This is a genomic window from Massilia sp. BHUDP2 (assembly GCF_046236355.1).
In the GTDB taxonomy this organism is placed as follows: domain Bacteria; phylum Pseudomonadota; class Gammaproteobacteria; order Burkholderiales; family Burkholderiaceae_D; genus Telluria; species Telluria varians.
Map to the genome: position 1 here is coordinate 959882 of NZ_JBJUVW010000003.1, position 57018 is coordinate 1016899.

General features: G+C 66.3%; 46 protein-coding genes and 3 tRNA genes (2 of these 49 only partly in view). 26 read left to right on the forward strand and 23 right to left on the reverse strand.

Features of this window, described 5'->3' with window-relative positions; all coding sequences use genetic code 11:
- A protein-coding gene (locus tag ACK6C6_RS21080) for a SlyX family protein (protein WP_027866480.1) crosses the window boundary here: on the forward strand, positions 1-115 show its 3' portion. 89 nt of this gene lie to the left of the window's left edge; the window shows 115 of its 204 coding nt (coding positions 90-204); its start codon lies off the left edge, out of view; its stop codon occupies positions 113-115.
- Here the strand turns inward: ACK6C6_RS21080 and ACK6C6_RS21085 are convergent.
- Entirely contained in the window at positions 90-1400 is a 1311-nt protein-coding gene (locus ACK6C6_RS21085) for an FAD-dependent oxidoreductase (RefSeq protein WP_409269107.1), read from the reverse strand. The two genes, ACK6C6_RS21080 and ACK6C6_RS21085, sit on opposite strands and share 26 nt — an antisense overlap.
- Before the next feature lie 183 nt (positions 1401-1583).
- Here ACK6C6_RS21085 and ACK6C6_RS21090 point away from each other — a divergent pair, with 183 nt between their 5' ends.
- From ACK6C6_RS21090 to ACK6C6_RS21120, 7 genes are all read left to right on the forward strand, one after another.
- Positions 1584-3713, forward strand: a complete 2130-nt coding sequence (locus ACK6C6_RS21090; protein ID WP_409269108.1) for a M3 family metallopeptidase — start codon at positions 1584-1586, stop codon at positions 3711-3713.
- Between the two features lie 96 nt (positions 3714-3809).
- Positions 3810-5921 carry a M3 family metallopeptidase gene (locus tag ACK6C6_RS21095; RefSeq protein ID WP_409269109.1) on the forward strand — a complete coding sequence of 704 codons (2112 nt, stop codon included), beginning with the start codon at positions 3810-3812 and terminating at the stop codon, positions 5919-5921.
- Between the two features lie 73 nt (positions 5922-5994).
- Positions 5995-8121, forward strand: coding sequence for a M3 family metallopeptidase (locus ACK6C6_RS21100; protein WP_409269110.1), 2127 nt, complete (start codon positions 5995-5997; stop codon positions 8119-8121).
- An 82-nt stretch (positions 8122-8203) separates the two neighbouring features.
- Positions 8204-8416 carry a VF530 family DNA-binding protein gene (locus tag ACK6C6_RS21105; protein ID WP_027866485.1) on the forward strand — a complete coding sequence of 71 codons (213 nt, stop codon included), beginning with the start codon at positions 8204-8206 and terminating at the stop codon, positions 8414-8416.
- A gap of 11 nt (positions 8417-8427) precedes the next feature.
- Positions 8428-8724 (forward strand): DUF4404 family protein, encoded by a 297-nt coding sequence (locus tag ACK6C6_RS21110; RefSeq protein ID WP_027866486.1) that lies wholly within the window; start codon positions 8428-8430, stop codon positions 8722-8724.
- A gap of 154 nt (positions 8725-8878) precedes the next feature.
- A complete protein-coding gene (locus ACK6C6_RS21115; protein WP_409269112.1) occupies positions 8879-11083 on the forward strand; it encodes a YgiQ family radical SAM protein in 2205 nt (734 codons plus the stop codon).
- 200 nt (positions 11084-11283) lie between these two features.
- Positions 11284-13248 carry a hypothetical protein gene (locus ACK6C6_RS21120; RefSeq protein ID WP_409269114.1) on the forward strand — a complete coding sequence of 655 codons (1965 nt, stop codon included), beginning with the start codon at positions 11284-11286 and terminating at the stop codon, positions 13246-13248.
- On the opposite strand, the gene ACK6C6_RS21125 is transcribed toward ACK6C6_RS21120, so the two are convergent.
- Together ACK6C6_RS21125 and ACK6C6_RS21130 are read right to left on the reverse strand one after the other, a co-directional pair.
- Complete coding sequence (locus ACK6C6_RS21125) at positions 13245-14408, reverse strand: AI-2E family transporter (protein WP_209589768.1); 1164 nt, start codon at positions 14406-14408, stop codon at positions 13245-13247. The genes ACK6C6_RS21120 and ACK6C6_RS21125 overlap by 4 nt on opposite strands.
- A complete protein-coding gene (locus tag ACK6C6_RS21130) occupies positions 14405-14890 on the reverse strand; it encodes a cyclic nucleotide-binding domain-containing protein (RefSeq protein WP_027866491.1) in 486 nt (161 codons plus the stop codon). Before ACK6C6_RS21130 ends, ACK6C6_RS21125 begins: the two co-directional genes overlap by 4 nt.
- Before the next feature lie 229 nt (positions 14891-15119).
- Between ACK6C6_RS21130 and ACK6C6_RS21135 the strand changes: the two genes are divergently transcribed.
- Entirely contained in the window at positions 15120-16286 is a 1167-nt protein-coding gene (locus ACK6C6_RS21135; protein ID WP_409269115.1) for a GGDEF domain-containing protein, read from the forward strand.
- Positions 16287-16648: 362 nt separating this feature from the next.
- Here the strand turns inward: ACK6C6_RS21135 and ACK6C6_RS21140 are convergent.
- The 3 genes from ACK6C6_RS21140 to ACK6C6_RS21150 form a co-directional block, all read right to left on the reverse strand.
- Positions 16649-16725 (reverse strand) — tRNA-Asp (locus tag ACK6C6_RS21140).
- 66 nt (positions 16726-16791) lie between these two features.
- Positions 16792-16868 (reverse strand) — tRNA-Asp (locus ACK6C6_RS21145).
- 42 nt (positions 16869-16910) lie between these two features.
- Positions 16911-16986 (reverse strand) — tRNA-Val (locus ACK6C6_RS21150).
- A 189-nt stretch (positions 16987-17175) separates the two neighbouring features.
- Between ACK6C6_RS21150 and ACK6C6_RS21155 the strand changes: the two genes are divergently transcribed.
- The 4 genes from ACK6C6_RS21155 (at position 17176) to ACK6C6_RS21170 (ending at position 22846) form a co-directional block, all read left to right on the forward strand.
- Complete coding sequence (locus tag ACK6C6_RS21155; RefSeq protein ID WP_409269116.1) at positions 17176-18447, forward strand: glycerate kinase; 1272 nt, start codon at positions 17176-17178, stop codon at positions 18445-18447.
- Positions 18448-18883: 436 nt separating this feature from the next.
- The gene (locus ACK6C6_RS21160) at positions 18884-20599 is read left to right on the forward strand and encodes a S8 family serine peptidase (protein ID WP_409269117.1); all 1716 of its coding nucleotides are present in this window, start codon (positions 18884-18886) and stop codon (positions 20597-20599) included.
- 149 nt (positions 20600-20748) lie between these two features.
- The gene (gene dinB / locus ACK6C6_RS21165; protein WP_409269118.1) at positions 20749-21861 is read left to right on the forward strand and encodes a DNA polymerase IV; all 1113 of its coding nucleotides are present in this window, start codon (positions 20749-20751) and stop codon (positions 21859-21861) included.
- Positions 21862-21949: 88 nt separating this feature from the next.
- The gene (locus ACK6C6_RS21170) at positions 21950-22846 is read left to right on the forward strand and encodes a recombination-associated protein RdgC (protein ID WP_036211683.1); all 897 of its coding nucleotides are present in this window, start codon (positions 21950-21952) and stop codon (positions 22844-22846) included.
- A 139-nt stretch (positions 22847-22985) separates the two neighbouring features.
- Here ACK6C6_RS21170 and ACK6C6_RS21175 read toward each other — a convergent pair whose 3' ends face one another.
- Positions 22986-24599, reverse strand: a complete 1614-nt coding sequence (locus ACK6C6_RS21175; protein WP_209589763.1) for a catalase — start codon at positions 24597-24599, stop codon at positions 22986-22988.
- Positions 24600-24760: 161 nt separating this feature from the next.
- On the reverse strand, positions 24761-25246 hold the full coding sequence (locus tag ACK6C6_RS21180) for an asparaginase domain-containing protein (protein WP_209589762.1): 486 nt from the start codon (positions 25244-25246) through the stop codon (positions 24761-24763).
- Positions 25247-25387: 141 nt separating this feature from the next.
- On the opposite strand from ACK6C6_RS21180, the gene ACK6C6_RS21185 reads away from it, so the two are divergent.
- The gene (locus tag ACK6C6_RS21185) at positions 25388-26146 is read left to right on the forward strand and encodes a hypothetical protein (protein WP_027867115.1); all 759 of its coding nucleotides are present in this window, start codon (positions 25388-25390) and stop codon (positions 26144-26146) included.
- A gap of 182 nt (positions 26147-26328) precedes the next feature.
- Here the strand turns inward: ACK6C6_RS21185 and ACK6C6_RS21190 are convergent, their stop codons facing one another.
- Positions 26329-27321 carry a D-2-hydroxyacid dehydrogenase family protein gene (locus tag ACK6C6_RS21190; protein WP_409269119.1) on the reverse strand — a complete coding sequence of 331 codons (993 nt, stop codon included), beginning with the start codon at positions 27319-27321 and terminating at the stop codon, positions 26329-26331.
- Between the two features lie 331 nt (positions 27322-27652).
- Here ACK6C6_RS21190 and ACK6C6_RS21195 point away from each other — a divergent pair, with 331 nt between their 5' ends.
- Both ACK6C6_RS21195 and ACK6C6_RS21200 read left to right on the forward strand, forming a co-directional pair.
- Positions 27653-29515, forward strand: a complete 1863-nt coding sequence (locus tag ACK6C6_RS21195) for a phosphoenolpyruvate carboxykinase (GTP) (RefSeq protein WP_409269120.1) — start codon at positions 27653-27655, stop codon at positions 29513-29515.
- A gap of 207 nt (positions 29516-29722) precedes the next feature.
- On the forward strand, positions 29723-30532 hold the full coding sequence (locus ACK6C6_RS21200; RefSeq protein WP_409269121.1) for a lipid-binding SYLF domain-containing protein: 810 nt from the start codon (positions 29723-29725) through the stop codon (positions 30530-30532).
- A 219-nt stretch (positions 30533-30751) separates the two neighbouring features.
- Here the strand turns inward: ACK6C6_RS21200 and uvrA are convergent, their stop codons facing one another.
- Positions 30752-33601, reverse strand: coding sequence for an excinuclease ABC subunit UvrA (gene uvrA, locus ACK6C6_RS21205; protein ID WP_409269122.1), 2850 nt, complete (start codon positions 33599-33601; stop codon positions 30752-30754).
- A gap of 450 nt (positions 33602-34051) precedes the next feature.
- Here uvrA and ssb point away from each other — a divergent pair, with 450 nt between their 5' ends.
- Together ssb and ACK6C6_RS21215 are read left to right on the forward strand one after the other, a co-directional pair.
- Positions 34052-34552: a single-stranded DNA-binding protein gene (gene ssb, locus ACK6C6_RS21210; protein WP_209589756.1), complete on the forward strand. Its 501-nt coding sequence runs from the start codon at positions 34052-34054 to the stop codon at positions 34550-34552.
- A 171-nt stretch (positions 34553-34723) separates the two neighbouring features.
- Positions 34724-35548 carry an alpha/beta fold hydrolase gene (locus ACK6C6_RS21215; protein WP_409269123.1) on the forward strand — a complete coding sequence of 275 codons (825 nt, stop codon included), beginning with the start codon at positions 34724-34726 and terminating at the stop codon, positions 35546-35548.
- Position 35549: 1 nt separating this feature from the next.
- Here the strand turns inward: ACK6C6_RS21215 and mnhG are convergent, their stop codons facing one another.
- The 7 genes from mnhG to ACK6C6_RS21250 are packed head-to-tail and all read right to left on the reverse strand — an operon-like array spanning position 35550 to position 42532.
- Positions 35550-35951, reverse strand: a complete 402-nt coding sequence (gene mnhG, locus ACK6C6_RS21220; RefSeq protein ID WP_027867108.1) for a monovalent cation/H(+) antiporter subunit G — start codon at positions 35949-35951, stop codon at positions 35550-35552.
- Positions 35948-36226 (reverse strand): K+/H+ antiporter subunit F, encoded by a 279-nt coding sequence (locus ACK6C6_RS21225; RefSeq protein WP_027867107.1) that lies wholly within the window; start codon positions 36224-36226, stop codon positions 35948-35950. Before ACK6C6_RS21225 ends, mnhG begins: the two co-directional genes overlap by 4 nt.
- Positions 36210-36743, reverse strand: a complete 534-nt coding sequence (locus ACK6C6_RS21230) for a Na+/H+ antiporter subunit E (RefSeq protein WP_209589754.1) — start codon at positions 36741-36743, stop codon at positions 36210-36212. Before ACK6C6_RS21230 ends, ACK6C6_RS21225 begins: the two co-directional genes overlap by 17 nt.
- Positions 36740-38377 carry a monovalent cation/H+ antiporter subunit D gene (locus tag ACK6C6_RS21235; RefSeq protein ID WP_409269126.1) on the reverse strand — a complete coding sequence of 546 codons (1638 nt, stop codon included), beginning with the start codon at positions 38375-38377 and terminating at the stop codon, positions 36740-36742. The genes ACK6C6_RS21230 and ACK6C6_RS21235 overlap by 4 nt, the downstream gene beginning before the upstream one ends.
- Positions 38374-38718 (reverse strand): Na+/H+ antiporter subunit C, encoded by a 345-nt coding sequence (locus ACK6C6_RS21240; RefSeq protein ID WP_027867104.1) that lies wholly within the window; start codon positions 38716-38718, stop codon positions 38374-38376. The genes ACK6C6_RS21235 and ACK6C6_RS21240 overlap by 4 nt, the downstream gene beginning before the upstream one ends.
- Complete coding sequence (locus ACK6C6_RS21245) at positions 38718-41624, reverse strand: monovalent cation/H+ antiporter subunit A (protein ID WP_409269127.1); 2907 nt, start codon at positions 41622-41624, stop codon at positions 38718-38720. Before ACK6C6_RS21245 ends, ACK6C6_RS21240 begins: the two co-directional genes overlap by 1 nt.
- A gap of 41 nt (positions 41625-41665) precedes the next feature.
- On the reverse strand, positions 41666-42532 hold the full coding sequence (locus ACK6C6_RS21250) for a universal stress protein (protein WP_409269128.1): 867 nt from the start codon (positions 42530-42532) through the stop codon (positions 41666-41668).
- A 156-nt stretch (positions 42533-42688) separates the two neighbouring features.
- Between ACK6C6_RS21250 and ACK6C6_RS21255 the strand changes: the two genes are divergently transcribed.
- Complete coding sequence (locus tag ACK6C6_RS21255) at positions 42689-44464, forward strand: ABC transporter ATP-binding protein (protein ID WP_409269130.1); 1776 nt, start codon at positions 42689-42691, stop codon at positions 44462-44464.
- Here ACK6C6_RS21255 and ACK6C6_RS21260 read toward each other — a convergent pair.
- Complete coding sequence (locus ACK6C6_RS21260) at positions 44446-45432, reverse strand: Gfo/Idh/MocA family protein (protein ID WP_409269131.1); 987 nt, start codon at positions 45430-45432, stop codon at positions 44446-44448. The genes ACK6C6_RS21255 and ACK6C6_RS21260 overlap by 19 nt on opposite strands.
- A 231-nt stretch (positions 45433-45663) precedes the next feature.
- Here ACK6C6_RS21260 and ACK6C6_RS21265 point away from each other — a divergent pair, with 231 nt between their 5' ends.
- The 5 genes from ACK6C6_RS21265 (at position 45664) to ACK6C6_RS21285 (ending at position 50639) form a co-directional block, all read left to right on the forward strand.
- Entirely contained in the window at positions 45664-46089 is a 426-nt protein-coding gene (locus ACK6C6_RS21265) for an organic hydroperoxide resistance protein (RefSeq protein ID WP_209589749.1), read from the forward strand.
- 556 nt (positions 46090-46645) lie between these two features.
- The gene (locus tag ACK6C6_RS21270; RefSeq protein ID WP_209589748.1) at positions 46646-47803 is read left to right on the forward strand and encodes an MFS transporter; all 1158 of its coding nucleotides are present in this window, start codon (positions 46646-46648) and stop codon (positions 47801-47803) included.
- A 182-nt stretch (positions 47804-47985) separates the two neighbouring features.
- Positions 47986-48621, forward strand: a complete 636-nt coding sequence (locus tag ACK6C6_RS21275) for a DUF4254 domain-containing protein (protein WP_409269134.1) — start codon at positions 47986-47988, stop codon at positions 48619-48621.
- Complete coding sequence (locus tag ACK6C6_RS21280; protein ID WP_409269135.1) at positions 48622-49485, forward strand: glycosyltransferase; 864 nt, start codon at positions 48622-48624, stop codon at positions 49483-49485.
- Positions 49482-50639 carry a glycosyltransferase family 9 protein gene (locus ACK6C6_RS21285; protein WP_409269136.1) on the forward strand — a complete coding sequence of 386 codons (1158 nt, stop codon included), beginning with the start codon at positions 49482-49484 and terminating at the stop codon, positions 50637-50639. Before ACK6C6_RS21280 ends, ACK6C6_RS21285 begins: the two co-directional genes overlap by 4 nt.
- 41 nt (positions 50640-50680) lie before the next feature.
- Here ACK6C6_RS21285 and ACK6C6_RS21290 read toward each other — a convergent pair whose 3' ends face one another.
- The 4 genes from ACK6C6_RS21290 to ACK6C6_RS21305 all read right to left on the reverse strand — a co-directional run bounded on the left by ACK6C6_RS21290 (position 50681) and on the right by ACK6C6_RS21305 (position 54863).
- On the reverse strand, positions 50681-51733 hold the full coding sequence (locus tag ACK6C6_RS21290; RefSeq protein WP_409269137.1) for a glycosyltransferase family 9 protein: 1053 nt from the start codon (positions 51731-51733) through the stop codon (positions 50681-50683).
- 105 nt (positions 51734-51838) lie between these two features.
- Positions 51839-51967, reverse strand: coding sequence for a hypothetical protein (locus ACK6C6_RS21295; protein WP_267872172.1), 129 nt, complete (start codon positions 51965-51967; stop codon positions 51839-51841).
- A gap of 41 nt (positions 51968-52008) precedes the next feature.
- Positions 52009-53172, reverse strand: coding sequence for a N,N-dimethylformamidase beta subunit family domain-containing protein (locus tag ACK6C6_RS21300; protein ID WP_409269139.1), 1164 nt, complete (start codon positions 53170-53172; stop codon positions 52009-52011).
- The gene (locus tag ACK6C6_RS21305) at positions 53169-54863 is read right to left on the reverse strand and encodes a carbamoyltransferase (protein ID WP_409269140.1); all 1695 of its coding nucleotides are present in this window, start codon (positions 54861-54863) and stop codon (positions 53169-53171) included. The genes ACK6C6_RS21300 and ACK6C6_RS21305 overlap by 4 nt, the downstream gene beginning before the upstream one ends.
- A 174-nt stretch (positions 54864-55037) precedes the next feature.
- Between ACK6C6_RS21305 and nudC the strand changes: the two genes are divergently transcribed.
- Positions 55038-55859, forward strand: coding sequence for an NAD(+) diphosphatase (nudC, locus tag ACK6C6_RS21310; protein ID WP_409269141.1), 822 nt, complete (start codon positions 55038-55040; stop codon positions 55857-55859).
- Between the two features lie 3 nt (positions 55860-55862).
- Here nudC and ACK6C6_RS21315 read toward each other — a convergent pair whose 3' ends face one another.
- Positions 55863-56720, reverse strand: coding sequence for a hypothetical protein (locus tag ACK6C6_RS21315; RefSeq protein ID WP_409269142.1), 858 nt, complete (start codon positions 56718-56720; stop codon positions 55863-55865).
- Positions 56721-56863: 143 nt separating this feature from the next.
- On the opposite strand from ACK6C6_RS21315, the gene folE reads away from it, so the two are divergent.
- Positions 56864-57018, forward strand: the start of a protein-coding gene (gene folE, locus ACK6C6_RS21320) for a GTP cyclohydrolase I FolE (RefSeq protein WP_027867092.1). 412 nt of this gene lie beyond the right edge of the window; only the first 155 of its 567 coding nucleotides appear in the window; the start codon lies at positions 56864-56866; the stop codon falls past the right edge of the window.

Consider the following 57018-nt stretch of genomic DNA (forward strand, 5'->3'; position numbering starts at 1 on the left):
CCAGGGCCGCCGCATCGACCAGCTCGAAGCCCTGGTCGCCTCCCTGGTGGACCACGTCCGCACCCTGCAGTCCACCCGCCAGGGGCCGGTCAACGAGAAACCGCCTCACTACTGACAGCGGCGCCGGCCAGCATGGCGCCGAGCCGCTTGCCCAGGCACAGCAGGGTGAGCGTCGGCGGCAATCCCCATGGCTGCGGGATCACCGAGGCGTCGCACACGTAGAGTCCGGGCGCGGCGCGCAGCGCGCTGTCCACGCCTTCGCCGATGCGCACGCTCCCTCCGGGATGGGCGGCGAAATGCTGGGTCGCGAAGACCTGTCGTGCGCCCGCCTGTTCCAGGATCCGGCGCGCCATCCCGATGCCTTTGTCAAGACGCGCCCGGTCGCCTGGGCTCAGGCGCTTGTCCACCCAGCGCGGGCCGACCGCGCCGCCGATGTCGTCGCGGATCTTTACCATGATGCTCAGCGTGCGCCGGTGCGCACCCACCCGGTCGACCCGGCCGGCCTGCAGCGCGAAGGCCGCGTACATCGGCGCCGGCAAGGTGAGGTCGGCCAGCGCGATGCCTTCTTCGGGAAAACTGGCGCCGGCCGCCATCGGCACTTCGGCGCCGCCGTCGACGTCATCCACGCTCCCCATTACCGCCACCACCGGATCGCTGAAGAAGGACGCCAGCCGCGGCCCCAGGCCGGAGGCATGCAGCAGGCGCGGACTGCCGATGCCGCCACCCGCCAGCACCACCGTCTGCGCCCGTACCGTGTGCGTGCCGCCTTCGCGCCGGTATTCCACGCCGACGGCGCGGCCGTCTTCCACCAGCACGCGCCGCACCCGGCTGCGGTCCTGCAGCACGGCGCTGTGGCGGCCGGCTTCCTCGACGAAATCGCGCGCGCTCCACTTGGCGCCGTAAGGGCAGCCGTACACGCAGCGCCAGCAGCCGCTGCGGCAGGCCTGCGGGCGGATCATCTTGTCGAGCTTTTCCCAGTTGAAACCGGCAGCGCGAGCCGCCGCCATGATGCGCGCCGCCATCGGGCCGACCAGGCTGTCGGGCAGGGGCGCGAGCGGCAGTTCCGCGCGCAAGGCGGCGAGATAGGGCGCCAGGTCGATGCCGTGGGCGGCGAACATGGCGGCAGGGGGCGGGGCGGCGGTGGCGAAGTTCAGCGCCGAGCTGCCTCCCAGGGCGGTACCGGCCACCAGCAGCGAGGCGTCGCGGTGCAGCCAGGCGCCGCGGCCGGGCAGGGCCATGGTGGCCATCTGGCCCAGGGTGCCGGCCAGGGGCGCGGCGCTGCCCTGTTCGAGCACCAGGACGCGGGCGCCGGCGCGCGCCAGTTCGCGCGCCGTGCTGGCGCCGCCGGGGCCGGTGCCGACGACGATGGCGTCGTAGGAGCGTTGGGTGAGGGATTCCATGGTGAAAACGGATGCTAGCACGGCCAGAATTGATACATGGCCGATACATGCCGATACATGGCCGATACATGTGCCATACATACCTTTTTTATTGTGACGACGTGCGTATAAGCCTGCTATGATCGTCGCGCAACGGCTGTCGAGCACTCCCGGCAGCTCCTTCAAAAGAGTCCGAAAGATCGCATGAACCGACCACACCTGTTCATCGTTGCCGCCAGCCTCGCGCTCGCGCACGCCGCAGTGGCTGCACCGGCAGCGCCTGCCCTCGACGCCGCCAACCCGTTCGCCCAGCCCAGCAGCCTGCCGCTGAATTACCCGGCCTTCGACAAGATCAGGAACGAGCACTTCCTGCCGGCCTACGCCGCAGGCATGGCCGAACACCTGCGCGAGATCGACGCGATCGCCAGGGACAAGGCGGCGCCTACTTTTGAGAACACCATCGTCGCCATGGAGCGTGCCGGCCAGATGCTGGCGCGCGTGGCCGCCGTGTTCTCCAACCTCCAGACGGCCAACACCAACGACGTGCTGGACGCGGTCGACCGCGAGATGTCGCCCAAGCTGGCCGCGCACAACGACGCGATCTACCTGAACCCGGCCCTGTTCCAGCGCGTGAAGACCTTGCACGCCAAGCGCGCCACCCTGGGCCTGGACGCCGAATCGAAGCACCTGCTGGAGCGCGTGTACAAGGAATTCGTGCGCGCGGGCGCCAACCTGTCCGCCGCCGACAAGGACAAGCTCAAGAAATACAACGCCGAGATCGCCTCGCTGCAGTCGGACTTCTCGCAGCGCGTGCTGAAGGAAGCCAATGCCTCGGCGCTGATCGTGGACACCCGCGGGGAGCTGGCCGGTTTCTCCGACGCCGAGATCAATGCCGCGGCAAGCGAGGCGGAAAAGCGTGGCCTGAAGGGCAAGTACGCGATCGCCATCGTTAACACCAGCAGCCAGCCGCCGCTGGCGACGCTGACCAACCGCAAGACCCGCGAGCGCCTGATGGCGGCGTCCCTGAACCGCGGCAGCCGCGGCGGCGAATTCGACACCCGCCAGCTGGTGCTGCGCCTGGTCAAGCTGCGCGCCGAGCGCGCCGCGCTGCTGGGCTATCCGAACTACGCGGCCTATTCGCAGGAACTGGAAACCGCCAAGAACCCGGCTGCCGTCAACCGGCTGCTGGCCGAGCTGGCCAAGCCGGCAGTCAATAACGCGCGCAAGGAAGCGGCCGAGATCCAGAAGGTGATCGACAAGGAGAAGGGCGGCTTCCAGGTCGCCTCGTATGACTGGCCGCTGTACCAGGACAAGGTGCGCGCCGCGAAGTACAACTTCGACGAGAACCAGCTGCGCCCTTACTTCGAGCTGAACCGCGTGCTGGTGGACGGCGTGTTCTTCGCCGCCACCAAGGAATACGGCATCACCTTCAAGGAACGCAAGGACCTGCCGGTCTACGATCCGGACGTGCGCGTGTTCGACGTGTTCGACCACGACGGCAAGCAGCTGGCGATCTTCCTGTTCGACCCCTACGCGCGCGGCAACAAGCAGGGCGGCGCCTGGATGAACGAATACGTGTCGCAATCTCACCTGCTGGGCAAGAAGCCGGTGGTCGGCAACCACCTGAACATCCCGAAACCGCCCGCGGGCCAGCCTACGCTGCTGACCTATGACGAGGTGCGCACCGCCTTCCACGAGTTCGGCCACGCGCTGCACGGCATGTTCTCGAACGTGAAGTATCCGCACTTCTCGGGCACCAACGTGCCGCGCGACTTCGTCGAATACCCGTCGCAGGTCAACGAGATGTGGGCGATCTGGCCGGAAGTGCTGGCCAATTATGCGAAGCACCACCAGACCGGCGCGCCGATGCCGAAAGAGCTGCTGGACAAGGTGGTCGCTTCTAAAAAGTTCAACCAGGGCTACATGACCACCGAATACCTGGCCGCCTCGCTGCTCGACCAGCGCTGGCACCAGCTCAAGCCGTCCCAGGTCCCGAGCGACGTGCTGGCCTTCGAGGCCAAGGCATTGAAGGACGCCGGCGTCGACTTCGCGCCGGTGCCGCCGCGCTACCGCACGACCTATTTCTCGCACTCGATGAACGGCGGCTATTCGGCCGGCTACTACGCCTACCTGTGGAGCGAAAAGCTCGACGCCGACACCGTGCAGTGGTTCACCGAGAGCGGCGGCCTGTCGCGCAAGAACGGCGACCACTTCCGCAAGACCCTGCTGTCGCGTGGCGGCAGCGCCGATGCGATGGACCTGTTCCGTCAGTTCCGTGGCCGCGATCCGGTCATCGAGCCTTTGCTGGAACGCCGGGGCCTGACCGGTAATTAAATCTTTTCCTGCGCTGCGCCTTTCGCCGCCGGGCCACAAGCCCGGCGGCGAAAGGCAGGCGTGTTCCAACGTAGTTCAATCACCATCCGAGACACCATGAATCGTCCCCGTATGCTCCTGATCGCGGCCAGCGTCGCGATGGCCAACCTGGCCTATGCCGCGCCGCTCGACGCGACCAACCCGTTCGCCAAGCCGAGCACCCTCCAGTACGGCTACCCGGCCTTCGACAAGATCAAGAACGAGCACTTCGCCCCGGCCTTCGCCGAAGGCATGCGCGAACAGGCGCTTGAGGTCGAAGCGATCGCCAACAACAAGGCCGCGCCGACCTTCGAGAACACCATCGTCGCGATGGAGCGTTCGGGCCGTCTGCTGAACCGCGTGTCGACCGTGTTCGGCACCCTGGTCGGTTCCTATACCAACGACAGCCTGCAGGCCCTGGACAAGGAGCTGGCGCCGAAACTGGCCGCCCACGGCGACGCCATCCGCCTGAACCCGAAACTGTTCCAGCGCATCCAGACCCTGTACGCCAAGCGCGACAAGCTGGGCCTGGACGCCGAGTCCAAATACCTGATCGAGCGCTACCACAAGGACTTCGTGCGCGCCGGCGCCAAGCTGTCGGATGCCGACAAGCAGAAGCTGCGCGAGTACAACGGCAAGCTGGCCGCCCTGCAGACCCAGTTCAGCCAGAACGTGCTGAAGGAAGTGAATGCCTCGGCCTTCGTGGTCGACACCCGCGAAGAGCTGGCCGGCCTGCCGGAGAAGGCGATCGACGCCGCCGCCGCCGAAGCGAAGAAGCGCGGCCTGGACGGCAAGTTCGTGATCCCGGTCGTGAACACCACCCAGCAGGGCCCGCTGTCGACGCTGAACGTGCGCGGCACCCGCGAGAAGCTGCTGTCGATCTCGACCGTGCGCGGTTCGCGCGGCGGCGAATTCGACAACCGCGACATCGTGCTGCAGCTGGCCAAGCTGCGCGCCGAGCGCGCCGAGCTGCTGGGCTACAGCAGCCACGCCGCCTACTCGCTGGAAGACCAGACCGCCAAGGACACCACCGCCGTCAACAAGCTGCTGTCCGACCTGGCTCTGCCTGCCGTGCGCAACGCCAAGAAGGAAGCCGCCGAGATCCAGGAAGTGATCGATGCGGAGAAGGGCGGCTTCAAGGTCGCCGCCTACGACTGGAACTACTACAGCGACAAGGTGCGCGCCGCCAAGTACGCCTTCGATGCCAACCAGCTCAAGCCTTACTTCGAACTCGACCGCGTGCTGAACGACGGTGCCTTCTTCGCCGCCAACAAGCTGTGGGGCATCACCTTCAAGCAGCGCAAGGACCTGCCGGTGTACGACGCCGACGTGCGCGTGTACGACGTGTTCGAAGAGAACGGCGAGCACCTGGCGATCTTCGTGCTCGACCCGTACGCGCGCTCGAACAAGCGCGGCGGCGCCTGGATGGGCGCCCTGGTCAGCCAGAGCACCCTGCTGGGCAACAAGCCGGTCATCACCAACAACCTGAACCTGGCCAAGCCGGCGCCGGGCGAGCCGACCCTGCTTACCTGGGACGAAGTGCGCACCACCTTCCACGAATTCGGCCACGGCACCCACGGCTGGTTCTCGAAGGTGAAGTACCCGCGCTTCTCGGGCACCAGCGTGCCGCGCGACTACGTCGAGCTGCCGTCGCAGGTCTACGAGATGTGGATGGCCTGGCCGGAAGTGCTGGCCAACTACGCCAAGCACTACCAGACCGGCGAACCGATGCCGAAGGAACTGCTGGACAAGCTGCGCGCCTCGCAGAAGTTCAACGAAGGCTACCGCACCACCGAGTACCTGGCCGCGGCGGTGATCGACCAGCGCTGGCACCAGCTCGGCTCGAAGGCCATCCCGACGGACGTGAAATCCTTCGAAGAGCAGGCACTGCGTGACGCGGGCCTGGACTTCGCGCCGGTCCCGCCGCGCTACAGCTCGACCTACTTCTCGCACGCCTTCTCGGGCGGCTACTCGGCCGGCTACTACAGCTACCTGTGGGCCGAGCGCCTGGATGCCGACGCCGGCGAATGGTTCAAGGAAAACGGCGGCCTGCAGCGCAAGAACGGCGACCGCTTCCGCAAGATGGTGCTGTCGAAAGGCGGCACCATGGATGCGGTGCAGATGTACCGCGACTTCCGCGGCCGCGATCCGGTCATCGAGCCGCTGCTCGAGCGCCGTGGCCTGAACTGATGTCGATGAAGCCGGCGCTCGCGCCGGCTTTTTGATTGCAGCATCCTTCAACTAAAACCATAACGAGGACACCATGATCCGTCCACACATCCTGCTGGTCGCCGCCGCCAGCGCCGCCGCCAGCATGGCCTACGCCGCCCCGGCTTCGATGCTCGAAGCCTCGAACCCCTTCGCCAAGCCGAGCACCCTGCCGTTCAACTACCCGGCCTGGGACAAGATCAGGAACGAGCACTTCGCCCCGGCCTTTGCCGAAGCGATGCGCCAGGAAGCGCTGGAAATCGAGGCGATCGCCAACAACAAGGCAGCACCCACCTTTGAAAACACCATCGTCGCGATGGAGCGTTCGGGCCAGCTGATGAACCGTGTCGGCGCCGCCTTCGGCACCCTGAAGGGTTCGTACACCAACGACGCACTGCAGGCCCTGGACAAGGAACTGGCGCCGAAGCTGTCGGCCCATAACGACGCGATCCGCCTGAACTCGAAGCTGTACGCCCGCATCAAGACGCTGTACGACAAGCGCAGCAAGCTGGGCCTGGACCCGGAGGGCCAGTACCTGATCGAGCGCTACCACACCGACTTCGTGCGCGCCGGCGCCCAGCTGTCCGACGCCGACAAGCAGAAACTGAAAGAGATGAACGGCCAGCTGGCCGGGCTGTCGACCCAGTTCGCCCAGAACGTGCTGAAGGAAGCGAATGCCTCGGCCCTGGTGGTGGACAGCCGCGCCGAACTGGCCGGCATGTCGGACAAGGCGATCGACGCCGCCGCGCTTGAGGCGAAGAAGCGTGGCCTGGACGGCAAGTTCGTGATCCCGGTCGTGAACACCACCCAGCAGGCCGGCCTGTCGGTGCTGACCAACCGCGCCACCCGCGAGAAGCTGCTGGCGGCCTCGCTGGCGCGCGGCTCGCGCGGCGGCGAATTCGACAACCGCGACGTCGTGCTGAAGATCGCCAAGCTGCGCGCCCAGCGCGCCGCGCTGCTGGGCTACCCGAACCACGCGGCCTACAACCTGGCCGACCAGACCGCCAAGGACACCAAGGCGGTGAACCAGCTGCTGGCCGAATTCGCCAAGCCGGCCGTGAACAACGCGCGCAAGGAAGCAGCCGAGATCCAGCAGGCGATCGACCAGGAGAAGGGCGGCTTCCAGGCCGCCGCGCACGACTGGGCCTTCTACAGCGACAAGGTACGCGCCGCCAAGTACGCCTTCGACGGCAACCAGCTCAAGCCCTACTTCGAGCTGAACCGCGTGCTGGTGGATGGCGTGTTCTTCGCCGCCAACAAGGAATTCGGCATCAGCTTCAAGGAGCGCAAGGACCTGCCGGCCTATAACGAGGACGTGCGCGTGTTCGACGTGTTCGACCACGACGGCAAGCAGCTGGCGATCTTCACCTTCGATCCGTACGCGCGCCCGAACAAGCGCGGCGGCGCCTGGGCCAATGCCTGGGTCCCGCAAAGCAAGCTGATGGGCACCAAGCCGGTCATCGCGAACAACCTGAACATCGCCAAGCCGGCCGCCGGCGAGCCGACCCTGCTGACCTACGACGAAGTGCGCACCACCTTCCACGAATTCGGCCACGCCCTGCATGGCATGTTCTCGGACGTGAAGTATCCGCGCTTCTCGGGCTCGCGCGTGCCGCGCGACTACGTCGAGTTCCCGTCGCAGGTGAACGAGATGTGGATGACCTGGCCGGAAGTACTGGCGAATTATGCCAAGCACTACCAGACCGGCGCGCCGATGCCGAAGGAGCTGCTGGACAAGGTGCAGGCTTCGCAGCAGTTCAACGAAGGCTTCCGCACCACCGAGTACCTGGCCGCGGCGCTGCTGGACCAGGCCTGGCACCAGCTGTCGCCGAACCAGATCCCGACCGACGTGCTGGCCTTCGAGGCTGACGCGCTCAAGAAAGCGGGCGTGGACTTCGCGCTGGTTCCGCCGCGCTACCGCACCACTTACTTCTCGCACACCTTCTCGGGCGGCTACTCGGCCGGCTACTATGGCTACCTGTGGGCCGAGAAGCTGGACGCGGACACCGTCAACTGGTTCAAGGAGAACGGCGGCCTGACCCGCAAGAACGGCGACCACTTCCGCAAGACCCTGCTGTCGCGCGGCGGCACCCTCGATGCGATGCAGATGTACCGCAACTTCAGCGGCCGTGATGCGCAGGTGCGTCCGCTGCTGGAACGCCGCGGCTTGACGGGGGAGTAAGCCCGTTTGGCGCCGGCCGTGCAATGCGGCCGGCGCTTGTATACACTCCCGCAATTCCCATCAACAGCACATCCCCCAAGCGATGAGTGTTCAATCCCTCCACGGTATTACTTTAGAATCCCTGTTAACCCGCCTCGTCGAGCACTACGGCTGGGAGGGACTCGGCCGCCGGATCGACATCAATTGCTTCCAGAAAGACCCGAGCATCAAGTCGAGCCTGAAGTTTTTGCGTCGCACCCCATGGGCGCGCGAGCAGGTCGAGGCGCTGTACCTCGAGACCCGCTTCACCAACTAGCGAGAGCGACAATGCTGAACGAGAACGAACACGAACGCGATGCGAACCTGAAGGCGCACCTGAAAGCCTTGCACCGCCACCTGCAGGAAACCGATAACGTCGACCCGGAACTGGAAACCCTGTTGCGCCAGCTCGACGGCGACATCGACCGCGCCCTGGCGCGCCATGCCGAGAACGAGCTCGACGAGAACACCTACGGCCTGTCTTCCCGTACCCAGGAACTGGCGGCCCGCTTCGATGCGAACCACCCGACCTTCTCGGCCGGCCTGCGCCAGCTCGGCAATATGCTGTCGAATATGGGTATCTGAGCTGCAACTCATTGATAAGTAAGCCATTTTTTGGGCCTGCGGGAGACCAAAAAATGGTTTTCCGGTACAATACCGGCCAATGAACTCCCCAGTAAACCTTTTCGCGAGCGTCCCGAAGCGCTCCAGCCGCGCTCCCGTCGCGCCTTTCCTCCCGATGTCCCGTGCCGAAATGGACAAGCTCGGGTGGGATTCGTGCGACATCATCCTGGTCACCGGAGACGCCTACATCGACCACCCGAGCTTCGGGATGGCGCTGGTCGGCCGCCTGCTGGAAGCGCAGGGCTATCGCGTCGGCATCATCAGCCAGCCGGACTGGACCTCGGTCGAGCCCTTCCGCGCGCTCGGCAAGCCGAACCTCTACTGGGGCATTACCGCCGGCAACATGGACTCGATGGTCAACCGCTACACGGCCGACCGCAAGATCCGTTCCGACGATGCCTACACCCCGAACGCCGAGCCGAACAAGCGCCCCGACCGCGCCGTCACGGTGTACTGCCAGCGCGCCCGCGAAGCCTTCCCGGGCGTGCCGGTGATCGCCGGCAGCATCGAGGCCTCGCTGCGCCGCATCGCCCACTACGACTACTGGTCGGACAAGGTGCGCCGCTCGGTGCTGTTCGAATCGAAGGCCGACCTGCTCATCTTCGGCAACGCCGAACGCGCGCTGGTGGACGTCACCCGCCGCATCGCCGCGGGCGAGAACATCAAGAACATCCGTGACCTGCGCGGCACCGCCTTCCTGGTGCCGCACGGCTGGCTGCCGGACGAAGAGTGGAGCGTGCACAACTCGACCCGCGTCGACGTGCCGGGCCGCGTCGACCCGCACCCGAACCCCTACGCGATGGCCCAGGAAGACACCAAGGCCTGCGCCACCGAAAACGCCAAGCCGGAACCGGAAGTGAAACCGGTGGTGATCATGACGCGCGAAGAGCGCCAGGCCGCCGCCCGCGCAAAGGCCCAGAAAACCGTGGTGCGCCTGCCTTCTTTCGAGACCGTCAGCGAAGACCCGGTGATGTACGCGCACGCCTCGCGCGTGTTCCACCTCGAGTCGAACCCGGGCAATGCGCGCGCGCTGGTGCAGCAGCACGGCGACCGCGACGTCTGGCTGAATGCCCCGCCGCTGCCGCTGGCCATGGACGAGATGGACAACGTCTACGACCTGCCGTACGCGCGCGCCCCGCACCCGAGCTACGGCAAGGCCCACATCCCGGCCTGGGAGATGATCCGCTATTCGGTGAACATCATGCGCGGCTGCTTCGGCGGCTGTACCTTCTGCTCGATCACCGAGCACGAAGGCCGCATCATCCAGAGCCGCTCGGAACCCTCGATCCTGCGCGAGATCGAGCTGATCCGCGACACCACCAAGAACTTTGCCGGCACCATCACCGACCTGGGCGGCCCAACCGCCAACATGTACCGCCTGGCCTGCAAGGACAAGAAAATCGAGGAATCCTGCCGCCGCCTGTCGTGCGTGTATCCGACCATCTGCAGCAACCTCGGGACCGACCACAGCAAGCTGATCTCGCTGTACCGCAAGGCGCGTGCCATTCCCGGGATCAAGAAGATCCTGATCGGTTCCGGCCTGCGCTACGACCTGGCCGTGCGTTCGCCCGAGTACGTGAAGGAACTGGTTACCCACCACGTGGGCGGCCTGCTGAAGATCGCGCCGGAGCACACCGAGCAGGGCACGCTGTCGAAGATGATGAAGCCGGGCATCGGCGCCTACGACGAGTTCAAGCGCCTGTTCGACAAGTACTCGATCGAGGCCGGCAAGAAGCAGTACCTGATTCCCTACTTCATCGCGGCCCACCCGGGTTCGACCGACGAGGACATGCTGAACCTGGCCTTGTGGCTGAAGAAGAACAACTTCAGGCTCGACCAGGTGCAGACCTTCACGCCGACGCCGATGGCGATGGCCACCACCATGTACCACTCGGGCAAGAACCCGCTGGCGAAGGTGACGGAAGATTCGGAAGTCGTCGAAACCGCCAAGAGCGGCAAGACGCGCAAGCTGCACAAGGCCTTCCTGCGCTACTACGATCCGGAGAACTGGCCGGTCCTGCGCGAGGGCCTGAAACGCATGGGCCGTGGCGACCTGATCGGCACGGGCGAGCGCCACCTGGTGCCGCCGGCGGGCGCCGAGCCGGGACCGGAATGGGACCGCAAGCGCATGGTGCCGGGCGGTGCGCCGGTCACCGAGCGCGAGGTCGGCAAGCGCGGTCCGGGCCCGGCGCGTGCCGGACGCGACAAGGTGCAGGTACGCGTGGAACGTGCGCCGGCCACGGCCGTGGTGGCATCGTCCAAGGCCCGGCCCTCGATCCTGGATACGATCAAGACCAAGCCGAAAGCGGCGCGTAAATAAGCCACCTTGCCGACACAAGAACCGGAGCTGGTCTCCGGTTTTTTTTCGCCTATTTACAGGGAAATCTGGCCGGAAAACAAGCTGGTAGGGACCTTGTGCGCGCACAGGATCGCGCCGGGACGCAGCGCCACAATCGGATGCGGAGGGTCGCCGGCGCAGGCCGACAACCTGTTCGATCACTTCTTTTCCGGGAGCACAAAGTGAATCGCATACACGACCCAGGCCGGGCGCCGCACGGCCTGCTCCGGCTGTCCGCATGCCTGCTCGGCAGCATGCTCATCGCGGGCACGTCCGCCGCCTGGCAAGCGCCGGCGCCGGACGCACTGGCGCTCGAAAAAGCGCGTCCGGCGACGATGTACCGCGTGATTAACCTGCGTCCGTCCGGCGAGAGCCTGCAAGCGGGGATCGGCATGTTCAATGCCCGCAACCAGCTCGCGTTCTCGACCGGGACCGGAGGCCTGATCCGTGGCTGGTTCTACGACGGCAGTACTTTGGTGGATATCGGTTCGCTCAACGGCCGGACCACGCAAGTCACTGATCTCAACGATGCCGGACAGGTCGTCGGCGCCGGCTTCATCCGCGACGTCGGCACCCCGGAGGCTCCCGGCGAGATCTATCACGCCTTCATCTGGAGCAGGGCGCGCGGCATGCGTGACCTCGGCACCCTTGGCGGGGACGGTTATTCCAACGCCAATGCCATCAACAACCTGGGCCAGGTGGTGGGAAACGCCTATGCTCCCGATGGCAGGCTCCACGCATTCCTGTGGAGTCCGCGCGAAGGCATGCGCGATCTCGGCTTGCTCGGTTCGCGTCCCGACAGTGCCAGCGCTGCCAGCGGGATCAACGAGGCGGGCGAGGTTACGGGCGCAGCGACCCTGAACAACGGCAATTACCATGCATTTCTGTGGACACGCCAGAAAGGCCTGCAGGATCTCGGTACCCTGGGCGGCACGACGTCGTCCGCGCTCGACATCGCCGACAACGGCCTGATAGCGGGCGAATCGACGATACACGGCGATGCCGCCATCCATGCCTTCATCTGGACGCGGCACACCGGGATGCGGGATATCGGGCCCGCCAGCCGGCACGAAGCATTCGTACAGGAGTTGTCGCCGAACGGACACCTGACCGGTTTTGTTTCCCAGGGCGGCGACCGGCGCCCGTTCTCCTGGACCCGGGAAAGCGGCATGCGCATCCTCGGCACCCTGGGCGGCAGCGACGCGCTGGCCCAGGGCGGCAACAACAAGCGCGAGGTGGTGGGCGGGTCGTTCACCGTCAACGACCTGGATTTTCACGCCTTCCTGTGGACGCCGAAGGGCGGGATGGTCGACCTGAACGCGCGCCTGCGCAATGCGCCGGCCGGGCTGGTCGTGAGAAATGCCTATGCGATCTCCGACGACGGCTACATCATGGCCGAATCGAATGCCGGCATCGTGCTGCTGGTGCCCGACAGCTGCCCGACCCGCACGCAGTCGGTCGGCCCGGTCGTGGCCAACGGCCTGGTGCCGGTGGGCCGGCCGTTCGCATCCTCACTGAGCACGGCGAGCGAGGACAAGGCCGCCAGCCATAACGTCCTGTGGAACTGGGGCGACGGCAGCGGCGACCAGCAGGGCAGCATGCGCATGCGCGAGGGCAGCGGCGCCGCCAGTGCCCAGCACGCGTATGCGGCGCCCGGCGTCTACACGCTGCAGGCGAAAGTCGCCGACCGCAGCGGCAAGGGCGCGACCGTCAGCCGCACCGTCGTGGCCTACGAAGCGGCGCCCGGCGTGACGGCCGCCAGCGGCTGGTTCATGTCCCCGCGAGGCGCCCACAAGGCGGCCGGCAGCAGGGTCGACCGGGTGGACCTCAGCTTCCTGTTCCCGTCCGGCGGCAAGGCGGCGCCGCGCCTGAGCCTCAACGGCACCGGACTGCAGTTCAGCAGCGAGGACATCCGCATGGTGAAGCAGTCCGGGGCACGCGGCTTCGAGGGCAGCGGCAGCCTCAACGGCCGCAGCGGCTACCGCTTCAGCCTGAACACGGCGGCAGGCGCTAGCGGCGCGACGGGACGGGTCGGGCTGAAGATCTGGCATACCGATCCCGCCAGCGGCGCCGTGGTCGTCGATTACGACAACGCGGGATCGAACGGGTCGGGCTCAGCGTTCCGGGGCGAGATCCAGATGCACTAGCTCTCTATCCCCGGCACCGTGCGTGCGCGCCGCTCATGGGCGACATCCAGGTCGATGCTGGCCTGGCGCGTGCGCAGGGTGCGCGCGTAGCGGTGCCGGGCGCGCAGGCGCGGATTGGTGACGAGGCGCCCCAGCGTCTCGCCCACCACCATCACCACGCCCAGCAGCGGCAGCACCAGCATCAGTCCCACCACGCCGGCCAGCGCGCCGCCGATGAAGATCATCAAGACCGTCACCAGGGGATGGACGCGGATGCTGCGCCCCAGGGTCAGGGGCATGAACACGAAGTCGTCCAGCAGGCGCGCCAGCACGAACACGCCGATCGCGCCGTAGGCGATGAAGGGATTGCTGGGCGCATCGGTCGAGGCGACGATCACCACCAGCACGCAGCCGACCACCGAGCCCACGAAAGGCACCCAGGCCAGCACCGCGCAGAACAGGCCCAGCAGCAGCGGCGAGGACACGCCGATGGTCCACAGGCCCAGCGCCAGCACCGCCGTGTCGAGCACGGTCAGCTTGAGCAGGCCCTCGAAATAGCGGCGCGCGGTCTGGTCGACTTCGTGCAGCAGGTACAAGGCACGCTCGAAATAGGCGTTCGGTACTGCCCGCGCCAGGAATTTCTTGAAGCGCAGGCCGTCGCGCAGGAAGAAGAAGGCGAGGAAGGGCGCCAGCAGCAGCGAGGGCACCCAGGTCGCGAGCGCGACCAGGATCTCGCCCAGGTGCTTTTCGGCGAAGTTGTCGGTATGGGCGCGGAAGATGCCGTTCACGGTCGAGGTCAGGCGCATCTCGGCCAGCAGCGGGAAGCGCTTCTCGAGCAGGGTCATGGTGTTGTGCACGAAGGCGATCCCGCCGTCGAGGTAGAGGCCGACCGTCTGTTCCCAGGATTCTTCTTCCGGCCCGCGGCTCCACGAGAAAGCCGCGGTCAGGGCCAGCGCTAGGGCGGCGAAGAAGCCCAGGCAGACCAGCATCGCCGCGGCATTGCGGCCGTAGCCGCCGCGCACCAGGCGCTGCATCGGCCCGACCAGGATGTAGTGCAGTACCCCGCCGAACAGGAAGGGCAGGGCCAGCCACAGCATCTGCTGCACCACCAGCAGCAGCACGCAGGTGGCGGCGATGATGCCGGTCCAGACGACCGGCCCGGCGCGCTCGCTGCGGTTCATAGGGCTTCCAGCTGGGGACGGCCGGTGCCCATCCATTCGCGCAGGCGCAGGCCGATGTGGCGTGCCAGCGCCAGCGAGATCTTGTAGCCGATCACGGCGTCGGTCTCCAGCAATCCGAGGAAGTCGGCGCGGAAGAACACCGCCATCTCGCAGGGCTCGACGGCGCGTGCCTGCGCATTGCGCGGCGAGTTGTCGAGCAGGGCCAGGTCGCCGAAGAAGCTGCCTGGGCCGAGCTCGGCCACCACCTGGTTGCTGCCCTCATGCAGCTTGCTGATGAGGACCCGGCCGCTCATGATCAGGTACAGCGCCTGGCCTTCCTCGCCCTCGTCGAAAACGATCTCGTCGGTGAGGTAGCGGCGCTCGTGCAACAGGCCGTCGACGATTTCCAGTTCCAGCGGCGTCAATGCCGAGAACAGCGCCAGGTTCTTCAGGCGGTGCAGGCGCGGCGACATCTTGGGCGACTTGAGGAAACCGAAAATCACGATTGCTCCAGCATGGTGCGTTGGTATGTTGTCGGATGATTATCCGCTATCGGGTGCTGCTGCGCATCAAAAAAGCTGTGACCCGCATATGTCCCAACTGAAAATGTTGCGCTCTACACATGTCTATTCAATTGTGCGGACCCACAGCGGGGAAAGCGTGTAATATAGTTCTCTAAGGAAACATATATTAATAGATGAACATGATTGCGGTGGGGTCAAGGCCTCACCCATGGGATCAGCGGTGCTCGACATTCCTTCCTTCCTGCTGGCGCTAGGCGTCGGCAACATCGCGTTTGCCGTTCTCATGGCGGGCTACACGCATGGCGCCGCGCCCAGTCCGGGATTGCGCCTGTGGATGTGGGCGCGTTTCGGCATGGGCGTGTGCCAGCTGCTGGGCTGGTGCCGTGTCTATTTCGACGTTCCCATGCTCAATGGCATCGAGGGCGCCGGCTGGGTCCTCGCGATCTCGCTGGAAGTGGCTGCCTACTGCATCTTCTTCGGGCTCGAGCGCTGGCAGCGCGTGCTGCTGCCGATGTCGGCGCTGGCCCTGGCCATCGTGCTGGCGGCCGGCAGCGCCGGTGCACCCGTACCCTATCTCACCGCGCTGGTCGCCGGCGTCCTCGCGCTGTTCTCGGCGGCGATGGCCTGGATCCTGCTGCGTCCGCGTCGCCGCGCCACCCTGCTGCAACGGATCATCGGCGCCAATGACGCGGTGTTCGCGGTCTCGGTCGGCCTATGGGTCGCCAACTGCCTGGGCAGCGATGCCCCGCTGGGCCAGCGTGCCGCGCAGGAGTCGGCCTACCTGGCCGGCTATCTCCTGATGATCGTGAACGGCTTCGGCTTTCTGCTGTTGTGCAAGGAAAAGGACGATGCCGAGATGGCGCGCCTGGCCACCACCGACAGCCTCACCGGCCTGCCGAACCGCCACGCCTTCCTCGAGCGTGCCGAGAACGCACGCCAGGCCGCGCTGCGCCAGCGCCAACCGCTGGCGCTGGCGATGATGGACATCGACCACTTCAAGCAGATCAACGACCGTTTCGGCCATGCCACCGGCGACGAGGCCCTGAACGTGTTCGCCTGCACCGCGCGCGCGACCCTGCGCGCGCATGAGACCATCGGTCGCCTCGGTGGCGAGGAGTTCGCGATGGTACTGCCGGGCACCGAACTGGCCGGTGCGCTGGCCGCCGCCGAACGCCTGCGCCAGGCCGTGCGCGAGGCGGTCGTGATCACCAGCGGCAGCAACTATACGATGACGGTGAGTATCGGCGTTGTCGTGCTCGATCCGAACGAGACGCTTGGGATGGCGCTGGCGCGGGCGGACCATGCGCTGTATGCGGCGAAGAGCGGGGGAAGGGATCGGGTTGAAGCGGGGAGGCCGCAGCAGCGGCGGGCTTGAAAAACCTGGAATGCAAAGAAAAGTGGTCCGCGTTGGCGGACCACTTTTCTTTGAGGTGTTCAAAGCGACGGGGCTCGCCCACGTGCCGCGGGCCGCGGATTCGCTTGCAAGCGAATCCCTTCGAGCCCACGGCCCGTGTTCACCCGCAGGGGTGAACACTCTGATAGAAAAGAAAAAGGGTCCGACTTCTCGGACCCCTTCTTTGTAGCTGGCGGAGCGGACGGGGCTCGCCCACGTGCCGCGGGCCGCGGATTCGCTTGCAAGCGAATCCCTTCGAGCCCACGGCCCGTGTTCACCCGCAGGGGTGAACACTCTGATAGAAAAGAAAAAGGGTCCGACTTCTCGGACCCCTTCTTTGTAGCTGGCGGAGCGGACGGGGCTCGAACCCGCGACCCCCGGCGTGACAGGCCGGTATTCTAACCAACTGAACTACCGCTCCGTTTTATTCTTCTTCGTCACTTTGAAAAAGAAAAGGTCCGACGAATCAGACCTTTTCCCTTGATACTGGCGGAGCGGACGGGGCTCGAACCCGCGACCCCCGGCGTGACAGGCCGGTATTCTAACCAACTGAACTACCGCTCCGTTTACTCTGATCAGTACTTCGATCAACCTGCTGAATGTGCTTGGTGGGCGCTGAGAGGCTCGAACTCCCGACCTAATCCTTGTAAGGGATCCGCTCTACCAACTGAGCTAAGCGCCCGGCTTCTCTATTCAGAGGTTTCTGTCCGACGCTTGTCATTGCGTCCGAAGAGGCCCGAATTATAGAGGCTGGAATTCAAGGTGTGCAAGGGTTTTCGAAAAAAATCGACAACTCCAGGAGGATGGGCGCCATTTTCACGATCCCGGCGCTTTTGTGTAAATATCATGCTTCGCTCCGATGAGAACCGCCATGCCCACCGCCCACCCCTTGTTGCAGCACCTGTTCGACGCCGCCCTGGCCGCCGCCGATCCTTATCACCTGGTCGCGCCGCACCTGCCGCCGCCGCCCAAGGGGCGCACCCTGGTGCTCGGCGCCGGCAAGGCGGCCGCGCGCATGGCCGAGGCGGTCGAGCGCCACTGGCAGGGACCGCTCGAGGGATTGGTGGTCACGCGCTACGGCCACGGCGCGCCGACCCGCCACATCGAGGTCATCGAAGCCGGCCACCCGGTGCCGGACGCAGCCGGCGAGGACGCCGCCCGCCGCATGCTGGAAGCCGCCGCCGGGCTGGGGCCGGATGACCTGGTGCTGTGCCTGGTGTCCGGCGGCGGCTCCGCACTGATGTCGCTGCCCGCGCCCGGCATCAGCTTCGAGGAAAAGCGCGCGCTGAACCGGGAGCTGCTGCGCTGTGGTGCGCCGATCGGCGAGATCAATCGCGTGCGCCGGCACCTGTCCGCCATCAAGGGCGGACGGCTGGCGCTGGCCTGCTACCCGGCGCGCGTGGTGACCCTGGTGGTGTCGGACGTGCCGGGTGACGATCCGGCCGTGGTGGCCTCGGGCCCGACCGTGCCCGACGGCAGCACCGGCCTGGACGCGCTCGCCATCCTCGAGAAGTACCGGATTCCTGTATCAGGCGCCGTGCGCACGGTGCTGATGGATGCGCAGCTGGCGGCGCCGCTGCCGGGCGATCCGCGCCTGGCGCGCAACGCCACCCATGTCATCGTCACCGCCCAGCAATCGCTCGATGCCGCGGCAAGCGCTGCGCGCGCGGCCGGCTATGCGCCGCTGATCCTGTCGTCGAGCATGGAAGGCGAGGCACGTGAGGTGGCGCTGGTGCATGCCAGCATTGCGCGCCAGGTCGTACAGCATGGCCAGCCACTGGGCGCGCCCTGCGTGCTCCTCTCGGGCGGCGAAACCAGCGTCACCGTGCGCGGCCAGGGCAGGGGCGGGCGCAATGCCGAATTCCTGCTGGCGCTCGGCGTCGCCCTGGACGGTCTGCCGGGCGTGCACGCGCTCGCCGCCGACACCGACGGCATCGACGGCAGCGAAGACAATGCCGGCGCCTGGCTCGCGCCCGGTACGCTGGCGCGGGCGCGCACCCAGGGACGCGATGCGCGCGCGCACCTGGCGGACAACGACGGCTACGGCTTTTTCGCCGCCCTTGGCCAGCTGATCGTCACCGGCCCTACCCGTACCAATGTCAACGACTTTCGCGCCATCGTCATCGAAACCGACGTGCTGTAAATGCCCTGGCATCTCCACCGGTTTGAACTCGAAGGCCGCGCCCAGCGCGGCCTTTTTATTTGTCTTTAAGCGCGGACAATATGGGCTCCTTCACCTTATCCAAAAGGAAAGGTTTTTAAGATATGTCAACACAATTGTGGCATACGATATTTGCCTGTTTTAACGTTTCGCCGAAGAAAACATGTTTCTAAAGCATGGGTTAGCCGGAGTGTTGTTAATACGCCGAAATTGTCTCCAATTGTCACGCACAGCCTTTTCCTTTCGTATTACGCTGCTTTTCGCCGCATTCAGACGGCACCGGCAATGACCGGAAATCAATGACACAGGCGAGGGTCCTCGCTTGACGGAAAACACACAATAAGGAAGAAACATGAAGCAATCGCATTCGATTCATCCTGCAATGTTGAAGATGTGCGCTGCAATCTCACTCGCATTCGTGGCAGCCACGGCTGGCGCAGCCGAGCAGAAGTTCATCCTGGAGACAGACCGTATCATCGTGAAGTACAAGGATTCGGCGCCGGCTGCCAAGGGCCTGGCCCGCGCCGCCGAAGTCAAGGCCGACCGCAAGGCCAAGCTGGCCCGTGCAGGCCAGGAGTTCGGCATGACCGTCAGCGAAAGCCATGCGATCTCGACCGGCGCCCATGTGTTCAAGCTCAATGGCCGCAAGCACCTGCAGGAAGTCGAAAAACTGGCCGCCGAAATGATGGCGCGCGACCCGGACATCGAATACGCCGAGCCGGACCGCATCATGACCCACATGGCGACCGCCAACGACCCGTACTATGCCCAGCAGTGGCACTACACGGACGCGACCGGCGGCCTGCGCCTGCCGACCGCCTGGGACAAGTCGACCGGCACCGGCGTGGTCGTGGCCGTGATCGACACCGGCTACCGCCCGCACGCCGACCTGAGCGGCCAGTTCCTGCAGGGCTATGACTTCATCAGCAGCGCCACCATCGGCAACGACGGCAACGGCCGCGACAGCGATGCGAGCGACCCGGGCGACTGGGTTGCGGCAGGCGAATGCTACGCCGGCTCGCCGGCATCGGGCTCGAGCTGGCACGGCACCCATGTGGCCGGCACGGTTGCCGCCAAGACCAACAACAGCCTGGGCGTGGCCGGTGTGGCGTACAACGCCAAGATGATTCCGGTGCGCGTGCTCGGCAAGTGCGGCGGCTATACCTCGGACATCGCCGACGCGATCACCTGGTCCTCGGGCGGCACCGTGACCGGCGTGCCGGCCAACGCCAACAAGGCAAAGGTGCTGAACCTGTCGCTGGGCGGCAGCGGCGCCTGCGACGCCACCACCCAGACCGCGATCAACGGCGCCCGTTCGCGCGGCTCGGTCGTGGTCGTGGCGGCCGGCAACGACAACATGAACGTCAGCAACGCCAGCCCGGCGAACTGCTCGGGCGTCATCGCCGTGGCAGCCACCGGCAAGACCGGCGGCCGTGCTTCCTACTCGAACTACGGCACCCTGGTCGACGTGGCGGCCCCGGGCGGCGACGGCAGCTACAGCGTGATCTCGACCCTGAACTCGGGCTCGTCGACTCCGGGCTCGGACAACTATGCAGGCTACCAGGGCACCTCGATGGCGACCCCGCACGTGGCCGGCGTGGCAGCGCTGATGTTCGCGGCCAAGTCGACCCTGACTCCGGACCAGGTGGAAAGCATGCTGAAGTCGACCGCGCGCGCCTTCCCGGCGACCTGCTCGGGCTGCGGCACCGGCATCGTCGACGCGACCGCGGCGGTGAATGCGGCGATCGGCGGCACCACCCCGCCGAGCGGAACGGTCATCAACGAGACCGAGTCGAACAACACGCTGGGCACCGCCAACCTGGTCTCGACCAGCGGCACCACGGTGAACGCCACGATGTCGAGCTCGACCGATACGGATTACTTCCGTGTCGATCTGCCGGCAGGCAAGACCCTGAGTGCGACGATGACGCCGAACAGCAGCTCCGACTACGACCTGTACATCTACAACAGCGCGGGCACCCTGCTCAGCCGCAGCGAGAACGGCGCCGGCGCGGTCGACAGCGCGAGCTCGGCCAACACCGGCACCACCACCGCCAGCCGCTACGTGCGCGTGGTGTACTACAGCGGCAGTGTCGGCAGCGCCGGCACCTATAACGTGAAACTGAGCTGGTAAGTTCAGGAGGAAGCGGCGCGCTCCCCTGCGCCGCCTTCGTCCGGGAACGCGCGGCATGCCGCGCGTTCTTTTTTTGACGTCTTGCAAGAAAAAACGGATACTGTATGGAATAACAGTAGTCGGCCCTGCCGTCACCTGCCGTCGTCCATGTGAATTCTCCGCTCCGTAAAATCATCCATTGCGACTGCGACTGTTTCTACGCATCGGTCGAGATGCGCGACGACCCGTCGCTGCGCGGGCGTCCGCTCGCGGTCGGCGGCCGCCCCGACCAGCGCGGCGTGATCGCCACCTGCAACTACGAGGCGCGCCGCTACGGCATCCATTCGGCCATGGCCACCGCCCAGGCCATGAAACTGTGCCCGCAGCTCCTGGTGATTCCGCCGGCGATGGAAAAATACCGCATCGCCTCGCGCCAGATCATGGACATCTACCGCGACTACACCGAGCTGGTGGAGCCGCTCTCGCTCGACGAAGCCTACCTCGACGTCAGCGACTCGCCGCACTGCAAGGGCAGCGCCACCCTGATCGCGCAGGAGATCCGGCGCCGCATTTTTGACACCGTCGGCATTACTGCCTCGGCCGGGGTGGCGCCGAACAAGTTCGTGGCCAAGATTGCCAGCGACTGGAACAAGCCCGACGGACTGTTCCTGGTGCGCCCGGAAGAGGTGGATGCTTTTGTTGCCGCGCTGCCGGTCAAGAAGCTGTACGGCGTGGGCAAGGTGACGGCCGAGAAGATGCACCGGCTCGGCCTGCAGACCTGCGCCGACATGCGCCACTGGAGCATCGAGCGGCTGACCGAGCATTTCGGCAGCTTCGGCTACCGGCTCTACAAACTGTGCCGCGGCATCGACGAGCGCGCGGTGAACACCTCGCGCGAGCGCAAGTCGATCAGCACCGAGGAGACCTACACGCCGGACGTGCCGAACCTGGACGCCTGCCTGCGGCTGCTGCCGGATCTGTACGAGCACCTGCTGGGCCGCATCAAGCGCAACGGTGCCGAAAAATTCATCAACAAGCTGTTTGTGAAGATCAAGTTCTCGGACTTCCAGCAGACCACGGTCGAGTGTGTTGGCTATGCGCCACATATCCCGACCTATGCGCGCCTGATGGAAACCGGCTGGGCCCGCCACAGCCGCCCGGTGCGCCTGCTGGGTGTCGGCGTGCGCCTGAGCGATACCGAGACGGTCGAGCAGCTGCGCCTGTTCGACGACGCGTTGCCGGCCGCGATCGTCGAGGCAGTTGGCGACTCGTCAACAGATTAATTTTTTCCCCGTGCTGCCAGCCGCAATTTCCGCTGAGCAGCGTAGAATGTCGTTCCCTTGAAATACTGAAACAATCGGATAACAGCGTATGTGGTTCAAGAATCTCCAGATTTATCGCCTGCCCGCCCCCTGGGCATTCAACCCGGAACAGATGGAAGAAGCCCTGCAGTCGCAGGCTTTCACGCCCGCGAGCAGCAATGAACTGCTGCGCCAGGGCTGGGATTCGCCACGCGGCAACGGCAAGCTGGTCCACGTCGTCAACAAGCAGATGCTGATGATGCTGGGCACCGAGAAGAAGCTGCTGCCGAGCTCGGTCATCAACCAGGTCGCCAAGGCCAAGGCCGCCGAGCTGGAAGAGCAGCAGGGCTTCCCGCCGGGTAAGAAGGCAATGAAGGAACTGAAGGAACGCGTGGCCGACGAACTGCTGCCGCGCGCCTTCTCGATCCGCAGCAACGTCTGGGTCTGGATCGACCCGGTCAACGGCTGGCTCGTGGTCGATGCCGCCAGCCCGTCGAAGGCGGACGACGTCATCAAGCTGCTGCTCAAGGCAGTGGACCGCATGCCGCTCGAATCGCTGCGCGTGCAGCGCTCGCCGGTGGCCGTGATGACCGGCTGGCTGGAAGCGGACGAAGCGCCCTACGGCTTCACCATCGACCAGGACACCGAACTGCGCGCCACCGGCGAAAGCCGCGCCGCCGTGCGCTACGTGAAGCACACGCTGGAACCGGACGACATCCGCCGCCACATCGCCGCCGGCAAGCAGTGCACCCGCCTGGCCATGACCTGGAACGACCGCATCAGCTTCGTGCTGACCGAGTCGCTGGCCATCAAGGGCGTCAAGCCGCTGGACGTGATCAAGGAAGGCGAAGCGGTCACCTATAGCGACGACGAGCGCTTCGACAACGACATCACCTTGATGACCGGCGAACTGGCCAAGCTGATGGCGGACGTGGTCGAGGCGCTGGGCGGCGAAGCCAAGGCCTAAGCAGGCCAGCAGCGCCCCTATATTCATTAGCCCGTAAACGTCGTTCCCGCGCAGGCGGGAACCCAATTTTGCAAGCGTTTCGGTAGCGCACGCAGAACTTGGATTCCCGCCTACGCGGGAATGACGTCTTTAAGCTAACTCACTTCGCTCCTGCCATCTCCTCGCTGGTCGACGGCTCATCCCCCTGTTCCGGCTTGCCGCTCGAGTAGGTCGGCCCCGACCGGTTCTGGTGCGGCGCCGGCTTGCCCGGCAGCGGCGGCAAGGCCTTGGCCTGTTCCAGGTCGATGCCCGCCACCTCGGCCACGCGGCGGCCGTAATCCTCGTCGCAGTGCCACAGGTGCCACACCATGCGCAGCTGGATCGGCGCCGGGCACTTCTTCAGGTCGCCACCCACATTGTTGACCAGGTCGTCGCGCTCCCAGTCCTCGAACGTGCGGTAGCGCGCCCCCGCCTGCGCGTAGTCGTCCATCGTGCGGGTGGTCTGGTAGCGGCCCAGGTGGCCCTCCACGTACTGGTTGTATTCCTTCTCCGGCTTCGGCGCTTCGCTGTAGCCGCCCATCAGGCTCGGCTCGTAGTTGATGTGCTTGTCCTGGCCGCGGCCGTCCACGTAATAGGTCATCTGGCCGTCGCGCTGGTTGGTGCGCGCCGCCGCGCCTTCCTGCGGCTGGTTGATCGGCAGCTGCAGGTAGTTCGGGCCCACCCGGTAGCGCTGGGTGTCGGAATAGGACAGGGTGCGGCCCTGCAGCATCTTGTCGTCCGAGAAGTCGATGCCGTCCACCAGCACCCCGGTGCCGAAGGCCGACTGCTCGGTCTCGGCGAACACGTTATCCGGGTTCTTGTTCAGCACGATGCGGCCCAGCGGCAGCAGCGGGAACTGGTCTTCCGGCCAGCGCTTGGTGTCGTCCAGCGGGTCGAAGTCGAGTTCCGGATGCTCGCTGTCGCTCATGATCTGCACGCAGAATTCCCATTCCGGGAACTCGCCGCGCTCGATCGCCTCGTACAGGTCGCGCGTGGCGTGGCTGGTGTCGTGGGCCTGGATTTCGGCGGCCTGTTGCGCCGTCAGGTTGCGCACGCCCTGCTTGGGCTGGAAGTGGAACTTCACCAGGTGGGCCACGCCCTGGTCGTTGACGAACTTGTAGGTGTTCACGCCCGAGCCTTCCATCTCGCGGTAAGTGGCCGGGATGCCCCACGGGCTCTTGACCCAGGTAACCATGTGCAGCGCTTCCGGATGGCTGCAGATGAAGTCGTAGAAGCGCCACGGCTCCTGCTGGTTGGTGACCGGATCGGGCTTGAAGGCGTGGATCATGTCCGGGAACTTGATTGCGTCGCGGATGAAGAAGACCTTCAGGTTGTTGCCCACCAGGTCCCAGTTGCCGTCCACGGTCTTGAACTTGATGGCGAAGCCGCGCGGATCGCGCGCCGTCTCGGGCGACTCCTTGGCGCCGATCACGGTCGAGAAGCGCACGAAGATCGGGGTCTGGACACCGAGTTCGTTGAGCACGCGGGCACGCGTGTACTTGCTGGCCGGCTCGCCGCCGATGGTACCGTAGGGCTCGAAGTAGCCGTGGGCGCCGGTGCCGCGCGCATGCACCACGCGCTCCGGGATGCGCTCGCGGTCGAAGTGGGTGATCTTTTCGATGAACTGGTAATTCTCGAGCGTGGCCGGACCACGTTCGCCCACCGAGCGCAGCGACTGGTTGTCGCGGACCGGATGGCCCTGGCGCGTGGTCAGGATAGGACGCTGCTCGTTCATTGCTCTCTCCTCGGACAAATTCGTTTGGAGAGAGCAGTATAGGAAGGCGCGCGCGTAGGGAGCGCGCGCCTGCAAACAAAACCTCCATGGCTGCGTTGCACCGTCTTGCCGTACACGCGTACTGTCTTCGACGGTGCGCCTTGCCCTGAAGGTTTTGTGAGTTACAGCTGCTGGAACACGCCGGCGGCGCGGTTCTTGGTGACGTTATCCCATGGGAACACCTGGCCGTTCATGGCCACGTAGACGCCGGCCGGCAGCGTTTGCGCGACGCCGCAGGCGAAGCCGAGGTTGAACAGGGCGTCCGAGTTGGCGATCTCGTAGGGGATCATGGCGCCGGTCAGCACGATGGTCTGGCCGAGGCTGGCTGCACCGAGCACGGCCGCCGTTTCGCGCATGGTATCGGTGCCGTGGATGATGACGATGGCTTTTTCTTTTGCCGCCTGGCAGGAGGCCAGCACGCGCTGGCGGTCCGGGTCCTGCATGTCGAGCGAATCGAGCAGCGGCAGCACTTCGAGCTCGACCGGAATGGTCATGCGCGAGCGCGCGATCACTGCCGGCAGGTGGCTTTCGGCAAAGCCGAGCACGCCGTTCAGTTCGTTGTAGTGTTTATCGAAAGTGCCGCCGGTAGCGATGATTCGCAAAGTCATGTTGGTTTGTCCACGTGCAGAAAAAAGGTGGGTAATGATAGCCGCAAACGGTAGTGTATCTGACTGTGACTGCGCTAGAATCTTCAGGATCGGATGAGTAGACTCACCCATCTTCTTCCTATTTCTCTCCCAGTTACTCCCATGAAAGCCGTCGCACCGGGCACCGTCATTTTTCACCGCCATCGAGGCTATGGCGTGATCACCCACGTCAACCTGCTGACCGGCTGGATCTCGGCGCGCTTCGGCAGCGAGCAGCGCACGCTCGACCTGAATCTGTCGAGCGACGAGGTGCAGCACGCCGATGGCGAGCCGATCCTGTTCCGCCGCGCCCCGCCGGACCGCATGCCGCATGCGCGCCTGATGGAAGTGGTGCGCGCGCTGCACGAGGCGGGCTACCAGAAGCTGTACCTGTACTCCTGGCCCAAACCTTCCGGCCTGCACTGGCGCTGGCATTTGTTCACCGGCCCGCGCAACTGGATGCAGCGCACCTGGCGCGAAGGCTGGTACGGCTCGGGCGCGGACTACAACAACAATCCGGTGATGGGCTGGGGCGATTCGCCGGGCGCGAGCACCGACGAACTGATCCATGCGCTGGCGAAGTTCGATCCGCAGGGCCTGGCGCAGGCGCTGGGGCGCGACGAGGACCACACGGCCTGGTTCGCGCAGGTCTGCGAGCTGCTCTTGCCCGGGTACATGTACAGCCTGAACATGGAGCGCCCAAGCGGCGGCAAGCTGATCGACGCGCCGCCGGTGCCCGTGGTGCCGGTGCGGGCGGGGCTGCAGCCGTATGCGGGGCCGCAGATCGGCTGGCCGCCGGGTTGGGCGGGCTTGTGGACCGGCACGCATGTGATGCCGGTGCGGAAGGTGAATCTGATTACCGGAGAGCCGGAGCTGCGCTGATTGCTGCTGCTCGCTGCGCTCGTTTTTGTTCTCTCTGCACTGCAGAATTGGGCTCCGGCCTTCGCCGGAGCGACGTGCTGTTGCTGACGGTGACGAATGGCGCTGCTGGTATTCTCCATTAGCCTGGAAGCCGTCGCTCCGGCGTAGGCCGGAGCCTAATTTCCCATCCGAAGCCGCTCACTTCACCGCTTCCCAAGCGCCTCCGGGTTCAAAATATTATCCGGCTGCCCTGCCGCAAACCGCACGAGGTTCTCGAACGCGGTCTGGAAATAGATTTCGTAGCTGTCCTGCTCCACATATCCCAGGTGCGGCGTGGCCAGCACCGTCGGGATACGCAGCAGCGGCGAATCGGGCCTGAGCGGTTCATTCGTGAACACGTCCAGCGCCGCGTAACCAGGCTGTCCGGCCCGCAGCGCCTGCTCCAGCGCCCCTTCCTCGACCAGCTCGGCCCGGCTCGTGTTGACGAACAGCGCATCCGGCTTCATGCGTGCGAAATCCTCGCCCTTGACGATGCCGCGCGTGGCCTCGCCCAGGCGCAGGTGCAGCGTGAGCACGTCCGCCTGCGCGAACAGGGCCTCGCGCGAGGCTGCCGCCTCGAAGCCGTCGGCCAGCGCCTTCTGCCGGCTGCCTTCGCTGCCCCACACCAGCACGCGCATGCCGAAGGCGCGCGCATAGCCGGCCACCAGCTGGCCGATCTTGCCGTAGCCCCAGATCGCCAGCGTGCGCCCGCGCAGCGAACGCCCCAGGCCGTTGAGCACCGGATTGATCGAGGCCGTCTGCCACAGGCCGTCCTTCAGGTTACTCGCATAGGGCACGATCTTGCGGCTGGCCGCCATGATCAGGGCCCAGGTCAGTTCGGACGGCGCCACCGGCGAGCCGATGCCCTCGGCGATCGCAATGCCGTGTGCGGTCGCCGCCGCCACGTCGATATGGCCGCTGACCTTGCCGGTCTGTGAAATCAGCTTCAGGTTTGGCAGCCGGGCCAGCAGCGCGGCAGGGAAGGCGGTGCGCTCGCGGATGAGCACCAGCGCATCGAAGGGCGCCAGCCGCGCGGCCAATTGGCCGAGTCCGCGCGCCGCATGCGTAAACACCTTGACCTCGTGTCCGTCGAGCAGGCGGAAGCATTGCAGGCCGCGCACGGCGTCCTGATAATCGTCCAAAACAGCTATTCGCATAAAAGTTGCTTTCAAATAAGTTCGATCACGTAGCGAAATAACAGCTTCCAAAAAGCCTCCGAATAGCCTACTACATTACTCGGTCATTTTTGGCTACTTTTTTGTAGTAGATGAGCGTGAATCGGGTTTTGCGGGTGTACAATCGGCCAATTCTTGAGGGTTTGACACGCTTGTGCCGGACCCGGCAGCACCGCTTCGGCTTCCCCCTTATGAGGCCGTCGACACGACCGCCGTAAACGCCGCGCTCCGCTGGAGCGGATCGCCATTTTAAGGCACGGCCAGACGGATGATCCTGCCACGACAGTATTCTTAATTGGCATTGGAGGTATCTATGAACCAGCCCGTGATGGGCGGCGTCGCCGCACTGAACGTTCCTGCTCACGTCAAACACCAAAAGCTCATCAATTGGGTCGCGGACATCGCCGCCCTGACGAAGCCTGACAGCATCTACTGGTGCGACGGCTCCGAGGAAGAGTACGACCGCCTGTGCGCGCAGATGGTCGAAGCCGGTACGATGAAGAAGCTGAACCCGGCGAAGCGTCCGAATTCCTATCTGGCCTGGTCCGACCCGTCGGACGTCGCCCGCGTCGAAGACCGCACCTACATTTGCTCGGCCACCCGCGAACAGGCCGGCCCGACCAATAACTGGATGGACCCGGCCGAAATGCGCCGCACCCTGAATGGCCTGTTCGACGGCTGCATGGCCGGCCGCACGCTGTACGTGGTGCCGTTCTCGATGGGTCCGCTGGGCTCGCCGATCGCCCATATCGGCGTCGAACTGTCCGACTCGCCTTACGTCGCCGTCAACATGCGCATCATGACGCGCATGGGCAAGGCCGTGTTCGACGTGCTGGGCGCGGACGGCGAATTCGTGCCCTGCGTGCACACCGTTGGCATGCCGCTGGCTGCCGGCCAGAAGGACGTGCCGTGGCCGTGCAACGCCACCAAGTACATCGTCCACTACCCGGAAACCCGCGAGATCTGGTCCTTCGGCTCGGGCTACGGCGGCAACGCGCTGCTGGGCAAGAAGTGCTTCGCCCTGCGCATCGCCTCGAACATGGGCTACCAGGAAGCGCAGCAGGGCGGCACCGGCTGGCTGGCCGAGCACATGCTGATCCTGGGCGTCGAATCGCCGCAAGGCGACAAGAAATACGTCGCGGCTGCCTTCCCGTCGGCCTGCGGCAAGACCAACTTCGCCATGCTGATCCCGCCAAAGGCCTTCGACGGCTGGAAGGTCACCACCATCGGCGACGACATCGCCTGGATCAAGCCGGGCGCGGACGGCAAGCTGTACGCCATTAACCCGGAAGCCGGCTACTTCGGCGTGGCCCCGGGCACCAACGACAAGACCAACCCGAACTGCATGGCCTCGCTGCGCGAGAACGTCATCTTCACCAACGTGGCGCTGACCGACGACGGCGACGTGTGGTGGGAAGGCATGAGCAAGCAGGCGCCGGATCACCTGATCGACTGGCAGGGCAAGGACTGGACCCCGGCGTCCGGCACCAAGGCCGCCCACCCGAACGCACGCTTCACCGTCGCCGCCACCCAAAACCCGGTGATCGACGCTGCCTGGGACGACCCGGCCGGCGTACCGATCTCGGCCTTCATCTTCGGCGGCCGCCGCTCGACCACCGTGCCGCTGGTGACCGAAGCCAACAACTGGGTGGAAGGCGTCTACATGGCCGCCACCATGGGCTCGGAAACCACCGCCGCCGCCGCCGGCCAGATGGGCGTGGTGCGCCGCGATCCGTTCGCGATGCTGCCGTTCATGGGCTACAACATGAGCGACTACTTCCAGCACTGGCTGAACCTCGGCAAGAAAATCGAAGCGCAGGGCACCGCGCCGAAGATCTTCTGCGTCAACTGGTTCCGCACCGACGAGAACGGCGGCTTCGTGTGGCCGGGCTACGGCGACAACATGCGCGTGCTGAAGTGGATCCTGGACCGCGCCGAAGGCGGCGCCCAGGGCGGCCAGCAGCACCTGTTCGGCACTTCGCCGAACTACGGCGACCTGAACTGGGAAGGCGTGGACTTCACCGAGCAGCAGTTCACCCAGATCACCTCGATCGACAAGGACGCCTGGAACGAAGAGCTGAAGCTGCACAGCGAGCTGTTCGAGAAGCTGGCCTACCACCTGCCGCAGGAGCTGGTGGACACCAAGGCCAAGCTGGAGAAGCAGCTGGCTGCGTAATTCATCCAGCTACGCAGTGACACCGAAGGACAGGCCAGAAGCCTGTCCTTTTTTATTGCCAGGTCATGAAGGCTGAAGGAGGGCGTTTTGCAGATCATTCCTGCGATCCATTTCGCGCACTCAAAGTGGCGCTACCCGATCGGTGCGGGGTTTAGGCTATCCGCTCGTTCAACGCCATCGTAGGGAGAAGAGATCATGAACAGGACCATGAAGCGACTCGTTGCGACATCTCTTGCCACGCTGCTGGCTGGAACGGCCGGGGCCGCCCTTGCCCAGGTCGGTCCGGCCAAGGAAGCCGCCACCCCCGGCACGGCCCGCCACAAGGAAGAGATGAAGGACGCGAACGAGCACGTCAACAGTGCCATCCGGGTCGTGCACCAGATGCAGGCCACGCCGGAGATGAAGTCACTGCTGCAGCGCGCGAAGGGCGTGTTCGTCGTGCCCAAGTATGGCGAAGCGGCCCTGGGTGTCGGCGCGCGCGGCGGCGCCGGCGTGCTCCTGGTGCGCAACGGGAATACCTGGAGCAACCCGGCCTTCTACAACATGGGCGGCATCACCGCCGGCCTGCAGGCGGGGGCCGAAGCCGGCGCCATCGCCTTCGTGCTCAACGACCAGAAAGCCCTCAACAGCTTCATGCAGAACAACAAGTTCTCGCTGGGGGCCGACGCCGGCCTGACGCTGGTCGACTGGTCGAAGAAGGGCGAAGGCTCGGCCGGCTGGGGCAACATCACGGCCTGGGCCGACACCGAAGGCCTGTTCGGCGGCGCGGCCCTCAACATCACGGATATCGACTACGACGAAGACGAGACCTCGGCCTATTACCGGCGCCAGGTGGCGGCGCGCGACGTCCTGAGCGGCAAGGTGAAGAATCCGCAGGCCGACATGCTGCGTCAGGCGCTGGCGAACGCATCGAGCGGTGGCGGCGCGGCCGCCATGGGCGGCAGCGGGACGAAGGGGGCGACCTCGTCGGGCAAGGACAGCAAGACCGAGTCGGAGAGGGAGCGGAGCAGGGAGTAGCGGGCCGCGCATAAAAGAACAGGGGCAGTGCCTGGCGGCGCTGCCCCTGTTTACTTTACGGTCCGCGCCCTCCGCACGTCATTCCGGCGAAGGCCGGAATCCAATTCCTTTGCGTACCAGCTGCGGTGAAAGCTACTGGTTAGCATGCAAACTTAGGTTCCGGCCTTCGCCGGAACGACGGTTTTACGGCTGTCGGCTGCGAACGATATCAACGTCGACTCAAGCCTTCAACAACGGCTTCAAATATTTCCCGGTCACGCTCGCCTTGTTCTTCGCCACCTCTTCCGGCGTGCCGTTCGCGACGATCGTCCCGCCGCCGGCGCCACCTTCCGGCCCCAGGTCGACGATCCAGTCCGCGGTCTTGATCACATCCAGGTTGTGCTCGATGATCGCCAGCGTATTGCCCTGGTCGCGCAGGCGGTGGATCACCTTCAGCAGCAGGTCGATGTCGGCGAAGTGCAGGCCGGTGGTCGGCTCGTCGAGGATGTACAGGGTACGTCCGGTATCGCGCTTGGACAGCTCCAGCGACAGCTTCACGCGCTGCGCCTCGCCGCCCGACAGCGTGGTCGCGCTCTGGCCCAGCTTGATGTAGCCGAGACCGACATCCAGCAAGGTCTGGAGCTTGCGCGCAATCACCGGCACCGGCTTGAAGAACTCGTGCGCATCCTCGACCGTCATCTCCAGCACTTCGGTGATGTTCTTGCCCTTGTACTGCACTTCCAGCGTCTCGCGGTTGTAGCGCTTGCCGTGGCAGACGTCGCAAGGCACGTACACGTCCGGCAGGAAGTGCATCTCGACCTTGATCACGCCATCGCCCTGGCAGGCCTCGCAGCGGCCGCCCTTCACGTTGAAGGAGAAGCGGCCCGCCGAGTAGCCGCGTTCCTTTGCGGTCGGCACGGTGGCGAACAGGTCGCGGATCGGCGTGAACACGCCGGTATAGGTCGCCGGGTTCGAACGCGGAGTGCGGCCGATCGGCGCCTGGTCGACCGAGATCACCTTGTCGAAGTGCTCCAGGCCGTGGATCGCATCGTGCTCCGCCGGCTCGGTCTGCGAACCGTACAGGTGGCGCGACAGGGCCGGGTACAGGGTGTCGTTGATCAGGGTCGACTTGCCCGAACCCGAGACACCCGTCACGCAGGTCATCAGGCCCACCGGCAGGGTCAGCGAGACATTCTTGAGATTGTTGCCCTTGGCGCCGGTGATCACCAGCTGGCGCGCCGGATCCATCTTGGTGCGCTTCTTCGGCACCTCGATCTTGCGGCGGCCGTCCAGGTACTGTGCGGTGAGCGAATGCTCGCTCTGCATGATCTCCGGCAGCGAGCCGGCCGCGATCACCGCGCCGCCATGCACGCCCGCGCCCGGGCCCATGTCGACGATGTAGTCGGCGGTACGGATCGCATCCTCGTCGTGCTCCACCACCAGCACGCTGTTGCCGATGTCGCGCAGGTGCTTCAGCGTCGCGATCAGGCGGTCGTTGTCGCGCTGGTGCAGGCCGATCGAAGGCTCGTCCAGCACGTACATTACGCCGGTCAGGCCGGAACCGATCTGCGAGGCCAGGCGGATGCGCTGGGCTTCGCCGCCGGAGAGCGTGTCCGCGCTGCGGTCGAGCGACAGGTAATCGAGGCCGACGTTGTTCAGGAACTTCAGGCGCGCCGTGATTTCCTTGATGACGCGCTCGGCGATGTCTTTCTTGGCGCCGCTCAGCTCCAGGGTCTCGAAGAAGGCGAGGGTGTCGCGCAGCGGCTTGTCGGAGACTTCATAAATCGCGCGCTGCTGCGCTCCTTGTCCGATCTTCACGAAGCGCGCTTCGGTGCGCAGGCGCGCGCCTTCGCAGGCCGGGCATTTCTTCTCGTTGATGAACTTCGCCAGCTCTTCCTTGACCGCCATCGAGTCGGTCTCGCGGTAGCGCCGCTGCAGGTTGTTGACCACGCCTTCGAAGGTGTGCTCGCGGATCACGGTGCGGCCACGCTCGTTGACGTAGCTGAACGGGATCGCGGTCTTGCCCGAGCCATGCAGCACGGCTTCCTGCGCCGCTTTCGGCAGGGTCTCGAAAGGCTTGTCGAGGTCGAAGTCGTAGTGCGCCGCCAGGCTCTGCAGCATCTGGAAGTAGAACTGGTTGCGGCGGTCCCAGCCCTTCACGGCGCCGGACGCCAGCGACAGGTGCGGGAAGGCCACGATGCGCTTCGGATCGAAGAACTCGATGTGGCCGAGGCCGTCGCACTCCTGGCAGGCGCCCATCGGGTTGTTGAAGGAGAACAGGCGCGGCTCGAGCTCCTGCAGCGAATAGCCGCAGACATTACACGCGAACTTGTTCGAAAAGACGGTTTCCTTCTCGGTATCCATCTCGTAGGCCACGGCGCGGCCGTCGGCCAGGCGCAGCGCGGTCTCGAAGCTTTCGGCCAGGCGCTGCTTGATCTCGGGATTGACCTTGACGCGGTCGATCACGACGTCGATGCTGTGCTTCTCGGTCTTCTTGAGCTTGGGCAGCTCGTCGATCTCATAGATCTTGGCTGCGTTGACGCCGCTGGCGACGCGGAAGCGCACGAAGCCCTGGGCCTGCATGGCCTGGAACAGGTCGCCGTGCTCGCCCTTGCGGCCCGCCACGACAGGGGCCAGGATCATCAGCTTGGTGCCTTCCGGCATGGCCAGCACCGCATCGACCATCTGCGATACCGTCTGGGCCGCCAGCGGCTCGTGCGGGTGCTGCGGGCAGTAGGGGGTGCCGACGCGCGCGTACAGCAGGCGCAGGTAGTCGTGGATTTCGGTGACGGTGCCGACGGTCGAACGCGGGTTGTGCGAAGTGGCCTTCTGCTCGATCGAGATCGCCGGCGACAGGCCTTCGATCAGGTCGACGTCCGGCTTTTCCATCAGCTGCAGGAACTGGCGCGCATAGGCCGACAGCGACTCGACGTAGCGGCGCTGGCCTTCTGCATACAGGGTGTCGAAGGCGAGCGAGGACTTGCCCGAACCCGACAGGCCCGTGATGACGATCAGCTTGTTACGCGGAAGGTCGAGGTTGATGTTCTTCAGGTTGTGCGTGCGTGCGCCGCGGATGCGAATTTCTTCCATTGGTTTTTTTTTGCAGGCTTTCAATAAGTTTGCAGGGCCGGCGCACGAAGGACTGTCGCGGTGAGCGGGCCAATCAGGGAGAACCTAGTAGTGTAGCTGTTTTTTCGAAGTGCTGTACATGCATCCAGCAGTTTTGTGCCGCTGGGATACGTTTCCTTGACCATTTGGCATAGGAAGGCAGCCTCAAAAAGCCGGGGTGAGGGGTATGTGGGCCGGTTCGCGGTCTCTTCAATGACAAAGCGGCCAGAAGTCCAATATTTTTCTTGAAGGGCGGGTCAAGTCCGTATCGGAAGTTGGCAATCCGGCTCAATCGTGTGCGTGCGAGGGACGTAAAAAATCTCTTTTTTTCGCTGCTCATCGGCCCCATAATAGTTGGCTGCAGCACTACGTTCCCTGACGCTTGGAAATCACGCAGAGTCAGGGCTCTACAAAACTCATTGGAGTATCAACATGGCATCAGTTAACAAGGTCATCATCGTCGGCAACCTCGGCCGCGACCCGGAAATCCGCTACATGCCGAGCGGCGACGCCATCGCGAACATCGCGGTCGCCACCTCGTACAAGTCGAAGGACCGCCAGACCGGCGAACAGAAGGAACTGACCGAATGGCACCGCATCTCGTTCTTCGGCCGCCTGGCCGAGATCGTGGGCCAGTACCTCAAGAAGGGCTCCTCGGTCTACGTCGAAGGCCGCCTGCAGACCCGCAAGTACACCGACAAGGACGGCATCGAGCGCTACGCGACCGACATCATCGCCGAGAACATGCAGATGCTGGGCGGCCGCCAGGGCATGGGCGGTGGCGACAGCATGGGTGGCGGTATGGATGACGGCGGCTACGAGCCGCAGCAGCGCCCGGCGCCGCGCCAGGCCCCGCCGGCACCGGCAGCCCGTCCGCAGCCGCAGCGCCCGGCGCCGAACTTCTCGGACATGGATGACGACATCCCGTTCTGAGCGCTTCACCCGCGCGTCTGGCACCAGCAAGCCGGCACCTGTACAAAGACCCCGCACGCTCCGCGCTGCGGGGTTTTTTCTTGCCCGAAGCGTGCGTGCCGGTTGGAGGCGAGCGCATACACTTGTCGGTCGAGCAGTTCCCACCGACGTACTCCCTTCGAAAGGAAAGCCATGCCACGCATCCAGACTTCCGGCGCCAATCCGACCGAGCTCTACTACTATGAACAGGGACAGGGACAGCCTGTCGTCCTGATCCATGGCTGGCCGCTCAGCCACCGCATGTGGGAATCGCAGATCGCTGCCCTGGCGGAAAACGGCTACCGCGCGATCGCCTACGACCGCCGCGGCTTCGGGCAGTCGGGCCGGCCGACAGGCGGCTACGACTACGATACCTTCGCGGCCGACCTCGATGCGCTGATGACCCAGCTCGACCTGCGCGACGCGGTCCTGGCCGGCTTCTCGATGGGCGGCGGCGAGGTGGCGCGCTACATTGGCCACTACGGCAGCGAACGGGTCTCGAAAGCCATGCTGCTGGGCGCCGTGCCGCCCTTCCTGCTCAAGACCGGCGACAATCCGGAAGGCGTGGACAAGTCGGTCTTCGACGGCATGCTGGAAGCGGTCAGGAACGACCGCATCGCATTCCTGGGCGATTTCTTCTACAACTTCTATAACCTGGACAAGGACGGCAAGGACGGCCAGGAACTGGTCGCCTTCAGCAAGTGGATCGCGTGGGAAGCGTCGCCGCTGGCGACCGAGCAATGCATCAATGCGTTCGGCGGCACCGATTTCCGCGCCGACCTGGCCAAATTCGACATCCCGACCCTGGTCGTCCATGGCGACGCCGACCACATCGTGCCGCTGGAAGTGTCGGGCCAGCGCTCGCATGCCATGGTCGCCGGCAGCCGCCTCGAGGTCGTGAAGGGCGCACCGCACGGTTTCGCCGCGACCCATGCCGCGCGCCTGAATACCCTGATGCTGGAGTTCCTGAAGACGTGATTCAGTCCGGCTGGCCGGGGATGCCCTTGTCGGCTTCCTCGGGAATGACGTACACGTCGCCCTCGGTCGCCCCGGCATCGTGCTTGCGCGCCCGCAGGTCGCGATACACGGCGGCGCGCATGATCATCATCGACACCACCGGCGCCGTCATCAGGAGGAAGACGGCGATGATGATCTCGTGGATCACGAGGCGCGACTGCGCCACCGTGAAGTACAGCATCGAGGCCAGCAGCAGGCAGCCGGCGCCCAGGGTGATGGTGATGGCCGGGCCGTGGATGCGCTGGTAGAAGGTGGGCAGGCGCAGCAGGCCGAGGGCGCCGATCAGGACGATGCTCGCGCCCAGCACCAGCAGCACGGCTACCGGCACGGTCGCCCAGCCCGGCAGGTATTCGAGCCCGCTCATTCGATGATCTCCCCGCGCATCAGGAACTTCGCCATCGCCACCGTCGATACGAAGCCCAGCAGCGCGATCAGGATCGCTACCTCGAAGTAGACCTGGGTGCCGAAGCGGATGCCCAGCACCAGGGCCAGCAGCATGCCGGCCATCCACAGGGTGTCGAGGGCCAGCACGCGGTCGTGCGCCGAGGGGCCGATCAGCAGGCGCAGCGCGCACAGGCCCATGGCGACCAGCGTGCACACCAGGGCATAGCCGACCGCCAGTTCAAGCAGGGTTTCCATCCTTGTCCTCCGGTTGGGTTGCGCCGCCTTCGAAGATCTCGATCAGCGGCTGTTCGTAGCGGGTCTTGATGGTATCGATCCACCATTGCTCGTCGTGCAGGTCGAACACGTGCAGCGACAGCTCATAACCCTCGGGCAAAATTTCCACCCACACTGTTCCCGGCGTCATGTTGATCAGGCAGGACAGCATCGCCAGGCCGTAGGGGTCGCGCAGGTCCAGCGGTATCCGCATGAATTGCGCCTTCACGGTCTGGTAGTCGCGGAACAGGATGATGCGGCAGACGTTGAAGCAGGAGCGCACCACTTCCACGGCCGCCATTCCCATCAGGCGCACGAAGGTGAGCGGCGCGCGCATGCGCGGGTAGCCGAAAGGCTGCAGGCGGCGGGTCAGCAGCGGCACCGCGATGCCCAGCAGCGCGCCGAACAGCAGGTTGGCCGGGTCGACCGTCTGGTTCAGCAGCAGCCACAGGACGCACAGTCCGAGCGATACCACCGGGTAGGGAAGCCAGCGCATCATGGCGCCTCCTTGACCGAGGTCGGGCCGGGCAGCGAAGGCGCGCTGCGCACCGCATCGATGTACAGGGCCGGCCGGTGGATGTCCGCGCTGGCGCGCGCCAGGTAGGCGAACAGCGGCTGCGCCTGGACCGTCATCAGCACCGATGCCAGCAGCAGGCCGGCCACCGGCAGCGCCTCCGAGGGATGCAGGGCGGGCGGCGCGAGGACTTCCGACGCCCAGAAGGTGCGCACCCCGAAGCGCATCAGCGACACGATCGCGATCAGCCCGGAGCCGAACACCAGGGCCATCAGGGTCCAGCCGGCGGCGCCGATCGGGGCGACGCCCGGGCCCGGGTTGATCAGGGCGTGGAACATGCCGAACTTGGCGACGAAGCCGGACAGCGGGGGCAGGCCCGCGATGATCAAGGCGCAGGCCAGGAAGGCCAGCGACAGGAAGGCCATCGCCGCCGGCACGCCCCGGCCCTTCGGCTCGGCCGGGGCATCCTCGACCGCGAAGGCTTCCATGGTCAGCGCCAGCATCGCGGCGCCGGGCGTGCGGATGCGGTCGAACAGTTCGATCAGCAGCACGAAGGCGGCGATCGCCAGGGTCGAGGCGAGGTAGTAGTACAGGCCGGCCGTCACCAGCAGCGGCTGGCCATAGCCGATCACCGACAGCAGCGTGCCCGAGGAGATGATCGCGGCATAGCCCGCCATGCGCCCGGCGGTATCGGTGGCCAGCATGCCGGCGGCGCCGAACACGATGGTCGCCATGCCGCCCCACAGCAGGGCGTCGTAGCCGTAGCGCGACAGTTCGCCGGCGCCGTCCGAAAACACCATCAGCCAGATGCGCAGCAGTACATAGGCGCCGACCTTGGTCATCAGGGCCAGCATCACCGCCACCGGCGGCGAGGCCGCCGCATAGGTGGTGGGCAGCCAGAAGCCGAGCGGCCACATGGCGCTCTTGGCCAGGAAGGCCAGCGCCAGCACCGCCACCCCGGCCTTGAGCAGGCCGGCCTCCGTGCTCGCCAGGCCGGGCACGCGGCCGGCCAGGTCGGCCATGTTGAGGGTGCCGGTGACCGCGTAGATCATCGCCACGCCGATCAGGAACAGCAGCGAGGCCACCAGGTTGACGGCGATGTACTGCATGCTGGCGCGCAGCCGCGCCACGTTGTAGCCATGCAGGACCAGGCCGTAGGACGAGGCCAGCATGACTTCGAAGAACACGAACAGGTTGAACAGGTCGTTGGTCAGGAAGGCGCCGTTGATCCCCATCAGCAGGAACTGGAACAGGGAGTGAAAGTGCACGCCGATCCGGCTCCAGCGCGGCTGGGCATAGTGCAGGGCTGCCAGCCCCAGCAGCGCGGTCAGCACCAGCATCAGCGCCGACAGCCGGTCGGCCACCAGCGCGATGCCGAAGGGCGCGGACCAGTTGGCGGCCAGGTAGACCTGGACGCCGCCCGGCCAGCTGCCGTCGGCCAGCCAGGCCAGCGCCAGCGCATTGGCCAGCAGCGCCAGCACGCTGATGTAGGCGACCGCGAATTTCAGGCGGTGCCGCCCCTGGGTGAGGGTGGCCAGCAGCGCCCCGCACAGCAGCGGCAGCAGCACCGGGAGGATCACCAGGTGGCGGGACCAGTCGAGGGTGAGGAACTCCATCATGCTTCCGGCTCCTCGCCGTCGACGTGGTCGGTGCCGGTCAGTCCGCGCGCGCCGATCATCACCACCAGGTAGAGCGCGGTGGTGGCGAAGCCGATCACGATGGCGGTCAGCACCAGCGCCTGCGGCACCGGGTCGGCCAGGGCCGCGGGATCGGGCACCGTGCCGGCCGGCGTGAAGGGTGGGCGGTCCACGGCCAGGCGGCCCATGGCGAAGATGAACAGGTTGACGGCATAGGACATCAGCATCAGGCCGACCAGCACCTGGAAGCTGCGCGGGCGCAGCACCAGCCAGATGCCGGCGCCGAATACGATGCCAATGGCGAGCGAGAGCACGGCTTCCATTACTGGATCTCCTTGGCAGGTGGGATGGCGCCGCTGCGCGCGGCGCCGGGTGGGGCGCGGCGGCTGCGCAGCGACTGGTGGGCAAGCGCCACCAGGATCAGCATGGTGGTGCCGACCACCACCAGGAACACGCCGAGGTCGAACACGAAGGCCGAGGGCACGTGCAGTTCGCCCAGCAGCGGCAGGGTGAGGTGGGCGGTGTGGCTGGTCAGGAAGGGATAGCCGAACAGCCAGGCCCCGATACCGGTGGCGCAGGCCGTTACCAGGCCCCAGCCGATCCAGCGGTGCGGGCGCAGGCGCAGGTGCGACTCGACCCAGTCGGTGCCGGCCACCATGTACTGCACGATCAGGGCGGTGGCGAAGATCAGGCCGGCGACGAAGCCGCCGCCCGGCAGGTTGTGCCCGCGCATGAAGAAGTACACCGCGATCACGCCCATCACCGGCAGCAGGAAGCGCAGGTACACGGCCGGAATCATCAGGTAGCCGCCTGCGGCGGCCTGCTCGGCCGGTTTCTGGCGCACGGCCGGGTCGACGTCGCTGGCCTGCTGCACCGGGATGGCGATGCTTTCCGGCGCCGGACGGAAGCGGCGCAGCAGCGCGTACACGGTCAGCGCCACCGCCGACAGCACGGTGATCTCACCCATCGTGTCGAAGCCGCGGAAGTCCACCAGCAGCACGTTGACCACGTTGGAACCGCCGCCCTCGGGCAAGGCGCGCAGCACGAAGAAGTCACGCAGGGTGGAGTCGCCGGGGCGGGTCAGCACCGCATAGCTGGCCGCGGCCAGGCCGAGGCCGCCGGCGACGGCCACCAGCGAATCGCGCGAGCGCCGCAGCCAGGCGCTGGGCGGGATGCGCTCGGCCAGGTGGGCCGGACGGAAGCGCGGCGGCAGCCAGCGCAGGCCGAGCAGGATCAGCACCGTGGTCACGGTCTCGACCATCAGCTGGGTCAGCGCCAGGTCGGGCGCCGACAGCCACAGGAAGGTCACGGCCGTCACCATGCCGGTGCCGCCGGCCAGGGCCAGCGCCGCCAGGCGGTGGTACTTGGCTTTCCAGGCCGCGGCCACGGCGCAGCCGGCGCCGATCAGCCAGAGCAGGGCGAACAGCGGATCGAGCTTGTCGAGCGCAGGCGCGGCCAGGTCGTGCACCGGGCGCGCCAGCAGCAGCGGCACGGCGACCATTGCCGCCACCAGCACCAGCAGCTGCGGCTGCAGGCGCCGGGTGCCGGCAATGCGGATCACCCAGGAAGCGCCCTGGGCCAGGCCGAGCATGATGTTCTCGTACAGTTGGGCGCCCTTCACGCGGTGCAGCACCGGCACCCGGTCGCGCCCGTGCAGGCCGAAGTGGTTACGCAGCAGCATGTAGCACAGCGCGCCGCCCACCAGGGCCATCACGCTCATCACGAGCGGCAGGTTGACGCCGTGCCAGATCGCCAGGCTGTACTCGGGCAGGGTCGGCCCCAGCACCGAGCCGGCCGCCACCGCGAGCACGTCGCCCACCACCCGTTCCGGCATCACGCCGACCGCAATGCACAGCAGCACCAGCAGTTCGATCGGCACCCGCATCCAGCGCGGCGGCTCGTGCGGTTCTTCCGGCAGGTCGCGCGCCAGCGGTCCGAAGAACACGCTGATGAAGCGCAGCGAGTAGATCACGCTGAACAGCCCCATCAGCACTGCCGCGACCGACATCCACCAGTTCTCGGTGCCGCCCACGACCATGGTCTCGGCGAAGAACATCTCCTTCGACAGGAAGCCGTTCATCAGCGGGACCCCGGCCATCGCCGCGCTGGCCACGATCGCCAGCGCCGCCGTGTGCGGCATGGCGCGCTTCAGGCCGCGCAGCACGCGCATGTCGCGGGTGCCGCTCTCGTGGTCGACGATGCCGACCGCCATGAACAGCGAGGCCTTGAAGACCGCATGGTTCATGGTGTGGAAGATCGCGGCCACGACCGACAGCGGCGTGCCGATGCTCATCAGGACCGTGATCAGGCCCAGGTGGCTGATGGTCGAGTAGGCCAGCAGGCCCTTCATGTCGTGCTGGAAGATCGCGAAGAAGGAGCCGATCAGGAGGGTGAAGACCCCGGCGCTGCCGAGGATCCAGGTCCATTCCTCGGTGCCGGCCAGGGCCGGCCACAAGCGCATCAGGAGGAATACGCCGGCCTTGACCATCGTGGCCGAGTGCAGGTAGGCCGACACCGGCGTGGGCGCCGCCATCGCATGCGGCAGCCAGAAGTGGAAGGGGAACTGGGCGCTCTTGGTCAGCGCGCCGAGCGCCACCAGCACCAGGGCCGGCACGTACCAGTCGTGGGCGCGGATCGCGTTGCCCGCCCCCAGCACGGTCTGCAGCTCGTAGCTGCCGGCCATGTGCCCGAGCAGCAGCACCCCCGCCAGCAGGCACAGGCCGCCGATGGTGGTGACGGTAAAGGCCATGCGCGCGCCGCGGCGGGCGTCGTTGCGCTCCTGCCAGTAGCCGATCAGGAGGAAGGAGGTGACGCTGGTGAGTTCCCAGAATACCACCAGCTGGATCAGGTTGCCCGACAGGACCACGCCGAGCATGGCGCCCATGAAGGCCATGATGTAGGCATAGAAGCGCGGCACCGGGTCGCGCCGCGACATGTAGTAGCGCGCATAGAGCAATACCAGCAGGCCGATGCCGAGCACCATGATGGAGAAGACCCAGGCCAGGCCGTCCATGCGCAGCACCAGGGCGAGCCCGAAGTCGGGCAGCCAGTCGATCTGCTTGCGCAGGACTTCGCCCTCGGCGATGCGGTCGAACTGGAGGATGGCCAGCAGCAGCGCGCCGGCGGTGGCGATCGCCGCCACCGCGGCGGGGCGGTGGCGCGATCCGGTGGGCATGCAGGCCGCCACCAGGGCGGCGGCAAAGGGAAGGGAAAGGAGGAGCAGGAGCATGCGGTCAGTCCTCCGAAAGCCAGGGGGCCGGTGCGGGTCGTTCAGCCATCGACACCGCCTTCTGGTGCACGCACCAGCAAGGTGTCGCAGGCCAGGTGCTGCAGCAGGTCATCGCTGCGGCTACCCATGAATACACGCGCCACGCTCGAGCGTTCGCGCACGCCCAGCACCACCAGCTGGAGCGCATGTTCGTGGGCATAGCGGGTAATGGTGTCGGTGACGCCGCCGTGGCCGATGAAGGGCGCGATGTGCTGGCGGGCGCCGGGCGGGAGGGCGCAGCCGTCGAGGAAGCGCTCGCTGGCCGCCAGCATCTCCGGCACCGCGTCGGCAACCGGCTCGGCCAGCGCTTCGAGCACGTGGAACAGGACGATGCGGCGTCCCGGGAACAGCCGCACGGCGGTCTCCAGCGCACGCCGCGAGGCGTCCGAGAAATCGTTCGCGACCAGGATACGCGCATAGGCGCCGCGGGTGCGCTGGCGCACCACCAGCAGCGGCTGGGCCAGGCCCTGCGCCAGGCGTTCGGTGGTGGAGCCGAAGATCAGTTGCTGGAAGCTTTCGTCGCGCGAGGCGCCGGTGACGACCACGCCGTCGCCCAGGGTGCCGGCAGTATCCAGGATGGCATCGACGACCTCGCCGTCCCTCACCTGCAGGGTCGGCGCCACGCCGCTGCCGGCGAATTCCTCCTGCAGCTCGCGGCGCGCGGCCAGTTCGAGCGCGGACACGGTAGCGTCGCGGTCGAGCCAGGCGCTCACCTCGTCGGGCGTGCGCGGACCTTCGCGCACGGTCAGGATGACCAGTTCGGATTGCCATTCGAGCGCCAGCTGCTTGGCACGGTCCAGTGGGCGGTCGCAATGCGCGCACAGGTCCGTGGCGAGCAGCAGCCGCGATGGCGGGATACTGTCGTTCACGTAAACCTCCATGCCGGGAAAAAAGCGGCAAATGGCTCCACTTTACTGTTTTGCATGAGATACGGCAACGCATTACTTCAGGTCAATACGGCAAGTTTTCTGCCAAACACAGCGCTCGTGCGCGCCGCAGGCGGTGGGCTTGCTAGCATGCGAAACATGCACATCCTCTGGAATTACCTGCGCCCGCACTGGCGCCTTGCCGCGCTGGCGCTGCTGCTGGCGGGCCTCGCACAGGTGCTGAACCTGGTCGACCCGATCATCTTCGGGATGATCATCGACGACTACGCGCTGCACCCGGGCGGCAGGAGCGACGACGAACTGGTGGCGGGCGTGCTGCGCCTGCTGTGCCTGGCCGTGCTGGTGGCCCTGCTGGCGCGCCTGGCCAAGGCGCTGCAGGAATACGTAACCCGGCTGGTGGTGCAGAAGCTGGGCGTGGCGATCTTCAACGACGGCCTGCGCCAGGTGCTGCGCCTGAAGTACCAGGAATTCGAAGACCTGCGCAGCGGCGAGACCCTGTCGCTGCTGCAGAAGGTGCGCGCCGACTGCGAGCGCTTCATCAACACCTTCATCAATACCGTGTTTGCCTCGCTGGTCGGGGTGTCCTTCCTGGTCTGGTATGCGGTAACCAAGCACTGGCTGCTGGTGCCGGTGTTCCTGGTCGGGGTCCTGGTGCTGGGCGGCCTCACCGGGATGCTGAGCCGCGAGATCAAGACCCAGCAGCGCTCGATCGTGCGCGAGACCAACCGCAACTCCGGCTTCATCACCGAATCGCTGCGCAACATCGAACTGATCAAGAGCCTGGGCCTGACCTTCACCGAGATCAGGCGCCTGCGCGCCCAGACCGACAGCATCTTCGCGCTCGAGATGGCCAAGGTGAAGCGCATCCGGCTGCTCTCCTTTTTACAGGGCAGCACGCTGAGCCTGTTGAAGCTGGCGATCCTGTTTGCGCTGCTGTGGCTGATCTTCCGCAAGGTGCTGTCGACGGGCGAGCTGATCGCGATGCAGTTCATCTCGGTGGCCATCTTCGCGCCGCTGCAGGAGCTGGGCAACATCATCCTGGCGCACCGCGAGGTCGAGGCCTCTCTGCTCAACTTCCGCACCCTGATGGACAAGCCGATCGAGCGGCGCCCGCAAGACTTCGTCGAGATCGGCGCGCTCGAGCAGATCCGCTTCGCCGACGTGGGCTTCCGCCACAAGGGGGCGCAGGAGGATTCGCTGGTGGACATCTCCTTCAGCGCCGCGCTGGGCCAGACGGTGGCTTTCGTGGGGCCGTCGGGCTCGGGCAAGTCGACCCTGGTGAAGCTGCTGGTCGGCCTGTACACGCCGGCGCGCGGCAAGGTGTACTACAACGAGATCTCGACCGCGGACCTGCGCTACAACGAGGCACGCCGCCAGATCGGCTTCGTCACGCAGGAGACCCATTTGTTCGCCGGGACCATCCGCGACAACCTGCTGTTCGTGAAGCCGGATGCGACCGACGAACAGATCATGGCGGCGATGGCGCAGGCCTCGTGCGCCAACCTGGTCGAGAAGTCGCCGGATGGGCTGGACACCGTCATCGGCGAGCGCGGCATGAAGCTGTCGGGCGGCGAAAAGCAGCGCCTGTCGATCGCCCGCGCGCTGGTGCGCGAACCGCGCCTCTTGATTTTCGACGAGGCGACGTCGGCGCTGGATTCGCTGACCGAAGAGCAGATCACCAACACGGTGCGCGACATCTCGGCGCGCGCCAGCCAGATCACGATCCTGATCGCGCACCGGCTCTCGACCGTCATGCACGCGGACACCATCTACGTGCTGGAAAAGGGCCGCGTCGTCGAAACCGGCTCGCACGACGCGCTGGTGGCGCAGAAGGGCCTGTACTACGCGATGTGGCGCCAGCAGATCGGCGAGCGGCCCGTGCCGGCTGGCGCGGTTCAGGCGTCCGCGGGATAGCGCAGGCCGATCTGCCCGCGGATCCGGTCCAGCAGGGCCATGTTGGACAAGGTGTCCTCGTGCGTCATCAGGGGATGCTCGATCAGGCCCTCGCGCAGGCAGCGTCCGGCCTCGATCGCTTCATGCGTGTAGCCGTTGCCCAGGTAGGGCGTCGGGATGGTGCGTGAGGAACTGTCCTGCAGGTCCACGGTGATGCGCTCGGCCAGGTGGAACATGCGGTGCATGCGGATGCTGCCCTTGGTGCCGGAGACGATCAGTTCCGAGGCCGAACGCGCGCGGATCGAACAGCTGCACACCGACAGCGTGCCGCCCTGGTGCTTCATGGTGAAGGCGGTGGTGGCGTCCACGCCCGTTTCGCTCATGATGGCCTGGGCCTGCACGTTCTCCACCTTGCCCAGCAGGGCGCAGGCGATCGAGAGCGGGTAGATGCCGAGGTCGAGCAGGGCACCGCCGCCCAGTTCGCGCTTGTTGACCCGGTGCTCGGGGTCCAGCGTGGCCGAGAAGCCGAGATCGGCATGCACCTGGGTGACGGTGCCGATCTCGCCGGATGCCATGATGCGTTTGACTTCGGCGAGCGCCGGCAGGAAGCGCGTCCACATCGCCTCCATCAGGAACAGGTTCTTGGCACGCGCGAGCGCCACCACTTCGCCGGCTTCGCGCCGGTTGATGGCAAAGGGCTTCTCGCACAGCACGGCCTTGCCGCCGCCCAGGGCCAGTAGGGAGTTCGGCGCATGCATCGGGTGCGGCGTGCCGATGTAGATGATGTCGACGCCGTCCGCCCTGGCCAGCGCCTCGTACGAGCCGTAGGCCTGTTCGATGCCCAGTTCGCGCGCGAAGGTCTGCGCGCTCTCGAGCGTGCGCGAACCGACTGCCGCCAGCACCGCGCCCGGCGCATGCTTCAGCCCCAGCGCGAATGCGCGCGCGATGCCGCCCGTGCCCAGGATGCCCCAACGTACCGTGTCGTCCATCGGATGTCTCCTTGTCTCTGGATGGTGCTTCAGGATCCTGCGCTACGAAGCATACTCTCGCAATCGGGCTTGAGAAAAATCGCTTGCAATTAAATAGTGCGCTATGTATTATCTTTTCCATGGCAGCGAGGCTGGGGTCATCCACCCGACAGCGGCGCTGTTTAAGTAGTGCGCTATTTAATCGCTATCAAACAACCGGGCCCTGCCCAACAACAGCAAAGGAGCATCATCATGGCAATCGAAAAAGTCCTCTACCGTGCAAGCGCCACCGCCACCGGCGGTCGTGAGGGCCGCGCCGTCTCGTCCGACAACGCACTCGACCTCAAGCTGTCGACCCCGAAGGAGCTGGGCGGCGCGGGCGGCGACGGAACCAATCCGGAACAGCTGTTCGCTGCCGGCTACTCGGCCTGCTTCCTGGGTGCGATGAAATTCGTGGCGGCACGCGACAAGCTGAAGATCTCCCCGGACGTGTCGGTGCAGGGCAGCGTAGGCATCGGTCCGATCCCGACCGGCTTCGGCATCGAGGTCACGCTGCAGATCAGCCTGCCGGGCGTGCCCGAGGAAGAGGCGCGCACCCTGGTCGAGCGCGCCCACATCGTCTGCCCGTACTCGAACGCGACGCGCGGCAATATCGACGTGAACCTGCAGCTGGTCTGACGCGTTCCGTTTTCCGGACGGGGAAGCCAGCCTGGCAGGCTGGCTTTTATTTTTCTGACAGCGCTTTTACTTATTGCTGGATATAAGCGGCATTTAATAAGCGAGCTCTTCAATTTCACAATTCATTTTCTGAATAACGGAAATAGGCAAGCGAAATAATCGATAAAGGCATCGAACGTTTAATGCGCAGGGAATTGCTCAATCGCTTATTCCATTTGCGCCAAATGTAATCCTTGCCGGCTTGTTTAATCAATGTGGAGCAGGTGGCGCCGCCAGCGCGAGAGTAAGCGGACTGAAGCATTTGCTTACATTTAGGCCTTGTTTCGCTATTTCATGCTTACTTTTGCAGGATTTTGTATAGGTTCGTTAATGGTGTTGTCATCTTTGCGTCGGCACAAAACAACGGCATAAAAATTTTTTCCGCACGGCAAACAAAAAAATTTCCGAGCGTATAGAATTGCCTCCCATCAGCTTCCTGACTTAAATATTTCAATCGATCAGGATGGGCTGGCAATTCTGAAAACTCCCGAAAAAATTTAACAATTCACGTAAGCCGATGCACACCACTGTTTCTACTTCGCGTTCTTCTTTCAGTCTCACGCAAACCCAGCAATACGCACTTCCCGTCCTGTTCGCCCTGTTCGGCCTGATCATGGGCTCGTGGGCCGGCCGTATCCCGGCCCTGGCCGAGCGCGTGCAGGTATCCCACTCGGCGCTGTCGATGGTCCTGCTGTGCGGCGGCCTGGGCGCCGTCATCTCCTACCCGATCTCGTCCTTCCTGATGGGCCGCTTCGGCGCCCGCAAGTCGGCGCTGATCGCGGGCATGGCCCTCCTGTGCGTGCTGGTGTCGATCGGCATGGCGCCGACCGTGCCGCGCCTGATGCTGGCGGTCCTGATGCTGGGCATTACCGCCAGCACCTTCGACGTCGCCATCAACTCGGCCGCGAGCAAGCGTGAGAAGACGACCGGCAAGGCAGAAATGTCGAGGCTGCATGGCCTCGCCTGCGCCGGCGGCCTGGTGGGCGCCACCCTGGGCAGCCTGATGGCCAGCATGAAGATCGCTCCGGGCACCCACTTCCTGATGCTGGCCGGTCCGCTGGCCCTGGTCCTGTGGGGCGCCTTCAGCATGATGGACGCCGACGATTCCGCCGAAAAGGTCGAGAAGAAGTCGTTCTCGCTGCCGCGCGGTCCGCTGGCACTGCTGGGCCTGTTGGGCTTCCTGGGCTCGATGTCGGAAGGCAGCATCGCCGACTGGAGCGGCGTGTTCCTGAAAGAGCACTTCGGCGCCTCGGACGGCCTGGCGCCGCTGGCCCTGTCTGCGTTCTCGGTCATGATGCTGCTGTCGCGCATGGTCGGCGACAAGATGAAAGTGCGCTTCGGCGCCCAGCGCCTGGTCACCCTCGGCTCGCTGGTGTCGGCCTCCGGCCTGTTCTTCGCCGTGATGGCTCCGAACGCCTACGTCGCCCTGGCCGGTTTCGCGGTCGCCGGCCTCGGCCTGTCGCTGCTGTTCCCCTTCGTGTTCAGCGCAGCCGGCGCACAAGGTCCGATGGCCCTGGCCGCCGTCGCCAGCATGGCCTACAGCGGCAGCCTGATGGGCCCGCCGGTGATCGGCGCCGTCGCCCACTTCGTCGGCATGCAGGCAGCCATCGCCTACGTCGGCGGCCTGTCCCTGGTCATCGCCTTCGTTGCAAGCCGTACCAAGCTGCTGAAGTAAGTCTCCCGCCGGCTTCCTGCCGGCACCGATCCTCGCACGGCGCAAGCCGGCTTCCAACGCAGACCGCGCCATGCGCCGTCTGCGTTTTTTTTGTTTGCGCTATCCCAAGCCGGTCCCGGCACTGGCCGAACTTCGCCCGCCGCGCCATCTCCAACGGACAAGCCCTTGATCACGGAGATGCCATGACGAGCACAATCGATGCAGCCGCGGTGACGCAGTTCCACGATGGCGAGCTTGCCCAGGCCGACTGGCCGAGCCTGCACCGCGCGGCCGAGCTCCCGGGGGCCTGGCCTGCCATCGACGCCAACCACCGCTACAACTGCCTGCTGTGGCAGGAAGAAGACCGCGCACGCCGGGTCGACGTTCCCGCCGCCGAAATCGCCACCAGCAAACGCCTGATCGACCGCTACAACCAGCAGCGCAACGATGCGGTCGAAGCTATCGACGAAGCGCTGATCGCCGGCCTCGCAGCTGCCCATTGCGCCGAGCCCGTTCCGGGAGCGCGCCTGTCGAGCGAGACGCCCGGCGCGATGATCGACCGGCTGTCGATCCTGTCGCTCAAGATCCACCACATGCGGCTGCAGACCGAACGCAGCGATGCGGGGCAGGCGCACGTGCAGGCGTGCAGCGCCCGGCTGCAGCGCCTGATCACCCAGCGCCACGACCTCGCCGCCTGCCTCGACCAGCTGCTGCGCGAGGCGCACAGCGGCCAGGCCTATTTCAAGGTCTACCGCCAGTTCAAGATGTACAACGATCCTGCGCTCAACCCCTACCTGTACGGGCAGGCGGCCGGCGGCGCGGCGCAGGCAGGCGGCTGAATGGGGCTGCCGCGCATCGACATCCTCGTCCCCACCTGCGGCCGGCCGGCGGCGCTGGCGGTCACGCTGACAGCGATCGGTGCACAGGACTATCCCGCGCTGCGCATCGTCGTATCCGACCAGACCGAGGGCAGCACTGCCCTCGGGCAGGCCGAGGTGGTCGCCGTGCTGCGCTACCTGCGCGCGCGCGGACACCAGCTCGAGACCTGGCATCACCTGCCGCGGCGCGGCATGGCGGAGCAGCGTGCCTTCCTGCTGGCGCAGGTCCAGGCGCCGTATTGCCTGTTCGTCGACGACGACGTCATCCTCGAGCCGGGCCTGGTCAGGCGCCTGCACGGCCTGCTCGTGCGGCAGGGATGCGGGTTTGTCGGCAGCGCGGTGCATGGCCTGAGCTACCTGGGCCAGGAACGCCCCGCGCAGGAGCAGCTCACGTTCTGGGAAGACCGCGTCGAGCCGGAAACGGTAATGCCGGGCAGTAGCGCGTGGGCACGCCATCACCTGCACAGCGCCGCCAACCTGTTCCACCTGCAGCGCCGTCTCGGCGTCCCGCCCGACCAGGAGCGTGCCTACCGCGTGGCCTGGGTGGGCGGCTGCGTGATGTTCGATGGCGCCAAGCTGCGCGCCGCCGGCGGCTTCGATTTCTGGCCGGCGCTGCCTCCCGAGCATTGCGGCGAGGACGTGCTGGCCCAGCTGCGTGTCATGGAGCGCTTCGGCGGCTGCGGCATGCTGCCCTCCGGCGCCTATCACATGGAGTTGCCCACCACGCTGAAAGAGCGCAGGGTCGATGCGCCCTGGGCGCTGCTGCCGCACGGCGATCCCGCGGCATTGTCGGCTTCCCTGGCGCCGGCGCAGGAGCGGCCATGAGCGGCGAACCGGCCCGGCTCGGCGGGGTGGCGAAGATCGCCGTCCTGCGGCCGAACGCGGTGGGCGACTTCGTCTTCGCCCTGCCGGCCCTGCACGCGCTGAAGCACACCTATCCGGACGCCGAACTGGTATTCCTCGGCAAGGCCTGGCACGCGGATTTCCTGGAAGGGCGGCCGGGACCGGTCGACCGGGTCGTGGTCTTGCCGCCCATTCCCGGCGTCGGGGCACCCGTGGACGAGCCCGTCGACGAGCAGGCTGTCGCGTGCTTTGTCGAACGCATGCGCGGGGAAGGTTTCGATATCGTGCTGCAGATGTACGGCGGCGGGCGCTACTCGAATCCCTTCGTCATGCGCATGGAGGCCAGGCTGGCCGTCGGCGCGCGCGCGGACGGTGCCCCACCGCTCGACCGCTGGGCTGCCCACGTCGAGCCGGCCAACCGGCGGCTGGCCTTGCTGGAGATCGCCGCGCTGGCCGGCGCGGCGCTGCCGTGGATGCAGCGCGAACTGACCGTCACGCCGGCGGACCGCGAAGCCGCGGCGCAGGTCCTGCCCCCCGCCGGCCGGGACGCAGCGCACGGCCGGCTGGCCGAGTACGGGACCACGATGCCGGCGCCGCCGCAGGGGTATGACCGTCCACTGGTGCTGCTGCAGCCGGGATCGTCCGATCCGCGCCGCTGCTGGCCCGCGGAGCGTTTTATCGCCGTCGGCGACGCGCTGGCCAGGGCCGGTGCGCTGGTCGCCGTCAACGGCACCGCGCAGGAGGCCGGCCTGGTGCGGCGGATCGTCGGCGGCATGCGCCAGCCGGCCCTCGACCTTGCCGGAAAGCTCGGGCTGGGCGGCCTGTGTGGCTTGCTCGAGCGTGCCGCGCTGGTGGTATCGAACGACACCGGACCGCTGCACCTGGCGCTGGCCATCGGCACCCCGGCCGTCGGCCTGTTCTGGCATACGAACCTGGTCGACGGCGCACCCTTGCGGCCGGGCCTGCTGCGCGCTGCCGTCTCGGCCCAGGTGCGCTGCAGCGTGTGCGGCGCCGACAACCGCGCAGCGCGCTGCCCGCACCAGGAGAGCTTTTTGCACGATATTCCGGTCGACGAAGTGCTGGGGCTGGCGTTCGCGCAGTTGCAAAGCCGGCATGCCGTCGCATCGAGTGCGTGAAGCCGTGCGGCATTCTGACCCGGCGAACAAGGCCGGTGCCTTCACCAATACGGCCACATGCCCGTCGCGCGTTGTCCGCTCGGCTCCGTCCCGGAGAGCAGGGCGCGGGCATGCTCGAGCACCACCGCGGCGCGCTCGGCGGCCGGATCCCAGATGCAGCGGTGGCGCAGGCGGTCAAGCGGGGCCCAGCGGGCAATGTCCGCCTTGCTGAACACCACCACGCTGTTCAGCCCCAGGCCGGCCGCGATATGCGATACCCCGGTGTCGTTGCAGATCAGCAGCCGCGAGCGGCTCATCAGGGCCGCCATGGCGCCGATCGAGATCGGCGCCGCAGCCTCGATCGCGGGCGAACACATGTGCTCCGCGACCGCGCGGGCGAGCGGGGCTTCGTCGGCTGAACCGGTGAGCACGGTGTCCAGGCCGAATTCCTGCCTGAGCTGGTCCGCCACTTCCGCAAAGCGTTCCGGGGGCCAGCATTTGTCGCGCTTGCGTGCCCCGGGATGGATGCAGATGTAGTTGCCGGGCTCGAGGCCAGGGGCGACCTTGCTGGTGTCGAGTTCGTCGATGTCTTCGCGCCGCAGGGGAAATTCGAGCTGGGTGCCGGCGTCCGGCGCGCCCAGCCGCCCGAGCAGGATCAGCAGACGTTCCTGTTCGGCGCCCGCGTCGGGCCAGGGCACCAGCAGGGTGCGCTCGGTCTGGCTTGCTTCGCCGCGGGTGAAGCCGGCCATGGCGCGGGCGCCGAAACCGGCGACGATATGGTTGGTCACGTCGCCGCTGCCGTGCAGCTGCAGGGCGAGGTCGAAACCCTGCTCGCAGATGGACGCATAATAGGCCGTGAGTTCCTCGTGGCGCACCGCCTGCTCGGGCAGCAGCGGGTGGCCCGGGAAGGGAATGAAGTCGTCGATGTAGGCGTCGAAGCGCCGGGCGAACTGCGCCGCCCAGGGCAGGCCCGTGAGCACGATCCGCGCGTCCGGCAAGGCGCTGCGCAGTGCACGCAGGGCAGGTACCGAACAGAGCATGTCCCCCAGCTGCAGGGCGCGAAACACGATGACGCTGCGGATAGCGTGACGGTGCAGGAACGAACGCCGATTCATGTGTTCTCCAAATAATCCAGCCTTGCGCAAATTCCACAGCCAGGCACCACAGCGGCGGATCGGTCTCCAGCAGTCACAAGCAGGTCTTGCACGGCCACCGGCGCGTCAGGCGTGGCACAGCCGGTCGAGGACGTTGCGGGTAATGCGTTCGACCCTGCGGTCGCGTGCCTCGCCCAGCACCTGCGCCCAGTCGGTGGTACCGGCGGAAAACACGGTGCCGCCGTGCCGGAACATGCCCATCGCCGCGACGTGGATGCCCTCGCCGGCGCCATGGCCTACCAGCGCCGGTCGAGCGGGCAGGCAGCGAGCAGCTGGTAGCCGTCCGGCGTCCCCGCCTCGTCGCGCCAGGCCGACAGGACAGCCTGGCCGTCCGGCCCGATATGGTCGACCGGTACGCCGTCGCACTCGTATCCCGGCAGCGGCGGCCAGGTATCGGCGCCGAGCGATGCGCCGCGCGCCAGGCCGGTGCCCGCGAAGATCCAGTGCCCGGGCTGCTGGACGATGAAGCCGGGGGTGTCGCGCGGCCCATCCCACCAGCCGCCGCCGTGGCGGTAGCTGGCGCCGCTCAGGGAGTCTTCCGGGCGCCGGGCGCCGGTGGCGGGCCACCAGTGGTCCCAGGCGCCATGCTTGCCGCCCTGGTGGCACACCATGGCCGTGCCCTCGTCGACCAGGTGGATGCGCCACCAGCACAGGTTGGCGCCGAACAGGGCCAGGTTGCCGCCGCCGGCGACGAAGTCTTCGACCGCGTCGCGCGTGTCTTCGCTCCAGTATTCGTCGTGGCCCACGCTGACCAGGAGGCGGTAGTCCTGCAGCAGCGACGGCTGCGCATGGATGTCGAGGTCGGTGCAGAAGTCGGCCGCATAGCCGCAGCGCGCCATCCAGCGGATGAAGCGCGCATCCCAGTGTGCGAAGGTCTGGCGCGGGGAGCGCGGGTCGTAGTGGTCTTGCGCGCCCCAGGTCAGGCCGCCGATGCCGCCACCGGGCCGGCGCAGCGACACGCGGGCGCCGGGCGGATGCGCCGAGCGCGGCGGATTGGTGTAGAAGCAGCCGCCGCCGGAGCAGTTGTAGGCGTGCCAGGTGGCGACGGGCAGCTTGTACAGGATGGTCTTGCTCGCCCTGGCGCGCACGACGAACAGGGCGGCGGCGGAATCGGCGGACAGCCGCAGGGGCTGGCCCTGCGGCAGCTCGAGATGGGCGAGGTAGACGCCCGAGGGCCAGTCGTCTCCGGTCTCGACCTGGTAGGGCGGCCACTGCCAGTCTTCGTCGGCGCGGCCGTCGGGCAGGTGCTCGGCGCGCAGCCAGGCGCCCAGCCATACGGGCACCAGTCCGTCTTCCCAGCGGTAGATGGCGATGCGAAAGCGCGGCTCGTCGCCCGCGACGTGCAGGGTGAGCGTCTCGCCCGCCCGCACGCTCGGGCGCCCGGGATAGGCACGGATCATACCGGCAGCTCCGGCTCGCTGCGCTTGGTCACCAGGAAGGGTGGGATCGCCAGTGCGTGCAGGGGCATCTGCCGGAACGCGGCGACGGCCTCGAAGGGGCTCTCGACGATGGGCTCGTCCTTGCCGTTGAAGGAGGTGTTGAGCAGCACCGGCACCCCGGTACGCACCTCGAAGCCGGCCAGCAGGACGCGCAGCAGCGGGTCGTCCGCGGGGCCGACGGTCTGCAGGCGCGCGGTGCCGTCCACGTGGGTGATGGCCGGCAGCATCGGCGCGACTTCGGGCCGCACCGGCGCGGCGAACTGCATGAAGGGAGACGGGCCGGCCACGTCGAAGTAGACGGCGGCGCGTTCTTCCGGCACCACCGGGGCGAGCGGGCGGAACCATTCGCGCTGCTTGACCCGCGCATTGATCCAGTCGCGGATGCGGTCGCGGCGCGGGTCGGCCAGGATGCTGCGGTGCCCGAGCGCGCGCGGGCCGAACTCGCTGCGGCCCTGGTACAGGCCGATCACGCGCCCGGTGCACAGCAGGTCGAGCATGCGCGCGCACAGGGCGTCGCGGCCGCGCGGACGCTCGACCACGAGGTCGGTGGCGCCGTCGAGCGCCGCTTCGATGTCGGACAGCTGCGGCGGCGGGCCGAGGTAGTCGGCGCTCCAGCGGAAGTCGCAGGGCCGGCCGGCCAGCTCGGTGAGCCCGTAGATGGCGCAGCCGAGGGCGGTGCCGGCGTCGCTCGGCGCCGGCGGCAGGAACACGCGGCGGAACGGGGTCTCGCGCAGCAGGCGCTCGTTGGCGGAGCAGTTCAGGGCGGTGCCGCCGGCGAAGCACAGGTGCTCGGCCCCGGTCTGGCGGTACAGCCAGTGCGCCAGCGCCAGCAAGGCGACCTCGAAGGCGCGCTGGCCGGCGGCGGCCAGGTTGGCGCAGTCGGTGAAGCGCGCTTCCGCGCTGCCGAAGCGGAAGCGGCTGCGCTCGCGCAGCAGCGAGCGCCAGGCGGACGGGATGCCGACCGCCATGCCTTCGACGTCGAGCGGCGGCAGGCCGAGGGCCGCCGGGTCGCCGTAGGGGGCCAGGCCCATCACATTGCCTTCGTTGCCCTCGCCCGGGAAGATCGCCTGGGTCAGCAGGAAGTAGAACATGCCGAGGCCGACGAGGCGGCCGTCGACGTGGCGGGCGCCGTCAGGCGGCCGGACCTGCTTGCCGATGCAGCGGATCTCCTTGCGGCTGGCGCTGTAGAAGGAAGAGACCTCGCGCCAGTCGCCGGGCGTGCTGGCGGCGCCGCTCCAATGCTCGGTGAAGTCGGAGACCGGGCTGCCCTGGCCGTCGATGACCATCACCGCGGCCTCGTCGAAGGGGGAGGGGTGGAACACGCTGTACAGGTGCGCCAGGTGGTGCGAGATGCGCGCACGGCGGCTGTCGCGCGCCAGTACCAGCGTGGCGGCCAGCTCGTCGTCATAGACGGGCAGGCTGCCGATTTCTTCATCGGACGAGAAGCATTCGACGACGATGTCGATCGGGCGCTCGAGCCCGGGAAGGCGCGGCGCATAGTGGTCGCGCAGGTCGCCGGGTTTGCCCCAGTGGTGCTTGTGGCGCGTGAGACGTTCTTTCTGGATGGCCCAGGCAAGGTGCGAGCCCTGCATGAGGCAGATGCTGGCGTCCTGGGTCCGGTTAATGCCAAGCACAAATGGGGTGTCGTCCATCGGTGATCTCCTGGTGTCGGGGGCGATGCAGCGAACAGCCCAACTTTGAGCCTGCTGAGCAGGATTAGTTCACTTCGTTTGTGGCGGAATCGGTTCTTAAGAGAGGTGGAAGAAGGGCGCCGCGAAAGGCGGTATGATCGGGTTATTGCCCTGTCCGCCCTAGCCGATCCGACCATGCTCCAGACACCTTCCAGCTTCACGCCGCTGTTCGCGCCACGTCCCGACCCTGCACCCCTGAGCTTCCTGTTCCACGGCGGCCGCCTGCTGGTGCGCGAGCATGACCTGGCGCTGCCCGACGCCGCCACGCTCGACCGGCTGGAGATGGACCGTGCCCGCCTGCAGCCGCTCGGCCTGTACGGCGAGCGCTATTGCGAGACGGGCTGGTTCGACAGCGAACCGGCGCTGCCGCCGGGCTATGCCCTGCGCGGCCTGCGCTCGCTGTTCGCGGACATGGACGAGGCCTTGCTGGGCCTGGCGGCGCGCGCCGCCCAGGTGGCGGAATGGGCGCGCACCCACCGCTTCTGCGGCGCCTGCGGCAGCGGCACCGTGCTGGCGGCCGGCGAACGCTGCTACAAGTGCGTGCAGTGCGGGCACATGGCCTACCCGCGCATCTCGCCGGCGATGATGGTCCTGATCAGGAAGGGCGACAGCGTGCTGCTGGCGATGCACATCGCCTCGCCGACCAAGCGCTTCGTGCCGCTGGCCGGTTTCCTGGAGGCGGGCGAGTCGGTGGAAGAGGCGATCCACCGCGAGGTCTACGAGGAGGTGGGGCTGCGGGTGCAGAACCTGCGCTACTTCGCGAGCCAGTCCTGGCCCTTCCCGCATTCGCTGATGCTGGCCTTTACGGCCGACTACCTGGATGGCGAGATCCGCCTCGACACCTCGGAGATCTCGGAGGCGCGCTGGTTCGGGCCGGACGACGAATGGCCCGAACGGGTGCCGCACATTTCAGTGTCGAGCGTCCTGGTGGATTCGCACCGCCCGCCAGGGCGCTAGCGCTCAGGACTGCGCCGGCGCATTCTCCGTGCGTACGACAACCTGAGGTTGCGGCTGCGGCTTGGCCCCGGTGCCGCGCAGCTGCACCGCGCGCTGCAGCAGGTCGAACCAGAACGGGGCGCCGAACAGCGTGGTGCCGGCAGTGATCAGCCAGCCGGCCACCTGCAGGGCAAAAGCGCTGTCGAGCCGCGGCGGGAAGCTGCTCCAGCCGATCGGCATCGCCCACAGCTGGCGCAATGCCTCGGCGTCGAGCGCGCTCGGGGCGGCCTTGATCTGCGCAGCCAGGGCCGGGTTCTGCCACAGGGTCTGGAACAGGTGGATGCTGTCGATGTTCAGCAGGATGGTGAGCAGCAGGGCCAGCAGGAAGGAAATCAGGAGCTGGCGCCGTTTGTAGACGCCGGACAGGCGCTCCATGGCGCTGTTGAACCAGCCGGCGATGCCTTCCTGGAAGCGTCCTAGGTCCCCGCTGGACTGGCGGTACAGGGCCAGCAGCACGCGCTTGACCTGTTCGTCGGGCAGGGCTTCGATTGCCGCCTGCAGCGGGATGGCCGGATTGCTGCGCAGCGAATCGAGCAGTGCGATCGCGAAGTGCGCCGGTTCGATGTAGGATGGCCGCACCGACAGCTTGCGCCGGGCGGTGGTGCTGCCGTGCGGATTGACCAGCGGATGGTCGTACAGGCTTTGCGCCAGCGCCTCGCAGCGCGGGTCGTCCAGCATGCGCTTGACCGCGTCCAGCAGCATGTTGGCGCGCAGGCTGAAGGCCGCCGCCAGCGCTTCCTGCAAGGTACTGACGACCAGCGCCAGGGTGCCGTAGCAAAACGTCAGGCCGATGGCGACTTCGAGGACCGTGCTGCCGAACATGGCGATCTCCCAGGACTGGAACCGCCTTCCACGCTACCGCTGTTGTGCGCGGTGACATTAACTTTGCTCAATAAACCGGCAGCCGCCGGAACCCTTCCCGCATTTTCTATATACTTGCGGCAATCGATTTTTTAAGGTTCACCATGTCTGACAAAGAAGCTTTCACCGAACACGACTGGCGCCGCCTGCTGACCAGCCTGGGCGAGGATCCGGACCGTCCGGGCCTGCAGGAAACGCCGCACCGCGTGGCGAAGGCCTGGAAACACTGGACCTCGGGCTATGACCAGGATCCCGTCGA

Bases quoted from the DNA above. Each gene is read 5' to 3' on its own strand.
- ACK6C6_RS21085 (WP_409269107.1), bottom strand. From the start codon at position 1,400: ATGGAATCCCTCACCCAACGCTCCTACGACGCCATCGTCGTCGGCACC.
- ACK6C6_RS21090 (WP_409269108.1), top strand. From the start codon at position 1,584: ATGAACCGACCACACCTGTTCATCGTTGCCGCCAGCCTCGCGCTCGCG.
- ACK6C6_RS21095 (WP_409269109.1), top strand. From the start codon at position 3,810: ATGAATCGTCCCCGTATGCTCCTGATCGCGGCCAGCGTCGCGATGGCC.
- ACK6C6_RS21100 (WP_409269110.1), top strand. From the start codon at position 5,995: ATGATCCGTCCACACATCCTGCTGGTCGCCGCCGCCAGCGCCGCCGCC.
- ACK6C6_RS21105 (WP_027866485.1), top strand. From the start codon at position 8,204: ATGAGTGTTCAATCCCTCCACGGTATTACTTTAGAATCCCTGTTAACC.
- ACK6C6_RS21110 (WP_027866486.1), top strand. From the start codon at position 8,428: ATGCTGAACGAGAACGAACACGAACGCGATGCGAACCTGAAGGCGCAC.
- ACK6C6_RS21115 (WP_409269112.1), top strand. From the start codon at position 8,879: ATGTCCCGTGCCGAAATGGACAAGCTCGGGTGGGATTCGTGCGACATC.
- ACK6C6_RS21125 (WP_209589768.1), bottom strand. From the start codon at position 14,408: ATGAACCGCAGCGAGCGCGCCGGGCCGGTCGTCTGGACCGGCATCATC.
- ACK6C6_RS21135 (WP_409269115.1), top strand. From the start codon at position 15,120: ATGGGATCAGCGGTGCTCGACATTCCTTCCTTCCTGCTGGCGCTAGGC.
- ACK6C6_RS21155 (WP_409269116.1), top strand. From the start codon at position 17,176: ATGCCCACCGCCCACCCCTTGTTGCAGCACCTGTTCGACGCCGCCCTG.
- ACK6C6_RS21170 (WP_036211683.1), top strand. From the start codon at position 21,950: ATGTGGTTCAAGAATCTCCAGATTTATCGCCTGCCCGCCCCCTGGGCA.
- ACK6C6_RS21175 (WP_209589763.1), bottom strand. From the start codon at position 24,599: ATGAACGAGCAGCGTCCTATCCTGACCACGCGCCAGGGCCATCCGGTC.
- ACK6C6_RS21180 (WP_209589762.1), bottom strand. From the start codon at position 25,246: ATGACTTTGCGAATCATCGCTACCGGCGGCACTTTCGATAAACACTAC.
- ACK6C6_RS21185 (WP_027867115.1), top strand. From the start codon at position 25,388: ATGAAAGCCGTCGCACCGGGCACCGTCATTTTTCACCGCCATCGAGGC.
- ACK6C6_RS21190 (WP_409269119.1), bottom strand. From the start codon at position 27,321: ATGCGAATAGCTGTTTTGGACGATTATCAGGACGCCGTGCGCGGCCTG.
- ACK6C6_RS21195 (WP_409269120.1), top strand. From the start codon at position 27,653: ATGAACCAGCCCGTGATGGGCGGCGTCGCCGCACTGAACGTTCCTGCT.
- ACK6C6_RS21200 (WP_409269121.1), top strand. From the start codon at position 29,723: ATGAAGCGACTCGTTGCGACATCTCTTGCCACGCTGCTGGCTGGAACG.
- uvrA (WP_409269122.1), bottom strand. From the start codon at position 33,601: ATGGAAGAAATTCGCATCCGCGGCGCACGCACGCACAACCTGAAGAAC.
- ssb (WP_209589756.1), top strand. From the start codon at position 34,052: ATGGCATCAGTTAACAAGGTCATCATCGTCGGCAACCTCGGCCGCGAC.
- ACK6C6_RS21215 (WP_409269123.1), top strand. From the start codon at position 34,724: ATGCCACGCATCCAGACTTCCGGCGCCAATCCGACCGAGCTCTACTAC.
- mnhG (WP_027867108.1), bottom strand. From the start codon at position 35,951: ATGAGCGGGCTCGAATACCTGCCGGGCTGGGCGACCGTGCCGGTAGCC.
- ACK6C6_RS21225 (WP_027867107.1), bottom strand. From the start codon at position 36,226: ATGGAAACCCTGCTTGAACTGGCGGTCGGCTATGCCCTGGTGTGCACG.
- ACK6C6_RS21230 (WP_209589754.1), bottom strand. From the start codon at position 36,743: ATGATGCGCTGGCTTCCCTACCCGGTGGTATCGCTCGGACTGTGCGTC.
- ACK6C6_RS21235 (WP_409269126.1), bottom strand. From the start codon at position 38,377: ATGATGGAGTTCCTCACCCTCGACTGGTCCCGCCACCTGGTGATCCTC.
- ACK6C6_RS21240 (WP_027867104.1), bottom strand. From the start codon at position 38,718: ATGGAAGCCGTGCTCTCGCTCGCCATTGGCATCGTATTCGGCGCCGGC.
- ACK6C6_RS21245 (WP_409269127.1), bottom strand. From the start codon at position 41,624: ATGCTCCTGCTCCTCCTTTCCCTTCCCTTTGCCGCCGCCCTGGTGGCG.
- ACK6C6_RS21255 (WP_409269130.1), top strand. From the start codon at position 42,689: ATGCACATCCTCTGGAATTACCTGCGCCCGCACTGGCGCCTTGCCGCG.
- ACK6C6_RS21260 (WP_409269131.1), bottom strand. From the start codon at position 45,432: ATGGACGACACGGTACGTTGGGGCATCCTGGGCACGGGCGGCATCGCG.
- ACK6C6_RS21265 (WP_209589749.1), top strand. From the start codon at position 45,664: ATGGCAATCGAAAAAGTCCTCTACCGTGCAAGCGCCACCGCCACCGGC.
- ACK6C6_RS21270 (WP_209589748.1), top strand. From the start codon at position 46,646: ATGCACACCACTGTTTCTACTTCGCGTTCTTCTTTCAGTCTCACGCAA.
- ACK6C6_RS21275 (WP_409269134.1), top strand. From the start codon at position 47,986: ATGACGAGCACAATCGATGCAGCCGCGGTGACGCAGTTCCACGATGGC.
- ACK6C6_RS21280 (WP_409269135.1), top strand. From the start codon at position 48,622: ATGGGGCTGCCGCGCATCGACATCCTCGTCCCCACCTGCGGCCGGCCG.
- ACK6C6_RS21285 (WP_409269136.1), top strand. From the start codon at position 49,482: ATGAGCGGCGAACCGGCCCGGCTCGGCGGGGTGGCGAAGATCGCCGTC.
- ACK6C6_RS21290 (WP_409269137.1), bottom strand. From the start codon at position 51,733: ATGAATCGGCGTTCGTTCCTGCACCGTCACGCTATCCGCAGCGTCATC.
- ACK6C6_RS21295 (WP_267872172.1), bottom strand. From the start codon at position 51,967: ATGTTCCGGCACGGCGGCACCGTGTTTTCCGCCGGTACCACCGACTGG.
- ACK6C6_RS21300 (WP_409269139.1), bottom strand. From the start codon at position 53,172: ATGATCCGTGCCTATCCCGGGCGCCCGAGCGTGCGGGCGGGCGAGACG.
- ACK6C6_RS21305 (WP_409269140.1), bottom strand. From the start codon at position 54,863: ATGGACGACACCCCATTTGTGCTTGGCATTAACCGGACCCAGGACGCC.
- nudC (WP_409269141.1), top strand. From the start codon at position 55,038: ATGCTCCAGACACCTTCCAGCTTCACGCCGCTGTTCGCGCCACGTCCC.
- ACK6C6_RS21315 (WP_409269142.1), bottom strand. From the start codon at position 56,720: ATGTTCGGCAGCACGGTCCTCGAAGTCGCCATCGGCCTGACGTTTTGC.